The organism is Neobacillus soli NBRC 102451, from assembly GCF_001591665.1.
In the GTDB taxonomy this organism is placed as follows: domain Bacteria; phylum Bacillota; class Bacilli; order Bacillales; family Cytobacillaceae; genus Neobacillus; species Neobacillus soli.
The window spans coordinates 1-57,671 of record NZ_BCVI01000053.1; the positions used below are offsets into that span (position 1 = coordinate 1).

Below are 57,671 nucleotides of genomic sequence, written 5' to 3' on the forward strand. Positions count from 1 at the left end.
CTTATTGCATTTTCTTGTTATAAAAATCCACGGAATACATGGCGCCTTCGCTGACCATATTGTTATCTTCTAAATCATGTGGATGGGGGTGCCCTCCCTTTTCGATGGGAAGAATTTCGCTTTTCTCATAAATCGTCGGTTTAATTTTCCGTTTCCAATCGCGTAAGAGACTTTCTGCCTTTAATCTGTTCGGTTTCGAAGATAACCACACCGCAGCGGATGCACCAATTCCAACGACCATAAGTGATGTCACGCCTAAGCCTCGACTCATAATAAAAAACCTCCTGTTAATTTTTTGAAAGGCTATTTTCTATTTACTAGTTGAATACCCTGTTTGCTGTCACTGAAACATCATTTACGTTTCATTCAGCTCAAAAACGGGGATGTAGAGGAAAAACGGTTAAGGAGATTCTTATGGAGAAACATATCGGTGATAAGAAGTGGAAATGGCTTCAGTTAAACAAAAACGAGATTGATCGTGGGAACTCTTCAATCGATGGCTGCGGGAGCAACGACTGGCTCGAGCAAGTCCGTGAAAATAGAACAAATTGCCTGCGTGTGGGCGTATTGGAAGATGGAGAAAAGGTGTTGAAAGGCTCGCTCATTTATCAGCAGAATTTCCATGAGGAACGTGATTATAAAATCTTTCATTTCCATGTAACTACTGATCAATTAATGACCGTTGACCTCAACCTGTCCTCCCTTAAACATATCGATCCTGAATTTCTGCTGGGACAAATCGAGCAGACCGAAAACGCCGTCGACGGCTTTCTAATTTTTCTAGGAGAATTGATGAATGAAATGTTAGTGGAGATTGATCAATTTGAGGAAGCCCTCAAAACGCTGGTTTGGAGTATACGAAAAAGAAATGAAATGAGAATTTTTGAATTAGTCTATTTACGCAGGCATGAACTATTAATCTGGAAAAGTCTCTTGATACCCATCTTGGAGTTAAGGATGGCGATGGAGGAATTGAATTTTAAAGAAGAAAGCAGCGCGGAGATTTTTACCTGTACGTGCAAACGAATTGAACGGGCGATGGCGCTGCTCAACGAATATGAACATGAAATGGATTCTATTATTAAGTTGGAGGAAGTGATTTCCTCCCATCGTGGAAATGAGATTATGAAAACTTTAACGGTCATGACGACGATTTTCACGCCAATCATGGCCTTTGGGGCATTATGGGGTATGAATTTCAAGCATATGCCCGAACTCGAATGGAAGTATAGCTACCTCCTATCCATCCTCGTCATTGTCGTCTCTACGGTTCTGCTTTACGGCTATTTAAAAGTCAAAGGCTGGACAGGTGACCTTTTAAAAGGGAAAAAGAAGGGGTCGTTTTTTAAATAGAACGGAAAAAAGGGCGTTTTGGATTTGAAAAAAGGGGGTACATGGTATGATAATAGTAGAAAATACCAAGAAGGTTCTCAAATTTCTTAGGTCACCTGTACTGAGTTAGTGCGTTAACAGAGCGGGGGACTGACGCCAGGGGGATGCGAAACGGATGGCTATGAAAATTGTCATTGTCGATGATAATAAAACAAATCTAATGATTGTGGAAAAAATCTTGCAGATGGCCGGTTATAAGCGATTGGTGCTGCTGTCATCTGCCAAGGAGTTATATGAGTATTTGCAAATCGGTAAGTCTGAACCAGTGGAAGAAGAATCCATTGATTTAATTCTGATGGACATGATGATGCCGGAAATTGATGGGGTCGAGGCCTGCCGGACGATTCTAGCACATGAGCACTACAAGGACCTGCCGATTATTTTTGTCACGGCCATGGGAGATTCCAATAAAATGGCCGAGGCAATGGATGCGGGTGCGCTAGATTACGTCATGAAACCAATTAATAAAATCGAGCTCCTCGCCCGGATTCGTTCCGTCCTCCGGATCAAGTATGAGAAGGATTTACGGAAGGAACGCGATAGGCGGATCCAATATGAGTTGGATGTCGCCAAGGAAGTCCAATTAAGCATGTTAAGCCATCCGATTCAGGAAGGAAATGTAACGATTTCGGCAGTCTATCAACCTTCATTTGAACTTGCCGGCGACTTGTATGCTTGGTACAAGATTAGTCCGAATCGCTATGGCATTATTTTGCTAGATATGATGGGGCATGGGATTTCTTCCTCACTTGTCTGTATGTATATTTATTCCGCCTTAAAGGACACGATAACGAGCCTATGTGATCCGGAGGCCGTCATACAGGAGCTGAACCGAAGAATGAATCAATTACATATGCCTGATATTTTAATCAACTATTATTTTACAGCAATTTACTTTGTGCTCGATACAGAAAAGCAGACGATCGAGTACGTGAATGCAGGCCATCCGGCCGGTATTACGATTGTGGATGATGAAGTGAAATTGCTGACGGAAGGATGCTGCGCCCTTGGTTTTTTTGAAAATATTGAGGTAACCAAAGGGGTCATTCCATACAAGGATGAGGCGCGGATTCTCCTGTTTACGGACGGGCTGTCGGAATGGCTGGAAGAGGAATATGAGGATGCCCTATCGAGGATCATCGATGGCTTTCAAAAGAAGGACCTCGACAATCCTGCCTCATTAATGACCCATTTACAGCCATGTTCGGAACAGCTGAAGGAAGCGAAGGACGATATGTGCCTCGTGATGATTTCAACAAAGGCCTGACGCCCCTGTCAATTGTCCCATTTTAGTTCATATTTGCTGTTTGCCCTGTAAAGGTATGGTAGAATAAGGGATATTATTCTTGACTACGATACCTGGGGGCGGTCACAATCAAACGGATGAACTTTAACATTCATGCTAAAATTATTTCAGGCTATTTAATGATTCTGATTTCATTGGGTCTTTCACTGCTGGTCGTGAATGATAGAATGCCAGATATGCAGAAAGAGATGGATTATGTCTCCAATCACGAAATTGAATTACACGATTTAGCGAATCAGATTCAAAAGAATGTCCTCGATATGGAAACCGGGATGAGAGGCTTTGCCCTCACGGGAAATGAGGAGTATCTCGAGCCTTATAATAACGGCAGCAGGAGCTGGCTGGATAACTATAATAAACTCCATTCCATGTTAGCAGGCAACGTCGGCCAGCAGCACACGTTGGAGGAGATTAAACCACTGATTTCGAGCTGGATAAAAAATACGGGCGAGTATGTAATTGAGCAAAAAAAAGCAAATAACCAAGCCGCTTTGAATCAGCATTTTGCGGAAAATAAAGGAAAAAGAGTAACAGATCAAATTCGGACGCAGTTTAATACCTTTCTTACTGCCGAAAAGAAATTGACAGCTGAACGGATGGATAGAATCAATCGGAACAATGCCAATTTTAAAATAACCTTGTATACGATTATCTTCTTGATTTCTGCGATGACGTTAGCTGTCGCCGTTATCATGGCTAACTCGATTGTTCGAACCATTCGCCAGGTGGTCAATACGATTCGGAGTATAACCGATGAGAAGGTCGACCTTTCCACAAGGATTGAAGTGAAATCACAAGATGAGACGAAGGAACTGGCCAGTGCCGTGAACGGTCTGCTGAGCAGTCTCGATAAACAGAGCTGGGTTCAGAAAAGCTTGACGGAAATATCGACAATCTATCAGGGGATAACCGATGTTACCGTTCTGACGCAAACCTTTATTACAAAGCTTGCTCCCATGCTCGAGGCAGCATACGGGGTCGTCTACCTAAGGAGGAGTCATGAAGGAAGGATTGACTTTGTCCCAGCAGCCAGCTATGCAGTAGCAGATCAGGAACCTGCCAGCGCCAGCTTTCGCTTGGGCGAGGGATTGGTCGGTCAATGTGCGCTAGATCAAAGGGTATTTCTGATTGACAAGCTTCCGGAAGATCATATTAAAGTGACGACGGGCCTTGGCATGTCTTCACCCCGGAATTTATTAATAGCACCGATTGTCGTGGAGGGCCGAGTGGAAGCGGTGGTCGAGTTCGCTGCGCTTCAGCCGTTCCGCTCCCAGCACCTTACCTTATTGGATACGCTCCAAGAGAAATTTGGCTCGGCGATTACGAGTGTACAAGGCAGGATGGAAGTGGAAAGGCTCCTCACCGAATCGCAAGTTTTAACCGAAGAATTGCAGGCACAATCGGAAGAGCTCCAAGCACAATCCGAAGAATTGCAAATGCAGCAAGAACAACTGCGCATCAGCAATGATTATTTGGAAGAACAGAACCAATCTGCCGAGAAGCGGGCCATCGAGCTCAAAAAGGCGAAGGATGAACTGGAAGATTATTCGCTGAAACTACAGCTGAGTTCGCAATACAAAACCGACTTTCTAGCGAATATGTCACATGAGCTGCGCACACCACTGAACAGTATTCTGATTCTATCGCAAATGCTTGTCGAGAATAATGCCGACATGGAGATGTCCGAGGTAGAGGAGTACGCTAGCGTCGTCTATACTGCCGGCGGCGATCTGCTTCGCCTTATAGATGATATCCTTGATTTATCAAAGATTGAAGCGGGAAAAATTGAAATCTTGACAGATGAGGTCAACCTGACCGAAATTCCGCAGACGATGAAGAACCTGTTCGACCCGATTGCTGCGCAGAAGAATTTGACGTTTGAGGTGTTGACCGAACCAGATGTTCCTTCAGTTATTTCAACCGACGGACAAAGATTGCAGCAAATTTTGAAAAATTTATTATCCAATGCCTTCAAATTTACCGAACGAGGATCGGTCACGGTCCAAATTGGACTGGCCAAACCAGAACATATTCAGGAATTACCTGGTCTTGATGGAGTGGAACCTGTGATATCAATTTCTGTAATCGATACCGGAATCGGCATTCCGTTTGACAAGCAGGAAATTATCTTCGATGCCTTCCAACAGGTCGACGGGACGACGAACCGGCAGTATGGAGGGACAGGCCTGGGCTTATCAATCTGCCGTGAATTTACTCATTTGCTGGGCGGAGCGATTGTTGTCCACAGCGAGCCTAATAAGGGCAGCACGTTTACCATCTATATACCGAGCAGGCAAGAAGAGAGCGATCACCAGCCTGTCGATTATTCGGCATTTAAAGAAGTGGCAAGCAGTCTGATGGTGGAACAGGGAAGTGCAGCAGAGGAAGCAGCCGCCCCAGCGCCCGAACTTACTGAAACCGTAAGCTCGGATGACCAGCTTTTTAGAGGGAAGAAAGTACTTCTCGTTGACGATGATGCCCGCAATGTCTTTGCACTTGTCACCGCCCTCGAGAAAAAGGGTGTGACGGTTCAAATCGCTGAGAACGGTAAGCGGGCCATAGAAGTTTTGCAGAACCAAGACGATGTTGACATGGTTTTCATGGATATCATGATGCCGGTGATGGGGGGCTACGAGGCGATGGAGGCCATCCGTTACGATCTAAAGCTGGTAAATCTGCCAATCATCGCGTTAACGGCCAAGGCGATGAAAGGCGAACGTAACAAATGTATGGAAGCAGGGGCTTCGGATTATATCATGAAGCCATTAAATATTAATCAGCTCTACTCGCTGATGCGGGTCTGGCTGACAGAGCAGGTGAACCCAGATTGAATCACATAATGGACCGCCGCATTCGGGCGGCTGTAACAACAGAAGCAGAGACGTTTGTGCCAACCGAACTTCAAGAGATTGAAATCAATCTGCTTCTCGAAGGCTTGTATCAGATGTATGGCTATGACTTTCGCGGCTACGTCCGGGCCAGCTTGTCGCGAAGGATTCTGAACCGGATGAAGGCAGAAAGGCTGCCAAGCATCACGGCCCTTTTGGAAAAAGTACTTCACGACCGAGCGTTTTTGGAACGGCTCTTGAATGATTTGTCGATCCGGATGACAGAAATGTTTCGCGATCCAAGCTTCTTTGCCGCCTTCCGGAGCCAGGTCGTTCCCTTACTACGGGAGCTTCCTGAGATTCGGATTTGGCATGCGGGCTGTGCGACCGGTGAGGAGGCCTACTCGATGGCGATTGTTATGCTCGAGGAGGGACTGGCGGACAAGACAACCATTTATGCGACAGATATGAATGAAAAAGCGCTTTCCGCTGCGAAAAACGGGGCATTCCCGCTCAAGAAAATGCAGCAGTATACGAAGAATTACTTGAACGCAGGCGGGAGTAAGGCCTTTTCGGAGTATTATACAACAGACCATCAGTATGCCTATTTTCATCCGGTGATGGATGAGCGCCTCATCTTCGCCCAGCATAATTTGGTGACGGACAGTTCGTTTAATGAGTTTCATGTCATCCTGTGCCGAAATGTGCTGATTTACTTTGACAACGACTTGCAGAAGAAAGTGCACAGCTTGATTCACGACAGCCTGGCCGATGGCGGTTTGATCGGACTAGGAAGTAAAGAATCGATTCTGTTTATGCCCAAAGGCGTGCAATATGAGGAATTTAATCCACAAGAACGAATCTACCGTAGGGGTCAGTCATCCACCGCGTTACCGCGTTAGCGTGCCGGGGTCTGACCCCTTTTTTTCTTTTTTTCTTTTTAAAAAAAGGTTTAAGGTTTCAAGAAAGTGGGTATGTAACAACTAAAATAAGTGTTGAGGTGATTATGATATGAATCTTAAAATAGATAAACATCACAATAATGGAGAGACGTTCGTGCATGTTGCGGGGGAAATCGACGTCTATACGGCCCCAAAGCTAAGAGAGGAATTATCGCCGTTTGTGGAAGGGAAGAACAAAGCATTAATTGTCAGTCTTAAGGACGTGTCCTACTTGGATAGTACGGGGCTGGGCGTATTCATTGGGTTGTTCAAACAGCTCAAGAAAAATGGCGGGGAATTAAAGCTGATTGACTTGTCAGACCGGCTGATACGGTTGTTCGAAATTACCGGATTAAGTAACATCCTCAATATTTCTTCAGATTCGGAGGGCGGGCGATTATGAAACAAGCAATGGATTATATTGAAGTAAAGATACCTGCTAAGCCAGATTATGTCGGAGTGATTCGGTTGACGTTATCGGGAATTGCGAGCCGAATGAGCTATACATACGAGCAAATCGAGGATATCAAGATTGCCGTCAGTGAGGCGTGTACGAACGCGGTGCAGCATGCCTATAAAAAGGATGAAGGCGGCGAAGTGACGATCGGCTTTGGTATTTACGAGGACAAATTAGAAATCATGGTCGCTGATAGCGGGGTGAGTTTTAATTTTGAAAAAACGAGAAACGAACTGGGTCCGTACACGGAATCAAGTACCATCGATCAACTGGCAGAGGGAGGGTTGGGTCTATATTTAATAGAAACACTCATGGATGAAGTTCGTGTGTTGAATCATTCTGGGGTAACGGTCTTCATGGCGAAGTATTTAAGTGAGGAGCGTGAAAATCATGACACAACCATCGCGACCGATAAAACCAACTAAGGAAGAGATCGATGCCCTGATCTTAGATTTTCAATCGACTGAGTGTCAAGCCGCGCAAACGGCTTTAGTGGAGCATTATACAGCCCTGGTCGGAAGCTTGGCGAGAAAGTATTCAAAAGGAAGAAGTTTTCATGAGGATCTGACGCAAGTAGGCATGATCGGATTATTAGGGGCAATCAGAAGATATGACCCGAATATGGGGAAATCATTTGAATCGTTTTTAATTCCGACCGTTATTGGTGAAATCAAGCGTTTCCTTCGGGACAAGACATGGAGTGTCCATGTGCCGCGCCGCATCAAAGATCTCTGGCCGAAAGTGAAGACCGTCGTCGACGAGCTGACATATCAACAGCAGCGCTCACCGAAGATTGTGGAAATTGCCGAGTATTTGGAAGTGAGCGAGGAAGAAGTACTAGAGGCAATGGAAATGGGAAAAAGCTACCAATCCGCCTCTGTTGATCAATCGATTGAAACGGGATCAGAGGGCAGCACGGTTACGGTCCTCGACATGGTTGGTTCGCGCGAGAAAGGCTTTGAAGAGGTCGACCAGCGGCTGCTGCTAGAGAGCGTGCTTCATGTGCTATCAGACCGAGAAAAGGAAATCATCCATTGTACGTTTGTCGAGAATATGAGTCAAAAGGATACAGGGGAATATTTGGGGATTTCGCAAATGCACGTCTCCCGACTGCAAAAAAAGGCGCTTGAAAAACTGCGAAAGGCACTGGCTAAGGAGGCCTATCCAGGAGTAACATAAATAGGAAGATGATAAAACAGGGGTCAGACCCCCACTGCGTTACCGCGTTAACGTGCTGGGGGTCTGACCCCTGTTTTATCTTTTTTTCTTCCCATAAAAAAAAGACTGCGGCTGCAGTCTTTTCTTCCTATTAGTGTTAAGCTGTACGTTTTACACTTCTTAAAATAAGGCTTAGGATGAAGACTAAGGCAATGGCTCCAATCAGTGCGGGGATGAAATAAAATCCTCCGACCTCCGGGCCCCAGTCTCCTAATAGAAAGGAACCAAGCCAGGCTCCGATAAATCCTGCGATGATATTTCCGATTACGCCTCCCGGAACGTCCTTACCAATAATAAGTCCAGCTAACCAGCCGATAATGCCTCCAATAATTAATGCCCAAATGAATCCCATGAAAATCTCTCCTCTCAATATTTAAAATTAATTTATAGTAATGTAAGTACCCGCCTTTTAACGTTTAAAACCTATAATCTGTTGCTTGTTCTGTTAAACTTTATCGGAGCTTTCCTTCAACCTCTTCTTAAAGCGGTGGTTGGGATCGGCTTCCCGTGTTTTTAAAAACTTTTGGCAGACCTTTAATTCCAATGACAACTTTTTAAATCTTTCCTCATTGCGTTCGTCCAAACATTGGTCAATTTCCCGTTTTAACAAGCTGGCTTTCGCAATCACTGCGGCTTGTCGTTTTTGATCTGGAAAAAAGTGATCCTCCCAGTGTTGCGGACCTTCCCGGCGATAATCATTAAGTTTCGTTAATCGCAATCCGCACTTGCACACCGTTTCGTGTAAATTTACTACATAGAATTCCGCGTTCCCACAATATTTACATAAAAGCTTCTTCATAAAGGCACCTCCAATTTTTTAAGGCTTACCAGTAAATACGATAAGTACTTTCTATATACCCGCTGGTTCGCAATGTTAACCTAATAGAATAAAAGGTTTTAATTTTTCAAAAAGCGGTTATATACCTTATAGAAAGACAAGCAGAACAAATTAACAATAGGAGGTATGCAACATGGAAAATGTAAAAATTGTAGAAAATGGTGTGGAAGCACGCAGGGAAATTGAACAATTTATGACTCAGGGATACACCAAGGATGAGATTTATTTGCTGGCCCATGATAAAAAACGTTCTGAAGATTTGACGGATGCCTTGGATGTTGATGATATTGGTGTGGCGGAACAAGGTGTCTTCGATGCAATCTCCAATGTGTTTCGGTCGCGGGGCGATGAACTGCGCTCGAAAATGGAGTCCTTGGGGGTATCCCAAGGCGAAGCGGAGCAGTATGAAGAGGAGCTGGACCGGGGCCGAGTCGTGCTGATTGCAACAAAATCAGCTTAAGGTGAATGCAATAGAAATGAAAACCTGGATAGGAAATGAAGGAGCCCTTCTTTGTTTCCTATCCGTTTTTTATAAGAAGAGGCAGGGCGGGTTGAATTTTAAATTTTCCAAAAATAACTAAATTGGAAACTTTCCGGACTTTCATCCGTCAATATGGTAGAATAGGCATTGTGTGAAAAAAGGAGGCAGCAGGGTGATAAATGATTTTGGGCAAATAGCGTTGTTGAGCATCATGTCTCATTTGTTTTTTATTGCGATTTCATGGTGGGCGCTCCAGGCATTCCGTTTGGAAAAGTTGCTGAAGGCGAATCATGTGTTCCAGGCGCGATTACTCTACATATTATTAGCCATTGTCATCGGATCAACTGTTAGTAACTTTTTCCTTGATTATCTCCAATGGTCGAAACAACTGCCTCTGATCCTGCAAAACATCAAATTGGTAAATATTTAGGTCTTCGTACATGTTCCCATTTGTCTTAAAATTGAGTACAATCTTCTTTGTGTGGAAATGAACAATGGAATTTGTCTAAAAGTGACGACATTTCCCAAGTATGCTCCGCTTCTTACTGGTAACAATGGTAAGTAAGGGGGAGTAGAGATGAAGAGAAATACTCGAATTTTTTTAGGCGTGATACTGATTGTGAGTTTTATCCTGGTTGTTATTGGGAACCAAACTACTGAAGCTGGCGGCATTGGCTCTATTTTTCAAAAAGAAGTGTCTGGCGCTCAGGATTTAGCTAAAATTGGTTCGGTTTTACAAGCCGAAGATATTTTGCTCAATGAATGGTCTTTTTATGCAAGAGAACATTTAGCCGGCATGAAGAGTGTGCAGGAAGTACAGGAATATGCGGAAGAGCTTAAGCTAAAATTTCCTGATTGGGATTGGTCTGTTACAAATACCAGCCAGAAATGGGAAGTTGTCGCAGTCTCTCCTCCAACGAAAAACCACAAGGAAATGCTTCAAATTATGGCAACCCACACAAAACAACCTGTCCATGCGTATATAGTATATAGTGTTAGCGGGAAAGCGTGGAATGAGGCGGCAGAGGCCTTTTTCACTAGCGATCAATTTAAAAATAGGCAAAGCGACATATTTCGAGGAAAACCTACAGTTTTCTCTTGTATGAAGGGCATTGTCAGTGATAAGATTGAGACGGCTTTACCTGCGGCAGTAAGTCATTTACTGTCTGTATTTAATGCAAAAGAAGTCGAAGCGTTAAAAGAGGAATCATTCATGTCTGTTTCGGCGAAATCGCCGATGTTTGAAGGCACCCTTGAGGATCAAAGAGATAACATGAATTTACAAATTGGATTACGCTCCGAAGGATTGGGCGCAAAGACTACTGTTGTAGTTGGCACACCAATCATAACGATTGAATATTAATATAGAGAAAATGGACGCGGAGGGGAATACTCTTGGAAAAGATCATCGTCCGCGGCGGAAAAAGGCTTTATGGAACGGTCAAAGTTGAAGGCGCAAAGAATGCCGTTCTGCCTGTTATCGCTGCAACATTATTAGCAAGTGACGGAAAAAGTGTAATTCGTGATGTACCTACACTCTCCGATGTATACACAATCAATGAAGTTTTACGCAACTTAAATGCAGAAGTGGTGTTTGAAAACAATACAGTTGTAGTTGATGCATCCAGAGTGTTAAAAGAGGAAGCGCCGTTCGAATACGTTCGTAAAATGCGCGCGTCTGTGCTTGTAATGGGTTCATTATTGGCTCGTAATGGCCGGGCCCGTGTTGCCCTGCCTGGCGGCTGTGCGATTGGATCGCGCCCGATTGATCAGCATCTCAAGGGCTTTGAAGCTATGGGTGCTAGGGTGAAGGTAGGAAATGGCTTTATTGAGGCGGAGGTTGATGGCCGCTTAAAGGGAGCGAAGATTTACTTGGATTTCCCAAGTGTTGGCGCTACTGAAAACATTATGATGGCAGCGACCCTTGCGGTTGGCACGACGATTATCGAAAACGTCGCAAAAGAGCCGGAAATTGTGGATTTGGCGAATTTCTTGAATAAGATGGGTGCTCGCGTACGCGGTGCCGGAACTGGTACGCTTCGAATTGAGGGCGTCAATGTGTTGTTTGGTGCTGAACATGCGATTATTCCTGACCGGATTGAGGCAGGTACCTTTATGGTTGCTGCGGCGATTACGGGCGGAAATGTGTTGGTGAAAGGCGCAGTTCCTGAACATCTTTCTTCATTGATTGCAAAAATGGAGGAAATGGGCGTGGAGATTAGCGAGGAAGAGGATGGCGTTCGTGTCATTGGTCCTGAGCGCTTGCGCGCGGTGGACATTAAAACGATGCCGCATCCAGGCTTCCCAACGGATATGCAATCACAGATGATGGCGTTATTGCTTCGTGCTGACGGCACTTCAATGATCACTGAAACGGTGTTCGAGAACCGTTTTATGCACGTTGAGGAATTCCGCCGCATGAATGCCGATATCAAAATTGAAGGCCGTTCTGTGATTTTGAATGGTTCTTCGAATCTACAGGGTGCGGAAGTATCTGCAACAGACTTACGGGCAGCAGCTGCGTTAGTTTTGACTGGTTTGGTGTCTGAAGGCGTGACACGCGTGACTGAGTTGAAACACTTAGACCGCGGCTACGTCGATTTCCACGGTAAGCTAGCTCGACTAGGTGCCGATATCGAACGCGTGAATGAGGTTGAAGAAACCTTTACAGAAGTTGAAACCTTCATATCAGACATGAACGCATAAGTTAATTAAATAAAACCAAAACAACGGGACCTGGAGATGCATCAGGTCCTGTTTTTTTGTTGTGAGCTGGTATTTGGTGTTGTTGTGCGGTGTTTGGGTGGTTTGTGATGGTGTGGGTGTGGGTGTGGTGTTGTGTGGTGTCAGGCACCGTGGAAAGACATTTGTCCACGTGTGGAGTAGTGGTGTCATGTAGTGGTGTCAGGCACCACAGAAATACATTTGTACGCCTGTAGTGGACACTCGTGGATGAAGTGTTTTTGAGTGGTTTAATGGGTTTGGGTTTTTGAAAAAGCTGTAATAAATGCTTGTCCGCCTCCATATGTATGAATGGAAGACGCAAACCGGCGATTGGTGTCGGCTGTGAATTTTACAAACTGGAGGCACTTTCATGAAAAAAATCAAACCACTCATCGTACTAGGATCACTTCTCATTGCTCTGACGTTAATTATCCCGGCTGTGCTTGTCTTACCCTTCTCAGGTGAGCAGCATGCAAGCGGAAAGTTAGGGGAAGACCTGACAAAGGCCCCGGCGAAAGAAGCCGCAGCAACGCCTTCTGCGACGACGGATCCCGCGATAGAAGTAGCAGTATTCCGTTCCTCAAAGAAAAAAATTGAGAATGTTCACTTTGAGGATTACCTCGTTGGTGTTGTGGCTGCAGAAATGCCCGTTGAGTTTAAGGAGGAGGCTCTTAAGGCTCAGGCGCTGGCAGCAAGAACCTATATCGTAAATAAATTAATGAGCAAGGATAAAATGGGTTTACCAAAGGGCGCTCAGGTCTCCGATACCCAAATCCATCAGGTTTATATGAACGATGATGAGCAGCGGAAGGATTGGGGCCGGAATTATGCCATGAAAAAGAAGAAGATTGTTCAGGCAGTTAGAGCGACGGCGGGTCAAATCTTGACCTATAATGGCAAGCCTATCGATGCATTGTTCTTCTCCACTAGTAATGGGTACACGGAAAATTCAGAGGACGTCTGGCCGGGCAACATCCCTTATTTAAGAAGTGTCTCAAGCCCATGGGATAAAAAATCTCCGAAGCTTAATGGCCAGAAGGTGGTTTCGGTTAAGCAATTTGAAGCACAGCTCGGCGTTAAACTTGGTTCCGGGTCAACGATAGGAAAAATTGTCGATCGCACGAAGGGGAAACGGGTCGGCAAGGTTGATTTTAATGGGAAGGTTTTAAGCGGGGTAGATATCCGTGATAAATTGAATCTGAGGTCATCTGACTTTGTCTGGGAGCGGAAGGGTGACAATATTGTCATCACCACGAAGGGCTTCGGGCACGGCGTGGGCATGAGCCAGTACGGCGCGAACGGTATGGCGAGCGAAGGTTCAAATTATCAGGAGATTGTGAAGCACTACTATCAGGGTGTGAAGATTACCTCCGCGGAGAATATGCTGGAGACGATTACGGCGCAGAAATAGGATTGGAAGCCAGGCGTAGGATGCCTGGCTTTTGTGTGGGTTTTAGGGTGGATTTAGGATTCGGACAGTAAATGTTTGGAAGTGGACAGTAAATGGCTAAAACTGGACAGTAAAATGAAAAAAGTGAACAGTAAATCCCCGGAACCGGACAGTAAAATGTTCAAAGTGGAAAGTAAATGAAAAAGCTCATCCTAAAAGGGTAATTTAAATGGACCTTCGGTAGGAATCTATCATATTAGTGGGCCTGAAATTAGATGCTTGAGAGAAAATGACCTGTGCCAGGCTGCCCGCCTGGCTTTTTAGCTGTTTTGAGGGTGGATTTTTTGAAGCAGACAGTAAATGTTTGAAAGTGGACAGTAAATGGCTAAAACCGGACAGTAAAATGAAAAAAGTGGACAGTAAATCCCGGAACCGGACAGTAAAATGTTCAAAGTCGAAAGTAAAAAGAAAAGGCCATAAAAATGTCATAATTTCGTGTCAATTTTTGCAGGAGAAGGAGGGGGAACAAGAGAAAAAGTTTCCTAAAAGAAGGGAATGATGTCATTGATAGAAGAATGCAGCAACATATCATTAAGAATTCAAAAGTTAGAAGCTCTTATTAACGGGAGACTGGCCTACTTGCATCCAATTTGGCCCGAAGTTATGAACGAATATAAACGCAGGCTGGCAGGACAGCGTGGGGAAAAATCCATGTACTTTCACTTAAGCATGCTGTCCGAATCTAAATACCAAATTTACCATGGTATACGCCTTCTATATAGGGGTTTCTATTTTCAAATTGACTTTCTCGTTCTTTGCGGAGCCTTCGCATTAGTCCTCGAAGTGAAGAACAGAAGCGGAGAATTGGAATTTGAAAAGGAATTCAATCAAGTTACCTGTAAGAAAAATGGGCAGAAGGAAAGAATCAATAATCCTGTTTCACAGGCGAAACTTCAAGCAAGGAAACTTAGAGGCTGGTTAAGGGACCATAATATTGAGCTTCCAGTCCACTACTTGTTTGTAAATAGTAACGAAAAAACCATAATCCTCTCAGACCCCGGAAACGAACATATTACCCGCCATATATGCAATAGTGAAACTTTATTGGAGAAAATGGATCAATTGGAACATTTCCATAAAGAAGAGAAACTAGATGCGAAAGAGCTGCGAAAATTAAGACGGCTTCTGCTTTCGAGGCATACGCCCGAAAACCCAGATATCCTGAAACAATTCCACTTATCTCCCAAAGAAGATATCCTCCCTGGAGTCATCTGTCCCACCTGCCGTTTTTTACCCATGAATTATCATTATGGCAGCTGGTGCTGTCCAAAATGCAACCTGAAATCCAAAACCGCCCATATACCGGCAATCAATGACCATTTTCTTTTGATCAAACCATCAATAACCAGCGCTGAGCTTCGTGCATTTCTCCTTGTTTCTTCCCCTAGTGTAGGAGGGAAAATTTTAGCCTCGATGAATTTACCATTTAGCGGCACTTTCAGAAACCGAGTTTATTTTTCAAAAAAGAAAAAATAGAATCGGCAGCACTCAATTCAAAATTTTCATAATAACCTCCTGGAAAAAGTTTTTTCCACCTTCATGCATAAAAACATTCACACTGTCGAAAGCTAATTACAAAAAATTTTTTTAGACTAGTGTATATAATTCTACTTATCTGTTCAGAATGATTGCTGAGGTGATGAAAATGAGAGAGGAAGAAAACAAACGATCTTCTCAAAGTTCCAGCGTAAAACGCTTTTTCAAAAAGCGTTGGGTATTTCCAGCCATTTATATTGCAAGTGCAGCAATCATTTTGACCGCAGTACTTTGGTATCAATCGAGCAACAGTGCGACAGACAAATACGATTACAAATCCACTGATATTGCTGGTAAAAAAGACCAAGAGCAAGCGGTTGAGGTCAGCAAAGCATTGGAAAACTTCAAAATGCCAGTGGTTAAAGCAGATGAGGCTGTCGTGAAAACGAAATTCTATGATTTCGATGGAAAAACAGAAGACCAGGAAGCGGCTTTAGTTTTCTACAACAATAGGTACCAGCCAAACACTGGTGTCGATATTACTGTGAAAAACGGCGAAACATTTGATGTTGTGGCATCGCTCAGCGGCACCGTTACACGTGTCGATGAAGATGATGCGGTCCTAGGGAATGTCATTGAAATCGAAAACGACAAGGGCATTGTTACGAAATATCAATCAATTAAAGACATAAAGGTCGAGGTTGGCCAACAGGTTAAACAGGGACAAATTCTTGCCAAGGCTGGGCAAAGCTTGTTCAATGAAAAAGCTGGAACACATGTGCATTTTGAAATTCGCAAAGATGGCGTGGCGGTAAACCCAACGAACTACTTTAACAAATCGTTGAGTGTATTACAGGATGCCAAGATTTCGGGCGACAAATCAAAAGATTCATTAGTAAGTCCAAAGTCTAAGGAAGAGCAATTGTTTGAAGATCAAGATAACACTTCCGACGACCAGTCTTCTGATAAAGAAAAAGTGGACGAAGAATCTACAGACAAAACAAAAAACCAAGACTCATAATAACAGAGCATAACAAAGGGGAAGGGGAAAACTTTCCTCTTTTTTTTGCGTCCTTTTAACTAAGGGTGTCAGGCACCATTTTGAGTCTATGCACTATCTAAATAGGAGTAATGGTGCCTGACACCCGTCATGGACAAAACCACCAATGTGTCCACCACCAATGGACACTAGTGAATTTTATTGCCCACGTGTGGTGGACAAATGTCTTTTAATGGTGCCTGACACCAATTTGTTTTAGAATGGTAGGAAAGGGAGGGGTTTGTTTTGAGGAAGGTTGTTGGGTTGTTGTTTTCGCTTGTTTTGTTGGTTCTGCCGGCTTTGGCTGGTTGTAGTAAGGAGCCGACGCCGGAGGATCGTTTTGCTGAGTACATAGGGTTATGGAATCAGCAAAAGTTTGCTAAGATGTATGATTACCTTTCTAACGATGCGAAAGAGGGCATCACCAAAGATGAGTTTACAAGCCGCTATCAAAAAATCTATGAAGACCTCCAGATTTCAGACCTCAAGATTAACTTCAAAAAGCCAAAAGATGATAAACAGGCGAAAAAAGAGAAAGCAACGTATTCTTTTAGCGCCAAAATGAACAGCAGTGCGGGTGCTATTGCATTCACCCACAAAGCGAATTTGCAAAAGGAAGGCAAGGACGATAAGAAGAACTGGTATGTAGACTGGGATACTGAGTTCATTTTTCCAGAATTGCAAGAGGGTGACACGATTGGCGTGAGCACAATTGCGCCTCAAAGAGGGGAGATTGTCGACCGCAACGGTGATGGGCTGGCGGTGAATGGCCAGGCGTACGAGGTGGGTGTGGTGGCCGGGAAGATGACGGATCAGGTCATGGAGCCGTTGGCATCGCTGTTAAGAATGAATCGTGAGCAAATTACCAAGGCACTGAACGCGAGCTGGGTGAAGCCGGGGTTGTTTGTGCCACTGAAGAAGGTGTCGATGCAGGATCAGGAGCGGATTGCCCAGTTGGTTGCGCTTGAGCCGGTGCAAACGCGCAAAGTCGGGGCGCGGATTTATCCTTATGGGGAAGCGGCGGCGCAATTGGTGGGTTATGTGGGTGCGATTACTGCTGATGAGCTGGAAAAACGGAAGGACAAAGGATATACGAGTAGTGATGTGATAGGAAAAAGAGGGCTCGAGCAAGTGTATGACGAGCAGTTGAAGGGCACGAACGGTGTCAAAATTATTATTAAAAAGAAGGCTGGCGGTGAGGATGTGGTGCTGGCCGAAAAACCGGTGGCTGATGGGAAGGAGATTAAACTGACCATTGATGCGAATGTGCAGACGTCGATTTTTGATGAGCTGGATGGCGAGGCAGGCACGGCAGCAGCGATGAACCCTGTGAGCGGTGAAACGCTGGCGCTTGTCAGCAGCCCTTCGTTTGACCCGAACCAGGCCGCGCTGGGCTTCTCGGCGGGGGAATGGAAGGCGTTGCAGGCTGACAAGAAGCAGCCTCTCACAACGCGCTTTAAGCAGGCTTATGCGCCGGGGTCGGTGATGAAAGCTATTACGGCAGCGGTCGGTTTGTCCAGCGGGGCGATTACGGCGAATGAGTCGGTGCCAATCCTTGGGGCGAAATGGCAAAAGGATAAATCGTGGGGCGGTTATTTTGTGACGCGGGTACATGCGGGGACAGAACCGGTAAACCTGGAAAAGGCATTCGTTTATTCTGATAATATTTATTTTGCGCAGGCAGCGTTAAAAATGGGCAAGGCTACGTTTGCGGACGGGTTGAAGAAGTTTGGCTTTGAGGAGGAGCTTGATTTTCCATTCCCGTTGGAGAAATCAACGATCGGCGGGCTCGACGGGGCAATAGCGCTTGCTGACTCCGGTTATGGTCAGGGACAAATTCAGATGAGCGTCGTTCATTTGCTGGCTTCCTATACGCCGTTTATTAATAATGGCAATATGATTAAGCCGATTTTATTGGAAGCCGAGCAGAAGGGTCAGGTGCTGAAAGAGGCGGTGGTTTCTGGCGAGCATGCCGGGCTGATTGCGGCGGATTTACGGAAGGTTGTTGGTGACGCGAACGGGACCGCCCATAAGGCTGATATGGCGGACTATCCGCTTGCTGGGAAAACTGGGACCGCGGAGTTAAAGCAGAAGCAGGGTGAAACTGGGACCGAAAACGGCTGGTTCATTGCTTATAATACGAAGTCGCCGAGTTTGATGGTGGCGATGATGGTTGAGGATGTTCTGGGCCGGGGCGGTTCGGGGATCGCGGTGAAGAAAGTGAAAAATATTTTTATGCAGAGGAAATAAACTGAGTGGTGTCAGGCACTGTGCGAGAGGGTAGCGCATGAACCGCCGGTGTCAGGCACCAAACGAGGCACCAGGAGGTACACCGGTGTCAGGCACCAGGGTTCCACCGCGCGATCCACCATGCCAGGTACCGTGCGTGATATCCACGCACTTAAGTATAGCTAGGGAGGCCATCAAGGAAAATAAATGGCCTCCCTAGCTTATTTTTATGTGTTACTAGGAGGGATCCACTGATACCTCCCCAAATCAATTCCCCCATTTAGCCCTACTTGGACACCTTCTGCCTCAAGCGAAAGCCATTGCTCATTGTAAGACTCGTCGTCTTGGAGGGCGATTTGCCCCTTGGCGTTGATGACGCGGTGCCAGGGAAGCTGATGCTTCCTGCTCATGGAATGAAGGACGCGGACGACCTGGCGGGCAGCACGGGGGCTTCCAGCCAGCCTGGCGATCTGGCCGTAAGTCGCAACCTTGCCCTCGGGAATGCTGCGAATAATTTCAACTACATTTTCGGTAAAAGGTGTCATTATACGTACGATCCTTTCAAATTTTAATAATCATTTTTCTGCTGGTCGTTTGTTTTTCCCACACACATACTTTTTCTGCGTATAGCAAGATATGACCCATTATATAATTTTTAAAGAAGCCGTTAAAGGCATGTTTGATGGATTGGATAACTTTTGAAACGGGGAATTATGGAATGATTTCAGATTTGAATAATATTTTTCTGTCGACAAATTTCTCAGGAAATAATAGTATCATTCGGTTATTTCCATAAGGAAACCTATATTTGACGGGCTTTTGTGGGGATGTCGAAAATAGGTAAAATGTCCATTTTTCGAAAGACTCCCGCGCAGGCGTTGTCCTGATTGACTATTTCTTGCATAATCCCGTATCCAAGCTAATAAGATGTTACAAACCTTTACAAAGAGAGTGTTTGAGGTGAGGAGTCGTTTGAAATGAGCGGATATACAGCCGGGGACATGATTAGTCATTATATTGACAGAAGGTAAGATACTTTCTGCCGCAAGGTGCCTGACACCCGTGTCAGGATGGTGTCCTCCAGGTGAGGACAAATGTCTTTTGCTGGTGCCTGACACCAACGTTCTAGATGGTGTCCACCTACAGAGGACAAATGTTTTTTTATGGTGCCTGACACCATTGCAGTGACACCGCTGCAGTGATGCCATAACTGTGACACCATTACTGAGCCACCATTGCGGAAGCAGAATTAGTCGAAGTGATAAGCGGGTTCTTATTTCACACTACTCACATCCATTTTAGGGAGGGCGAGAGTGTGCACGATTACATCAAAGAGAGAACTATCAAGATTGGAAAGTATATCGTGGAGACGAGGAAAACGGTTCGCGTGATTGCGAAGGAGTTTGGCGTATCCAAAAGTACAGTCCATAAGGATTTGACAGAGAGGCTTCCTGAGATTAATCCAGAACTGGCAAATGAGGTTAAAGAAATTCTAGATTACCATAAATCGATCCGGCATCTCCGGGGTGGAGAGGCAACAAAAATGAAATACCAAAAAGAAGACAAGGAAAGCGAGGCTGTCAAATAAGCCGCATTTTCCAGGCATCCTTAGTGGAAGGAAAGCTTTTCAAAAAAGAATCTCTTGGAATCCTCCTATTCCGACAAATTTCTGCAAAATCCTACGTTTCTAATGGAAAACATTATGGAAATAGTAACGTATATGATACAATTAACAATTAGGAAAAGTATGTGGATTTTTGTTTCCAAGGAGGAAAGAAAAGAGAATGTTTGCAAGAGATATTGGGATTGACTTGGGAACGGCTAACGTGTTAATTCACGTCAAAGGCCGTGGAATCGTATTAAATGAGCCGTCTGTAGTGGCAATTGACAAAAATACAAATCGCGTTCTTGCTGTTGGTGAAGAAGCTCGCCGTATGGTCGGGCGTACACCAGGGAACATCGTCGCCATCCGCCCGTTGAAAGACGGCGTTATCGCTGACTTTGATGTTACTGAAGCAATGTTAAAGCATTTTATTAATAAGTTAAACGTGAAAGGCTTTTTATCAAAGCCGCGCATTTTGATCTGCTGCCCAACGAATATTACAAGCGTGGAGCAAAAGGCGATCAAGGAAGCTGCTGAAAAAAGCGGCGGGAAAAAGATTTATCTTGAAGAAGAGCCAAAGGTTGCGGCAATCGGCGCTGGCATGGACATCTTCCAGCCAAGCGGAAACATGGTGGTGGACATCGGGGGAGGAACGACAGATGTTGCTGTACTTTCAATGGGCGATATCGTGACTTCTTCCTCCATCAAAATGGCCGGCGACAAGTTCGACGCCGAAATCCTCAGCTACATCAAGCGTGAGTACAAGCTGTTGATTGGTGAACGCACATCTGAGAATATTAAAATCAACATTGGTACGGTATTCCCTGGGTCACGTTCGGAAGAAATGGAAATCCGCGGCCGTGATATGGTAAGCGGTTTGCCGCGCACGATTACCGTTCGTTCGGAAGAAATCGAGGGCGCCTTACGCGAATCGGTGGCCGTTATCGTTCAAGCAGCAAAAAGTGTGCTTGAGCGCACACCGCCGGAACTTTCGGCGGACATCATTGACCGCGGCGTTATTTTGACCGGAGGCGGAGCATTGCTGCACGGTATCGACATGCTGCTTGCTGACGAGCTGAAGGTTCCCGTCCTTGTGGCGGAAAACCCAATGGACTGCGTCGCGATTGGCACAGGCATCATGCTTGATAATATTGACCGGATTCCAAACCGAAAGTTAGGTTAATATTTTTTTGAAAAAAGAAACCAAGTTACTCTGAAGCAAACAAAAGTCTAATGAAGCAGGCGGGACAAGCCTCAATCATTGGGCTTTTTATTTTGCGCGGCCCCACAAAACTCCTCAAATCCATGCAAAAACCCCAAAATTCGATCAATTTTTACACAGATTGACTTTTTCCTGCAAAAAGTTAATGAGTATTTCCAAATAATTTTTTATAATAGAAGAATGAATGGATTTTTATAAAAATAAACCCAATAGGGGCCGAACATAAAAATTGGTTATAATATGAATTAACATACTGAGTCCGTAGTCACGATGCTTAATAAATAAATAGCGCAAATGAACGGAATTCAGTCAAAGGGGAATTAAGGAATGTCTGCAAATAATTCAAACCAAGAGCCAATCAGAACGAGAGAGGAATACAAACAAGCGAAAGCCGAGGAGCAGCAGCGGAAAAAAGATGCGGCGGATCGGGCGAAAAATGAGAAGCGCAAAAGGAAAAGCGATGCCAAAGAGGACAAAGTCATAAACGAAGAAAAGAAAGAGGCAGGGGCAGCGCCCACGAATAACAAACGGATTAGAATTCGCCTGATGCCGATTTGGCTTCGTCTTATTCTTATCGTTGTACTCATTTTCGTGTGCATGGCGTCTGGGGCGGTTGTTGGTTACGGGATGCTTGGGGGCGGCAAAATTGCCGACGTCTTTAAGGAATCGACGTGGACGCATATTCGTGATTTAGTGGATAAAGGAAAATAAATGGAGGAAGGGATTCCTATATCCCTTCCCTTTTGTCTATTATAAGTAGTAGAATAGGAATTAAATAGTTGTTACTAGTAGGAGGTACTAATACCATGCTCGATATCGATCAAATCAAAGAAATCATCCCACATCGCTACCCATTTTTGCTGGTAGATCGAATTTTGGAAGTCGAAGACGGAAAAAGGGCGGTCGGAATTAAAAACGTTTCTGCCAATGAAGAGTTTTTCAACGGCCATTTTCCAGATTACCCGGTGATGCCCGGGGTATTAATCGTCGAAGCACTTGCCCAGGTCGGTGCTGTGGCAATGTTGAAAAAAGAAGAAAACCGCGGTCGCTTAGCCTTTTTTGCAGGAATCGATGGCTGTCGCTTTAAAAAGCAAGTCAAGCCCGGCGACCAGCTTCGTCTTGAAGTCGAAATAGTGCGCCTGCGCGGACCAATCGGCAAGGGAAAAGCGGTTGCCACGGTTGATGGCGAGCTTGTCTGTGAAGCGGAAATTACCTTTGCTTTAGGGGAGAAAAAAGAATAAGCAAATGCGAAACGGCCGGAGGTGAATTTCCGGCCGTTTTTTTGAGCAATTAAGAATGTGCAATTGCCTATAAAATTTCTCCAACAAACGCTCTCCGCTAGCTATTCTTCACTTTCAGCTTCGGTTTGCTTTTTATTTTATCCCTAAATTCGCTAAGGAGTGCCGAACCTTCAAGACCCTTTTGGAGGAGATTCTCGAGTAGGAGCTCAGAGTAGTCGCTTTTGTTGCGGCGGATATGTCCTTCAAACAGGACGCTAATATTGTTTTCAAATTTAATCAACGAGCAAATTTTTGTTTGAAAATAGGCAGGGGCATTTTCTTTTTTCGTGATGACCGCTTCGACAATAATGTCACGGTCCTGCTCGGAAATTTTTTTAAAATAATCATAGAGAGACAAATCAGTATACGCCTCAAGCAGCCAAGTGGAGCGGTCGTCTTCCTTATTGAGAATTAAGCCGTCCTCTAACGGGACTTCAATCGAGCGGTCCTCGTCCACCACATCCAATGAGTATAACTTAAAAGATTTCATAGCAATCCTCCTATTTATTTTTTCTAAATTATAACATATGAGCGGCAGAAGCAAATGTCGAAAAATAATTGTCGAAATTTAGTTTTGCGTCTGTTGGGAGAAGAATTGAAGCAAAATTTGACAAAAAGCCCGCTGAAAACCCTCTATTCCCGAAAATGTGAGCTTGATAACGGCCATATCGCGGTTTTACAAGCTGACAGCCCTGGCGTTATGATAATACCATAAACAGGAAGGAGAGGGGAAAATGATCAATCAAGTCACACTTGTCGGCCGCCTGACCCGGGATCCAGAACTAAAGTCAACGGCGGAAGGAACGCATGTAACCCACATCACCTTGGCCGTGACTCGGCATTATCGAAACCAGCACGGCGAGATTGAGGCCGATTTCGTGCAGTGCACACTGTGGCGGAAGGCGGCGGAAAATACGACCCAGTATTGCCGCAAAGGTTCAGTCGTGGGCATCACGGGGAGATTGCAAACCCGAAATTACGATAACAAAGAGGGAAAAAGGGTGTACGTCACAGAGGTGATTGCCGAAAGTATCCGTTTTCTAAGCGCCAAGCCGCACAACGTGATCACCGAGCAGAAAAAGGAGGAAACGGCCATTGGGGTATAACCATGACGCGGAGAGCAACTTAGAGCAGCTGCTTGAAAGTTTAATAAAAATGGTTGGCAAGGCAAATAAAAATGTCGACGGCCTGCAGAAGCGCGTCAGCCAGCTGGAATGGCTCATAAAGGAACAACAGCAAGGAATAAAGGAAAGAGACAACCTCATCAGAATTTACTCCGAACAACCACACGAATCTTCATCAGCAAACATTCCATATCATGTTGGGTAAAATGCGTTGCTCTTCAACAAAAACGCCACTGTTTTTGCTGCCAGACTTACTTGCCGGCGAATAGTTTAAAAAATATCCCCGCCTAACGGACCTTAGTTGTTAAAGAAAATCAAACGTCACTTCAACTGCATCCTCTTATCTGGCCGCCATTTGCCGGAGTTTTTTTTTGTATGGAAAAGTGGCGGAGCGCCGCAATTTAGGTGGAATATAAACATTCCTCCCCTCGATTTTAGTTTGGCCTAACTCTGCTCACACCGCCTTTATTAGGAGACTAGGGCTAGGTCTCAGAATTTATTTCAAGGGTAGATGATGGCGCGGAACAATAAATTTTTTTTGGATGTTTAAAAATAATTCTGCGGGGTAAACTATTAGAAAAACCCCCCTGTTTTTTTATAGGAAGCCGCTGACCTTTGTGTCAGCGGCTTCTTCGATGTTTCGCGGCCTGATCTTATTTTTTAAAACTTGTCTTTGTGGCGCTTATTCACTTTAATCTGACTGATAAACGAATCCACGGGGATGTGTGCATTATGCACAGTTATTGGCGTTGGAGGAATAAGCGATTTTGGTAAATTCTTTTGCAGGAAAAGAGAAATTATCGTCGAATAATAATAATTGGTGTAGATATTTGTAATATTTGGAGGTATTGCGCTTGATTAAAAAGAAATCATTAATTTTTATCGGAGAAAGAGGATGTAACCAACAATTGATAATTACGAAAAAACCAAGCTTTTACGATGCAGTCACACTTTCAAATCAGTCACCCCAACCAACTAAGAACACTCCATATCGATCCATTCCGCTTGTCAGCAGCACAAACATTTCTTTCCGTAACAGCGATTACAATATCCAACTGACATCACAATCCATACAGATTTCAGAAAGCGGCCGCGAACTTTCTGAAGAAGAGGTGTTCGATATGTTGAACCACCTGATCATTAAAGAAGGAGACAAAGTGACTTTCTTTGGTTACTCCCCCTACTGTAAAAACCGGCCAAGAAAAAAGAAAGAGCTGCTCGTTCTGGCGGCAGGTAGGAAGCTGGAAGGCGAATAAAGCACCTCGGAAAAATTGGAAAAAAGGAATCCAATCGGGCATATTGGAGTCCGTTCCGAAGGGGAAATTGGAAAGAAGGTATCCAATCAGGCATATTGGAGCCCTTTCCGAAGGGGATATGGGAAAAAAGGTATCCAATCGGGCATATTGAACCCCGTTCCGCTAGAAAGGTCGGGAAAAGGGTATCCAATCAGGCATATTGGAACCTGTTCCGAAGGGGAAATTGGAAAAGGGGTATCCAATCGAGCTTATTGGAACCCTTTCCGCTAGAAAGGTCGGGAAAAAGGTATCCAATCGGGCATATTGGAGCCCGTTCCGCCAGAAAGGTTAGGAAAAAAGGTATCCAATCGGGCATATTGAACCCCGTTCCGTTAGAAAAATTAGAAAAAGGGTATCCAATCGGGTTTATATTGGAACCCCTTTTTTCATTTCATGGAGACACATTAACAAACTGTCCGCCCCACGCGGACAATCGAGGGTTTTGTCCACGGGCGGTGCCTGACACCACTTTTTTACACCATTTTTATGACCTGATCCCCTTCCAAATCTTAACACTGTTATGCCACAGAATTGACACTTTCCTTTCTATTAAGACAAAATGTGATACACTTTTAATCTTTTTGTAACATAGCTGGTACATTGTTCTGATATAACTATACAGATAAGGAGGGGAAGCGTATGCAGAAGACAACAAAGCGTATTATTCTCATGTTACTTACAATTCTGTTATGTGTATCGGGATCAATGGTTACATATGCACAAACAAACAGTAATGCCCTACATAATGCCAAGCAGCAGCTTGAGCAAAAACAAAGAATCGTAGAGCAAAAAGAACAAGAAAAGCAGACAGTTAATCAAGAAATAGATAAAATTCAACAAGATTTACAATCCTTTTACAACGAAATCACCAAGAACAAAGAGGAAATGGCAAAAACACAGCAGAAAATAAACGAAACACACCAGCTTATCGAAAAGAAAAAGGAAGAAATCGTCACCCTTGAGGATAAAATCCTTGCCCGTAAAGGGATCATGAAGAAGAGGGCTGTAGCTCTTCAACAAAATGATAGTGTCAATGTAATTATCAACCTATTCTTTGAATCTGATAGTATCGCAGATTTTATCCAACGGGCCAGCGCTGTGTCCGAACTAATGGATGCGGATAAGGATATCTTAGGCTCCCAGAAGGAAGACCTTCAACAGATTGAAATGGATAAAAAAGAGATTGATAGCCAAGAACAAATTTTAGAAAATGATCAAAACGAGCTTGCAAAACAGCAGGCAACCCTTGATCAAAACATGCAAAAGAGACAACAGGCTCTAACTGTCATGCAAGAAAAGTATAAGCAAATCGCCAAACAAATGGCGCTTGCAGAACAAGACAAAGCAGGCATTGAATCTCAGATGAAAGATATTCAAGCAAAGATTGATAGGGAAAAAGCCGAGGCAAAGACTCGTCAAACATCATCCTCAACCTCAACCACTGCGCCAAAAGAAAAATTGGGTGTAGCGGTAAAAGGCACAGAGATGTATGTCACCGCAACGGCATACAGTCCCGAAGAGTCCTATCATATAACAGCAGCCGGCTACAATATTAGAAAGAATCGGCATATGAAATTAATTGCCGTCGACCCATCTGTAATTCCATTAGGAAGCAAAGTTTGGGTAGAAGGATATGGCATAGCTGTCGCAGGTGATACCGGCGGCGCCATCAAGGGCCACAAAATTGACGTCCTATTGCCATCAACAGCAGCCGCATTATCATGGGGCAGAAAAACCGTGAAAATTGTCATTTTAGAATAATCATATATAGAGAAAAGAGGCTGATACTGAAAAGTAGTTGGCCTCTTTTTTTGCTGCAAAAGTTCATCTTATATGGATAATTCCCAAAATGGTAGATTCTAAACCAAGAATAGATAAGAAAAGCGCAAGCGCCCGTTTACACAACAGACACGATTGGTGCCTGACACCATTAACATCATAAACACCATCATTTCAGGTGATCGTTCAGAACACCTTCCTCTAAAACAGAGAATTTATCTCCGTAAACCTTGGTGATGTGTTTTTCTCCCCAATTACAGAGTGAACTAAGAATTCCCTCCAAGCTCCAACCGTATTCACTTAACTCGTATTCTACCTTGGGTGGGACCTGATTATAAATCATCCGAGTAATGACACCATCATCTTCCAGCTCCCGCAACTGTTGTGTGAGCATTTTTTGCGTAATATTTGGCATCAACCGCTTCAATTCACTCGTCCGCTTTTTCCCATGGGTGAGATGACAAAGAATGACACACTTCCACTTCCCGCCAATCACCTCCAGCGTTGCCTCGACTGAGATATTATATTTCTTTTTCTCCATCATATAAAAATCCTCCTTATTCAAAAGGTACTTAAAAGTACCTATAGCACCACGGGGTACCTATATCACTTAAAAGTGCGTACTTCTCATAATTTCTCATATACCCCATAATAACATTTGCCGGGAGAAATAAAAATTTTACTTATTTATATAAAACTACACAAAATTAGGAGGAAACACCATGCCTTTAAATAAAAAACAAAGCACACTCGCACTGCTGGCCTTAGCTGTCAGTGCGTTCGCAATAGGAACAACCGAATTTATCAGCGTCGGCCTGCTGCCGCTTATCGCCGATGATTTACACATTCCAGTGACAACCGCAGGACTGACGGTCTCCCTATATGCCCTCGGTGTCACATTCGGCGCACCCGTCCTGACATCGCTGACATCACGCATGTCACGCAAAACCTTATTACTATGGATCATGATCATTTTCATCATCGGCAACAGCATCGCCGCCAGCGCCACAACCATCACTGTCCTGCTCGCGGCCCGCGTCATCTCAGCCCTGTCCCATGGCGTCTTTATGTCAATCGGCTCCACCATCGCCGCCGACCTCGTCCCGGCCAACCGCCGTGCGAGCGCCATTTCGATCATGTTCTCCGGCCTCACCGTCGCCACCGTCACCGGCGTGCCGTTCGGAACATTCATCGGCCAGCAATACGGCTGGCGCCTGGCCTTCGTCATCATTGTTGCCGTCGGCATCATCGGCTTCATCGCCAACCTGATTCTCGTTCCTTCTTTCTTGAAAAAAGGAACTCAAACCAGTCCTCGCGATCAGGTCAAGCTCGTAACCAATGGCCGTCTCTTACTATTATTCGCAATTACTGCCCTGGGGTATGGCGGGACATTTGTTGTCTTCACCTATTTATCACCATTACTGCAGGATATAACCGGATTTAAGGAAGGATCCGTAGCGGTTATTTTACTCGCATACGGTTTAGCGATTGCGATTGGTAACGTGATCGGAGGCAAGCTCTCAAACCGCAATCCAATCGGGTCCTTATTCTATATGTTTATCATCCAAGCCGTGGTCCTCTTCGCCTTAATGTTCACGGCCCCGTTCAAAATAACTGGGCTGATTACAATTATTTTTATGGGATTGCTCGCTTTTATGAACGTACCCGGCTTACAAGTCTACGTCGTCATGCTAGCGGAGCGTTTCGTCCCAAGCGCAGTCGACGTGGCATCTGCCGTCAATATTGCCGCCTTCAACGCAGGAATAGCCATCGGCTCCTATTTGGGCGGCATCATCACCGATACAATAGGACTCATCCACACCACATGGATAGGCGCCCTAATGGTACTCGCAGCAGCAATCTTAACAAACTGGAGTCGAACACTCGAGCAGAAAGACCAACAGGCAATGGTTTCAGCAATGGTGTCAGGCACCGTCGAAACACAATTGTCCGCCAGCGGCGGACAATTGAATGTTAAAAATTAACATCTCATACTCTAGCATGAGCAGGGAATCATCTTCTAATGATCTAAAGCGAGGTTAATAAAAAAAGCCAGTCAACAGACTGGCTTAAGCTAACCTTTATAGAGTCCCATAGTGGTTTGTGTCCACTGTAGACGTACAAATGTCCACGCGTGGTGCCTGACACCACCACTGACACCACCACCACAATCACCCCAAATACACCAAGTCCTTCAACTCATCGGTCGATAGTTCGGTGATCCAGTTTTCGCTTTGGATGATTTGGTCGTTTAGGTCTTGTTTTTTCTCGAGCATGGCATCAATTTTCTCTTCAAGCGTGCCGGTACAAATCAATTTATGGACGTGAACAAACCTGGATTGACCAATTCGGTGGGCACGGTCGGTGGCCTGGTTCTCGACCGCCGGATTCCACCAACGGTCATAGTGAATCACGTGATTTGCCGCCGTTAGATTCAACCCAGTTCCACCTGCCTTCAATGACAGTAGGAACACTGGGAACTCCTGGTTTTGGAACCGTTCAATCATCTCATCCCGCTTCGTCTTCGCCACACTGCCATTCAAGAACGGCACCTCAATGCCAAATTTCTTCTTCAGCGTCGCCCGAATCATTTCGCCCATCTCGATGTATTGGGTAAAAATCAGACAACTTTCGCCCTGCTCCAAAACCGCCTCAATCAGTTCGACAAGCTTCTCCAATTTATTGGAGCGGTCGAGAAGCTCGCGCCCCGCCGCTTTTTCCTTTAAATAGAGGGCAGGGTGGTTGCACAACTGTTTCAACCTACTGAGCATTTGTAAAATTAATCCCTTGCGCTCAAAGCCCGACAATTTCTCAATTTCAGCAAACGTATCGTGGATGAGCTGCTCGTACAACGAGGCCTGCTCTGCGGTCAACGGACAGTACTCCTTTTGCTCAAGCTTATCAGGAAGATTCAGAGCAACCTCTTCATCCTTTTTCGTGCGCCTTAGCAAGAACGGGCGGATCAATGCCTGTAGCTGCTGCACCTTTTCCTTCTTCTCATCTTTTTCAATCGGAATCACGAACTTTTTCTGGAACTGCCCTAAACTGCCAAGATAGCCGTGATTGGTAAAATCAAAAATCGACCACAGTTCAGATAAGCGGTTCTCCATCGGCGTCCCCGTCAAGGCAATATGGTGTCGGCCGCGCAGCCTGCGCACCGCTTTCGATTGCTTCGTCTGCGCGTTCTTAATATTTTGCGCCTCATCAATCGCAATCGAACTCCAAATCATCGATTCAAACTCTTCGGAATCAAGATGGCTCAACCCATACGAAGTCAAGACAACATCGACATCCAGAGCCTTTTTTGAAAAATCGTCCTCCTTCAGGCGGTGCGAGCCGTAATGCAGATACACCTTCATCTCCGGAGCAAAGCGATCGAGCTCCTTCTGCCAGTTCCCAAGCACCGAAGTCGGGCAGATAATCAGCGCCGCCTTCGTCGGAACCTTCGCCTTAACCGGAGCAGCATCTTCATCCTTCTTGCGCCGACCTTTCGTATCACGGGTGTCAGGCACCACCGCTTTCGCACCGCGGCCCTTGGTGTCAGGCACCACAGCCAATTCATCGCGAACCTGTTCCTTCACCATTAATAAATAGGCAATCAGCTGGACGGTTTTGCCAAGACCCATATCATCGGCGAGGCAGGCGCCAAACCCATACCGCCGCAGGAACCAGAGCCAGCTCATGCCAAGCTGCTGGTAGGGGCGGAGCTCGCCTTGCAAACCAGAAGGTACAGTTTCAAGCGGAATTTCGTGTACTTCCGACAGCTGCTTCACCATTTGCTTCCATTGTCGGTTCAGCTCGATCTGAATTTTTGCAAACGCGGCTGGATTCTCAAGCTCATCCTCGGCAGCAGTCGGTTCAGCGAGCTCCTGCTCGAGCAAATCGCGGACGTGCAAGCCTTCTTTTTCGGCACGTTTCATCAAATCTTGAATCTGGCGAATGAATTGCGGATCAAGCTTGACCCAGCGGCCGCGAATATAGACAAGCCTACGTTTTTCCTCAACAAGCTGGCCAAACTCCTCCTCGGACAAATCGACACCGTTCATCGAAAAACGCCAGTTAAAATCGAGCATCGCCTGCAGCCCAACAAAAGATGGACGGTGACTCGACGATCCCTTAAGCGACGCTTTGACCTTCAAATTGGCGTTTTTCATTGCCTGCCACCAGGAAGGAAGGAGGATTTCAACATCGAGCGCCACCAGCGTCTCACTTGCTTCAGTTAAAAACATCCATGCTTCTTCCTCGCTCAGGTGCGTTTTGAAGGCGCCATCCTCACCGAGCCACGGAATCAAACGTGCCCAGCGATCCTGTTCAAGGGCAGCTTTTTCTAAAAATGGCTTCCATTTCGTCGGAATATTCGCGGCACCATCAACGTCATAAATCTCATCGACATTTTTCTTGCCACGCAAAAAGACATCAAGGCTCCACGGCCCTTCACCATCCACAGGTTCATCCAAGCGGAGCCCAATCGTAAACGGCGTGTCGCTTTCCTTAATCCCAACCCATTCCAGCCAGCTGTCCTCATCAAAATAGCGGGCCAGCTCGCCGCCGGATATATTTTGCTTACGGAGCAAGTCAAGCTTCGGCCCGAACAGCTCTTTCATCGCAGAATTTCTCGTTAAATAAGCATCGAGGGCACTGTTATATAGATCGGAGATATAATGTTTGGTCGTTCCGAGACCGTCTTCGTTGGGTAGGCTGGTTCCGTCCTCCGCCACCTCAGAACCATCCTCAATCCGCTGCTCCCAAAAAGTCGGACCAAATTCATCCTTCACTCGTTCCGGAAGCTTCCAGCGAAATGCGCCTTCAGGGCCCCAGACCGAAAAGTCAGGCAGCCAGTCTTTTTCCAAAATGCCTTCATGGAGGGCATGGGCGGCCGCCAAACAAATCTCCGATTGCTCATTCCAGTCCCATTCGATAAAGTGATTAAATGACTCTTTTGCAAAAAGTGAGACCAGCTGCCAGCCGCTAACCGCCACACCTTCTATCCCGTCTACGGTTTCCGTTTCTAGGAGTGTTCCAAAGAAGCTTTCCTCATGACTACTAAATACGAGATTCTTCCATCTAATGGGGTTCATCACATGACCCCGTTCATCCTCGGCAGTAAGAAGAAAACGACCTTCCCCTAATCTAGTTGTCAACAATTTCATAAACCTTGTTTTAAGCATCCGTGCAAAAACTCCTTTAACTGTGGCAATGGCTTTAAAAAGGGCTGCGGAGGCCCTATGAATTACCAGATAATGTCTAAATAAACAATACCCTTCAAAAAATAGACAAAACCCTCAAAAAGATAAACAAAACACCGCAAAAAATACACAAAACCACGCAAAAAATAAACAAAACTTAAAACCACGGTTTAATTCCACTAATTTGTCCACTGGAGACGGACAAATGTCCACGGATGGTGCCTGACACCACAATGAAACCGCAATGAAACCACAATGAAACCGCAATGAAACCACAATGACACCACAATGAAACTAAAGCAATACCACGTGGTGGCACCATAAAAATCCATATTCCTTTATTATACCCAATATTTTATCTTTAGAGAAAGGGGAAGTGTGATGTTCCTGAGTTTGTGTGACTAGAGGATAGTCGGAAATCGCCCGCACTAGCGCGAAACCCGTGCCATTTTAAATGATGGAACGGACATCATTAGTAATGGAAAATCCAAGGGATATGATGCTATAATTTGGATGAATAGGGGGTGCATGCATATGAAAAATTATTTAAAAGTTTGTCTCATGGTTGTTATTCTCTTTAGTTTGCTAATGGGCACGTTACAATCGCCCACAAATGCCGCGAGCAGTAAGAAAGTTCTTGGAAATGAATTCAAAAATGGTCTAGTTTTATTTAAGCAAAATGGGAAATATGGCATGTTGGATAAAAAGGGTAAGGTGGCCATTAAACCGCTATACGAACAGATTGATCAAACGAAGCGAACGAATTTATTACGCGTTAAAAAGAATAATAAATACGGCTTCATTAATCAAAAGGGAAAAGTCATTGTCAAACCGCAATATGCTGATGCCAAGGACGGTTTTTCCAATCCAATCATAGTTAAAAAGAATAGTAAATATGGACTAATCAATACAGCTGGTAAAACCATCGTTAAACCGAAGTACGATCTCATTGGTGATTTTCACAATGGGGTAGCCTTTTACAAATGTAAAAGTAAGTATGGAATTCTCAACACAAAAGGCAAGGTTGTCCTACCGCCAACCTATGATAAAATCACCGAAAACACGAATGGCGTATTTACTGTCAAACAAGCTAAAAAGTACGGTTTAATCGATAAGCAAGGGAAAGACATCGTCACCCCCGCATATGAATCGATCGTTTCTTATAAAAATGGGTTATTTCGAATAAAAAATGATGGGAAATACGGGATGATTACAATACAGGGGCAGATCCTCGCTGCACCCAAATATGATCGGATCTCACTGTTTTATAATGGGTTTGCCCAAACGACACTGAACGAAAAATACGGTTTTATTAGCGCGAAGGGAGAAATTATCGCTGAACCGACCTATGATTCCGTTGCTGTTTTTAGAGGAGGTGTGGCTCCCGTCGTAGCCGGTGATAGGCTGGGTTATATTGATACCACTGGAAAAATCATTGTTGAACCGCAGTATGAAGCCGCCTACGATGGTGATGGAAGCTCCCTCTATGAATTTTGGCAAAATGCCGCAGTCGTCATAAAGAACGGGAAGTACGGCGCGATTAATAAAAAGGGCGAAGTGATTCTCGACTTCAGCTATGATTCGATTAGTTTGTTTAACAAAAAAGGGCTGGCGATCACTAGACAAAAGAATAAATATGGTGTGATTAATGATAAAGGGACGGTTATTGTCAAGCCATCCTATGACTCATTGAGACTCGCAACGTATGGCGATGGCGAGTTTACCGATGACTTTGTTATTTTTGAAAAAAATAACAAAGAAGGCGCAATGAACAGCAAGGGAAAAGTCATCATACAACCAATTTATGACCGAATCGACCCGTTGGAACATAAAGGTTTGATTCGGGTGATGCAAGGATCGAAATATGGACTACTAACTTCAACAGGAAAAGTCCTGGTCAAACCAAAATATAGCGAAATTAATCCTTTTTACAAGGGCAACAACGATTTAGCTAGTGTTACCTATAAAGGTAAAAATGGATTCATCAATGAAAAGGGGAAACTAGTCATTATTCCGCAGTATGATCAAGTAGGGAATTTCAACGAGGGCCTTGTTTACGTCAAGAAGAACGGCAAAGCAGGATTTATTGATAAAAAAGGCAAGGTTGTCATTAAATTAACCTATTATTAACGTTATTAATAGGCTTGGATGATCCAAGCCTGTTTTGTTTGTGGGGAAACTGGTGTCAGGCACCATCACGAAAAAAATCCACCCTGTGACTAATTTCCTAGAGAAATAGATTGTTAACTATCTTTCTATTAATTATAATAAAAGGGAAATTATAGATAAGGTGGGGAAATTGTGTCAACTATCAGAAGTTATTTTAGAATAATCATGCTTGTTTCTTTCGCGGCTATGTTCACGTTTATTATTGCCCCGAAAGAATCTCACGCGGCAACGGTTACCTATTTAGATGAAATGGAACCTCTTCAATACGAAGGTTCAATTTATAAAAACAAGTGGTATTGGGAATCGTTTGAGGACCTAAACGGCAAGATCATTGACCGCGGCATCGGATTTTCACGCGATTATTATTACAAAACGTATGCTACCTACAACATTGATAACATGGGTTTTACGACGTTTGATACGCGAATTACCTTGGATAAAAAGAATTCAGTTGGGGATTATGGCAAAACTGCTGTTGGTATCTTTGCTGATGACCACCTGTTATATGAAAGTCAACTATCCGTTGGAAATGGAAGCCTCAATGTTCATTTAGATCTCCCAGCAAACACAAAAAACCTGAAGATTATCGCTAGACAATTGTCCGGTGCCAAGGGAGAGCACCTTGTTATCCTTGATAATGCACGGCTTTCAACAGGCGGTGTGGTTAAATCCTTAGGGGAAGAAGCGAGTTTAAATACGATTGGTGGAAATGTCATTTCAGGAGATTACTATTCCGGTCAATGGTATCAAGTACCCTTTCAAGATATGACGGGAAAAATCGCAACCGAGGGTGTGGGCCTCTATCGGGGGGATGGCACAGCAAAAGTCCAATACAATATCGATCAAATGGGCTACAACATTTTTGAAACCAAGCTCTCACTTGATTCAAAATGGGCAGTAGGCGACTTTGGAAAAACGGCTGTCGCGATTTATGCCGATGACTACAAACTCTATGAAAAACAAATGTCACCGAGCACACCCGTTCAATCGATTCGATTAAAAATACCGAAGGGTACAAAAAATCTTTTCTTAATAACCAAGCAAATCCGGGGTGCCCGCGGCGAGCAAAAAGTTATTTTTATCAATCCCGTCGTTAAGAAAACAACGGAAGCACAGCCAGTCGTGGTTAGAAACGCAGATACTAGTTCAGTCGGGGCAGTCGAGTCGCGAAACTACGCTGTTGGAGAGTGGTGGAGTTCACCGTTCCAATATGTAGATGGGAGCTTAGCGACAGCGGGCTTCGGATTGGATTATGATGAAGGATATGCCACTTTTGATATTACCGGTATGAATTTCAATACGTTCACAGCAAGATTATCATTAGATTCCAAATGGGTTGTCGGCGACTATGGAAAAACTAACATTTATTTCTACGCCAATAACCGCTTGATTCACTCGCAAAGCGTGACGAAAGCGACGGGAATCCAGCCGTTATCACTAAAGCTTCCAAATGGGACAACAAATCTGAAAGTATTGATCAAGCAAAGTAGAGGCGCCTTAGGGTATCACGGCGTGGTTCTAGGTGACGCCCAATTCAAGTCTTATTCTTATACACCAAATTTAAGTGCATCTCAGCTAAAAGCAACCAACAACACGGGTAAAAGTGACGTTATCACCGTTACACGGGTTCTAAAAGGTGATACCATCAAAATTTACAACAGCGCTGGAAAACTATTAGCCGCTCCAAAAGCAGCGGGCTCAACCGTAACCGTCTACCTTCCACAAATCGGTCCAAAAAGCGGCACGCTTTATATTACGGCCCAAAGAGGGGCCTGGTTGGAAAGTGGCAAAACTGCTGTAAGCTTTGGCGGTGAAAAAACTTCAACATCCAAGTTGAAAAAGGTCACAATCAAAAACAACAAGAAAAAGTCGGACACGATCACCGTCAGCAATCTACAAAAATACGACACCGTGTACGTCTATAATACAAAAGGCAAAATCATTGCCAGCAAACAAGCCAGCACATCAACAGCAACAATCTACATCAAGCAGCTCGGCAAGAAAAAAAGCTACGTCTACCTAGCAGTAAAAGGCTCAGGCATGACCACCAGCTCCAAAGTGAAATTTAGCTTTAAAAGTGAATAATAGCCAGACCCCTTCTGAGGCAGAGGGGGTTTTTGCTTTTCTAAAAACAAGGTTGAGCTTGGTCTATCTTAAAATAGGCAACTGAAAAAGGGGGGGCGGCATCGTAGTCAAAAAATTGAAAGTGGACGGTAAACTGCCCAAAGTGGACAGTAAACCGTAAAAAGCAGACAGTAAATTCCCTGAAGTGGACAGTAAACCGTAAAGAGTGGACAGTAAATTCCCCAAAGCGGACAGTAAATGGCCAGGCATTCAAAAAAGGTAACTAAAAAGCGCCCCCCCGGCAATGAATCCGGTCCAATAGAGTGCCGGTTCTTCATAATAGGAAAGATAATGACCTGAGCCAGGAAAAACACCTGGCTTTTTAGTGGGGGTTGACCGAAGTTTGCAGGGAAAAAGCATAGAAAAAGGTACCAGCCCCCAACATACCATACACCTGGGGAACCCGTACCTCTTACCGTATCCAAAACACGACAATCAACCATCATCAGGCAATCACCCACCAACGGGCAATCACCCACAAACCCATCAACCCTCAATCAACTTACTCCGCCGGCACTCCTCATGAAACGCCCGCAGCCTCTTCGTCCGCTCCATCAGCGTTTCCATAAAGTACTCCCAATCGTCGACACGTTTCAGCTTCTTATACAAAGTCCTCAGCTTCTTCAAGTGCCTTACCGCCAAACGGTAGCTCGCCCGGTTTTTCTGGTCAATCTCGCGCTGGGCGGTCTGGTGGAGCATCGCTAGCAGCACCGCGGGCCGCTCCTTCTCAATCAGCTTCATGCGGTCCTTCGGCAAATCGTAAAAGTCCATGCCCACCCACGCCTGGAGCTCGCCCCAACGCTCGTAGTGCCCGCGCTCAAACAACAAATATTCATAGTCCGCAAAACTATAGGGCAGCATCACGAGCAAGGCCCGCTCATACAAATCGACCCGATCCTTTTCCGCACAATACGGCGCCACGGCCCGCAGCGCATTCCGGACAAACGTCGCACAGCTATGATAGCTGCCCAACTGCTCCAAATACACCTTCACCTTATGCAAAAATAACTCAATCACCGCGCCAACCCGCTGCCAAGCCTTCAAGCCCGTCAAATAATCAATCCAATAGACCATATAGGGCGCAATCTCTTCAGCGCCAAACTGACCAACCAGCTTCAACGCCTCATCATCATTCCCGAGCAGAAAATTCAGATGAATTCCAGCTAACAGCAGCGGCGCAGGGCTCTCCCAATCCTGGAGTTCCTTCAAGCGCACCTGAACCCGCGACACCTCATCCTCACGCCACGCCTTCTTTTTGAAAAAATGGACCCATAACAGCCGGTACAAGAAAACCCGTTCATAAACCAATCCCTTTGCACACGTCAGCACCTCAAACGTATCCACCCGCAGCTGGTCGATAAACTCATCAAAGTCAAACGGCAGCGATTGGACGCCAATTTTTCCAGCAAGCTCTTCGGCATCATCCATCATATTATGGAACAAATGGAGATAAGTGCGCTTCACCATGTCCGCCTCGTGACCGAGCTCCTCGCTTAGAGCGGCCAGCTTTCGAAAAGAAACAACAATCGCAATCAACTCATACAGCAGGCGCCACTCCTGCTCAACCGGCGCACTCGCGTGGATGCGGCGCTCATAAATCCCAAACAACTCCTGAATCACATACGGGCTCGTCGACTTTTTCGAAGCAAGCAGCGTATCAAAACTCACCTCAAACGAATGGACCCAGCGGCTGTAATCCGGCTTCAACACTCCATTCGCCTTAATCAAATCCTTCGCCGTCTGCATCCCCCAGCCCGCCACCGCCTTCGACTCCCGAATCGGCTCACGCCACTCAGCAACCCAGTCCGCAACACTGCCCATCCGTGAAAAAGCACTGAAAAACACAGCCATCTGGTGCCGGCACCAGCCCTCCTGCGGGCACGAGCACGCGCTCATCCCCAGAAAATGTAGATCAAGCCTCACCTTCACCGGCGTCACATCCTGCACCACCGCCGTAACCTCATCGTCCCTCATATATAACTGCGTCACCAGCCCCTGCCGGTACAGCATCATCCCTTTTTGGACAAGGTTCGCATCCTCAGCATCCACTGGGTTCAGCAGCTCCCGCACCCCATCCGAAAAGGCAGCTAGTAATTGATTTGCAGGTGTCGACTCCAAGGCCCACGCCCCCCTTTAAAAAAATCCATATTCCATTATTATACCCAAAAAAGCACGCAAAGAGGAGAAAGAAGGAAGATTCCACTCCAATGGAGAATAGTATTTTAAAATAAACATGCAAAAGGGGCCGGGTCAGAAGTGGATTTCAAAAGATTACTGTTGTTTTTCATCCCGTGGTTACTATACTTTTTCCTCTCTGAATACATTCTTAGGAAAAAATTACACATCAAAAAGCAGAATCGCTGGATCTATCGTAGTGTCAACAACACACACAAAATGGCTGAAATCGGCCTAATCATTGTTTTTATCCTTACCAACAGCATTCTGGGATGGTTCTTTCCCAGCACCTTCAAATATGGGCTGTTCATCTTTCTCTGCGCCTTATACGCCATCCGCTCGTTTATGGAATGGAAGTACGACCGGCCGACCAGGGAATACATCATCACCTTCTGGAGCTTTTGCGGAATGTGCGTCTTTACAGTAAGTACATTTATTTTTTTGTGAGGGCAGCTGAATTCAGCTTGGAAACATCAAATTTGGGGCGGCCCTTTTTCGATTTGCCGATTAACTATCAAAATTTGATAAACTCGGTAAATTCGCCGATAAACCCTCAGAATTCGCCGATAAAATAAATCCCAAGCTGAAATCATCGAAAAAAGAGGCGCGAACCCCGTTTCCAGCGGTAAAATGCACGGTCCCAAATTCGATTCGCAAATAAACGGCCTCAATTCGCAAATAAACACCGCCGATTCGCAAATAAACGGCCCCGATTCGCAAATAACCGCCCAAAATTCGCAAATAAAACGCCAGATTCACCCAGCCCCCACTCAACTAAAAAAACATCGGCCGAAAAAATCCGATGTTTACTTCTCCTTCTAATAAAAACAATACGCTGGGGGCAAGGAACCTTCTTTCTAGAGGACAGGCACTTTGGAAATTATTTAAATCATAGCAAAATTTGCTCATAATTTCTCTTTTTAATATAATATTATTAGATACACAACCTTGGTTAATCCACTTAATCAATTAAGAAAGGTGTGTTAAAATGTCCTCAGCTATCTTAGTCCGTGAAGACCCCAGAAAGTATATCCATCACGATCAATTATTCAAGCAGTTACTCCACACATTTTTTGCGGAATTTTTAGAAGTGTTCTTTCCAGAAGTTCATCACCACATTGATTTTTCATCCATCAAACCGTTATCGGAAGAAATGTTTACTGATCTTATTGAAGGAGAGAGTAGAAGAGCCGACATAGTAATTGAAGCAAAATTGAAAGGAAACGATTCGCTTATTATCATCCATGTTGAGCCGCAAAGCTCCGGGCAATCAGGTTTCAACGAAAGAATGTATCATTATTTTAGTCTGCTTTAAATAAATATCGAAAGCCAATCATACCCATCGCGATTTTTAGCTATGGTGAAAATCGGTACGAACGCAATGATTTTACAATTAATTTCCCATTCTTTCATGTGTTATCCTTTCATTTTCTGATGCTTGAATTACGAAAGATGAATTGGCGGCACTATATCCATTCGAATAATCCTATAGCTGCTGCGTTTTTAAGTAAGATGGGCTATACCGAAAGAGAACGAGTTCAGGTGAAAAAGGAATTTTTGCGGATGCTGGTTAAAATGAAAATCAACCCGGCCAAAATGGAGCTTATAAATGGTTTCTTTGAGACATATTTATCCTTAAATGAAAGTGAGGAGAAAGAACTAATGGAAGAAATTAAGCAATTAGACCGCGACGAATCGGAACAAATCCTTAAATTGCCTAATTCATGGAGAGAGAAAGGGATTTTGGAAGGAATACAAAAGGGAATCCAGGAAGGAAGGAAAGAAGGGATACAAAAGGGAATCCAGGAGGGAAGGAAAGAAGGGATACAAAAGGGAATCCAAGAAGGATTGAAAGAAGGAATACAAAAGGGAATTCAAGAAGGATTGAAAAAAGGACAACAAAAAGGTGAACTTGAAGCTCAAAGAAAAATTGCACTCAATCTGTTAAAAGAAGGATTACCTCTTGAATTAATCGCAAGAGCAACAAATTTAGATTATGCTGAAATTGAAAAAGTAAGGAAGCTGTTATAATAAAAAAAATCGGCGCCTGACCCCCGCTGCGTTAAAGCTTTAATACGCTGGGGGTAGGCATCTTCGTTTCCGGTCCCAAAGTCAATTCGCAAATAAACACCGCCGATTCGCAAATAAACGGCCACAATTCGCAAATAACCGCCCAAAATTCGCAAATAAAACGCCCGGATTCACCCACCCGCCACCCAACAAAAAAACACCGGCCAAAAAACCCGATGTCTACTTCTCCTTCTTATAAAAACGGTCCCCTGTATCCGGATTATAATACACCCGAGTCTTCTCGCCCGTCACCGGATCAAGACTCACCTCATCCGTCGACACAAACCCCTTAGGAACCACCGTACCATGATTGCGATTCAACCGCTTGTCATAAATAAAGTACCCAAGCAAAATACAAACAATCACAACAATCGCTTCCACAACATATAAACCAATTACCCAAACCACTACAACTTCTCCACCACAACAGCCGTTCCATAAGCCACAATCTCACTCATATTCTTACCAATCTCACCCGAATCATAGCGCATCATCACAATCGCATTCGCACCCATCTGATTCGCATTCTTAATCATCCGATCCAGCGCCTCTTTCCGCGAATCCTCAAGCATCGCCGTATACTGCTTAATCTCACCGCCCACTAAACCCTTCAAACTCGCCATAATATCCCCGCCGAGCCCCCGGCTCCTCACAATCAGCCCAAACACAGCACCCTTAACCTCAACCACCTTGTAACCCTCAATATTCTCCGTCGTCACCGTCAACACATCAAACACCTCCATATGTATATACCTCCATTATAAACAAAAACAATCCCAATCACGAAAAACTTCCAACAAAAAACCATCTTTCTAAAAATGAACTCATTTCACGTTTTTACTACCTATGATCCAATTAAGAATAGTGCCAATCTCTAGAATGAATCCCAGAACCACCGTCCAAAATTCCGGCTTCATAGGAAAGCAGGGATTCCTCCCTTATAAGCTAATTCCATTTACCAACTTAATTAGCAGTGATATATTAATATAGTTAATAATTGTATTCATAGGGGGGCCTTTTTAAATGGCATGGTATTTAAAAGTGTTTAAGAATTACGCGGTATTTGAGGGAAGAGCAAGACGGAAGGAATATTGGATGTTTTATCTATTCAATGCCATCGCTCCGATTATCCTGCTACTTTTGGCAACAGCCTCAGACTCATTGGCCATATTGTTGATCATCTACCTTTTAGGAACGCTAATACCGTCATTAGCAGTACTCGTTCGCAGAATGCACGATATTGGAAAAAGCGGCTGGTGGATCCTAATAAACTTCGTTCCATTTGTCGGCGGCATCATTCTACTAATTATCACATGCACAGACAGCCAAGAAGGAGCCAATCAATACGGACCAAATCCGAAAACATTAGCCTAAAAAAGAACAATCCGCAGGGGCAGTATTCCATAATTGCTGCCCCACAAAAAAAGCCAGCCCGCGTTAAGCGGTCGGCTTGGTGTTCCTATGATCTGTTTCCGATAGAGTTGAAAAATACTCAAACAATTCGGTAAGATACCCGTTCAGCTCAAAACCTTCCTGATTAGCAAACTCAGACAATAACAAGTTATTCTTTTTCATTCAACCCATCTCCTTCTATTATGTAGTTACTACTATTATTCCCAAACTATGACTCTTTTATTCCTCCCAAATCATTAAATTTGAAATTGTTTGATAATTGGGGGCCGAATCTCAATAAGAGCACAAGGGATTTGCCCTTCACAACCTGTTGGTGCCTGACACCAAGTTATCGAAAAAGACCAAAATAAAAGACCAAATAAATTGGCCTCTATTGGATGAAGGATGTTTCATTCTTTTGCAGCCATAGATCAACCGCAGCCTTAGAAAAATAAACGACATTCCCAATCTGTATATAAGGAATAGGGCTTTCGAACATGGAACCGTCCGTAGTTACTGGACTCAATATTCTTACTTCCTCCACGCTTATTCCTAAATAAGCAGCCAACTCATCCTGGTTTAATAACAGCGGCTTCTCTACCTTTTCGTTTGCGGCAGTTAAACGCGAAAGCTCTTTAACATTTGCCGCATTTTCACTAATTCCCCTTGCAATCAACCAACTGCCAATCACAAAACACAAGCCCAAGCAAACAATCGATAAGGCAATAAAATGGTTTTTCATCTGACTCTCCCCCCCTGATGTTAATTATATCCTTGTGGGGGAATTTCCGGCAATCGGCTTTAAGGCAATTATTCAAATAGTCTGTATTTCCGTTGCGACATCGAGCTCTTTTTCTAAAAAAGCTCATTATCTTTCCCATTTATGAAGAAGCGGACATTATTGGACATGATTAACCGCCTAGAGCCCACCTTTTAATTACCCTTTAGGAAACCCCAATCATTTATCGACCACTTTGAACAGTATATCGACCGATTCCTAGGATATATCAACAGATTTGAACATTTTATCAACCGTTTTCCAGGATATATCGACTGTTTTTTATATCTTATCAACCACTACCCTATTTCACCCTCAATCCCTAGTTAACCACCTCACTAAAAAGCTAAAAAGCCAGGGGGTTAGCCCTGGCTTAGGTAATTGTTATTTTTAGGATACAAACTGTCGAGTTCACTGTATAAAAATTCAATGGTTTCTTGCTTTGCATTTGAATCGGTGCTGTTGCCAGTGAGTACTAACCACTTTCTATAAACCAAACGTTTGTTGTCATCGTTAAGACGAATCCATCTGAGAAGATCCTCAATGATCAAAGGCAGTCATCAATCAAATTCGTAACAGGCTCTTTTTTTAAAAAAGAACTCTATTTTCGTATTTCGTACCAGGGCAGGTTGCTACGAAATTCATCGCTCGAGAATCCATGTGAGAGTGGTTAACCTAATTTCACGTCGATTTCGATGATTGATCTTAAGGAAGGAAACCTCCCAATTTCCAATCAAAAAAAGCCAGTTCCTAAAAAGGAACTGGATTTTGCTGTTAATAAAAACGCTTAAAACTCGAAAAGTGGGACTTGTAATACGGGCTGTCTAAATTGGAAATCATCACGCCGGAATCATTGGCGTGGATGAATTGATTGTTGCCAAGGTAGATGCCAAGATGTGAGATGCCTTGTTTATAGGTATTTTCAAAAAAGACGATGTCGCCGGCCTTCGGTTGGTCCACGTAGAACGTGCGGTCGTAGTAGCCTTCGGCAGAATAACGTCCGATTTCCATTCCTGACTGATTGGCGACGTGATAAATGAAGCCGCTGCAGTCAAACCCAGAAGGAGTGCTGCCGCCCCATACATAGGGAACGCCGATGAAGCTTTTGGCAACCGTGACCATCTTGGTGGTAATGTCAGGCTTTGGTGATGTGACGGCCGCCTTGCCTGTAACCTTAAGCTTCTGGCCGACAAATATATTATCAGACGTCAGCTTGTTGAGCGACTTCAATGCCGTGATCGTAATACTGTACTGGGCAGCAATTTTTCCAAGAGTATCACCGCTTTTGACGGTATAATCTGATACTGTCGTTGAAGGCTTCGGCGCTGGCGGTGTGGTTGGCTTCGGCGGCGTTGGCTTGGCTGCCGGTGGTTTAACCGCTGAAGTCTTCGCCGGTACCTTTAGTGTTTGGCCGACATAAATCATATCGGATTTTAGTTTGTTGAGTGTTTTCAATTGGGTGACAGTTGTCCCATATTGGCTGGCGATTTTGCCTAGGTAGTCGCCGCTCTTCACCTTATATTCATTCGTAGAAGCTTGAGTTACCTGCGTTGTTGGTTTCGGTGCAGGTGCTGCTGGTTTTGTCGCCGGCTTTGGAGCTGGTGCCGGTTTCGGCGCTGGCGCTGTTTGTTTTGCTGCAGACACCTTTAACGTTTGGCCGACATAAATGATCGTATTATCAAGCTTGTTCCAGAGCTTTAATTCGCCGACGCTGACATTGTAGCGGTTGGCAATGGTAATTAAGGCGTCGCCTTTTACAACGGTGTAAGAAGTCGCCTGTGATTTTTGAACGGTTGGCGTGGCTGCCTTCGCTGAAGAAATCTTCAGCTGTTGATTTATGTAGATTAAATCAGAGTGTAAACCATTCGTAGTTTTGATTTCTTTTACACTAGTATGATATTTTAAGGCGATTTTCGATAAGGTATCTCCTTTTTCCACCTTGTAGGTATCGGCAAAGGCGGATCCAGCAAAAACCGTCGATAATAGCGCGGCTGTCGATAAGGCACGAACAATGGTTTTATTCATCTAGTAAATCACCTCGTATGCTTCCATTTTTCTTTTAATTTTATCATAGATTGTTAGCGTACCGAACAAAAAGTTACAAATCTTGACTATTTTGAGAGTAAAGAACGGCGGGAAGGGTATATAAGTTAAATCGGTGGGACTATTTGCTGACTAGGAATTTACGAACATTCGTCATTTTTCAGTAAGAATAGCCACTTTTAAAAAGTTTCCCACCATTTCGACAATTTACGACTGGTAAAATATTTACAACTGACTGCTAGTCTAGTAGAATAAGGAATTAGAGTAAATCAAAGGAGGATAAGAAAGGTGGACCGGAAGGAAGAAAAGAAAAGCTCGAATCCTGCTGACTTTTCAGAGATTGTGAAAAAGGCATACGATATGGGCGTTAATGAGCATGAAATGACCCTGGAAAAACTAATAGAAGATTTAAAAGCAGATCTACGGCAATTAGTACTCTGCTAATTATTATAAATAGATAGATAAGGCTGGTGGAGTGAACTTCGGCAGCTTTTTTTGTGTTTTATCGGACAGAGACCGTGATTTAGGGGATTTCTGGGAAAATAAATTTTTCAGTCGAAGTAAAACGGTCAATAAAGGGGAGGCAACTCGATTCGCTGATAACTGAGAGAACGGTCACAATAAGTGATTAATTGTGCCCGAGAGAGTGGGAAAAAAGGGAGAGCGGTCACAATAAGTAGTTCACAGTGCCCGAACGCGCGAAAAATCAAGGTGCATGGGCACTCTGAGCGGTTCACAGTGCCCGAACGCAAGAAAAATCGGGGTGCATGGGCACTCTGAGCGGCTGACAGTGCCCAAACGCGCGAAAAATCGAAGTGCACGGGCACTCTGAGTGGTTGACAGTGCCCAAACGTGCGAAAAATCGAAGTGCACGGGCACTCTGAGTGGTTGACAGTGCCCAGACGTGTGAAAAATCGAGTTGCATGGGCACTCTGAGAGGCTATCACTGGTATAGCAGGAGTAGTAACTTCTTTACCTACCTCAGTGGACGCAGCATCAATTACATTACTGGTTACAAAATGTAATAACTCAATAAAGCTGTCATTGATAGGCAACTGGCTTAGGTAATTGTTATTTTGCTTTTCCTTCCTGGTGCCTGACACCAACCCGCCCGCTTCGATCCGCTGCACATGTCAATTAGCTTTTATTTTCTCCAAGAGATAATTCCTTACCTCGGCAACATTCGCCAACTCCCGTTTTGGCAGGATATAGGCACTGACGGCACTGTTATATAGATAGAAGGTGTCGCTGCTTTCCTTGAACTCGTAGATACCGGACCAGTTTACTTTTGTTTCACCGGTAGAATTGGAATCGACGATGCCTTCTGCGGACAGCCGCATCGTGTGATCGCCCAACAATCCCTCATTTTTCCCTTCCTTAATCATCTTCCTCGTCCCCCGGGCAACATGATTGTAGAAATACTTCGGGTAAAAAATAAACCAGAGAATACTAACAATAATAAAAGGCACTAACATCCACAAAAATGGGACATCATCGATAGTGGAAAATAGATAGGCCGCCGCAATAAAGATAATCGGCGTTAAGAATCGCTGAATATTCAGTGTCCGCATCGCGGCTTTAGAATTTTTAACGTGATATAGATTGAAGTTTAAATAATCATCTTCGGTCAAATGGTAGTTAATCTCCATGGAAACACCCCTCTCAGTTCTTTTAAAAAAGATACCATTTTTGGCTGTGGATTTACATATGTTTCTGGAAAATTTGCTTAGCTTTTCCTCTAGTAAACTTAGTTTGTGGCAAAAATAGCAGCATCTTGCTTCAAAATGAAGATTTTGGGTCTACCACTTTGATTCGCTAATAAAACTTGAAATTCGCTAATAAACGATTAGAATTCGCTAATAAAAGTGCCAGATTCGCTAATAACCTCAAAAAATTCGCTAATAAAACCTAGAGAGGGGGTAATTACCGATTGATTTCTTGCACATAGCGAGTAGAATCGTCTACTTTTCGAGAATATCGACCGTGTTTTAGAAGTTACCGGCCACTTTGCCAAAATACCGGTCACTTTCAGCAAGTTACCGGCGACTTTCACCAAAATACGGATCACTTTCTACAAAAAAGCCGCGGCATTCTACAAAAAACCAGTTACCTTCTACAAATAAGCTGCGACTTCCTACAAAATACCGGCGACTTTCAACAAAATCCCACGCCCTTCCCCAAAAACAAAAAATACAACTGCTACCAAGCAGTTGTATCGTTAAAATAATGCTCTTAACGAGGCGAACCCCCGTTACCGATCCCATCCCCCAACTCGTCCGCTTCCGCCACTTCGGCTCCCCGATCACCACCAGTATAAAACCGATAAACATCCCGCCCAGCGGCTTTCGCCTTGTATAGGGCGTGGTCAGCATGTGCCATTAATGTCTTTTGATCCCGCCCATCCTGCGGATAGAGGCTGATTCCAATCGAACAGGTGGTTGCAAACGAATGGTCTTGAATCGACCAGTTCACACGCAGCTCGGCCAATAGCCGATCCGCTAAACGCGCAATCTCCTCATCAGAAGACGACTCTGCATAGATGATCGCGAATTCATCACCGCCCAGGCGAAACAAAGAAGCGGTTGCGGGCAGCAGGTCTTGAATCCGCCTAACAAATTGCTGGAGTAGCTCATCGCCAACATCGTGACCCATCGTATCGTTGACCGATTTAAAGCGATCACAGTCGAGAAAGAGCAAGCCGAAGCGAAGGTTATCGTCCTTTGCCGTCTTCATTGTTGCCGCTAAGCGCAAATAGAAAGAGCGGCGGTTGTCGGCACCTGTTAATGGATCATAGAAGGCGAGTTCCATTAACTTTTGCTCATATTGCTTTTTTTTGGAGATGTCACGTGTAATCGCCGCGAATCCGGTAACCGTACCGTAGGCATCCCTTAATGGCGAAACCGAGACCTCGACATCAAGGGAAGAGCCGTCTTTTCGTAAAAAGGAAGCTTCCCAGTGGTTAATCGAGTTTCCCGCAAGCAAGATATCCCTTACCTGCTGTTCCTCTTCGTGCAGCTCGGCGGGAATAATCGGCAGCGGTTTCCCGAGTAACTCCATTTTCGTCCAGCCGTACAATTGTTCAAAGGCCGGATTGATATAGACAAGCACTCCGTCCACCGTTGTAATGTTAATTGCATCAGATGTATGGGTAAAGAAGGAGGACAGCCTCTCATTGGTTGCTTGTAGAGATGTTTTCAGCCTGTCCGTTTTCTTTTGAAAAAATCTCCCTAGTAAAAAGGTAATCACCAAAAGGATAACGATGATAAACAGATAATAATAATGAAATACGTACATGATTAGCGAGTTTCCTCCAGTGTAACGTCAGGTAATAGAATTCATTGTAGGCACCATTTTACAATTCTTCAAGATGATGGGCTTGAAAAGGGGGTAATTGGGGCTGAAGGGGATGGATTGCGATGTCTTATGTCCTGCCTGCAGCTAATTTCCAACACTTTAATAGTAGTAATTATTCCTTTACAATATAGACATAATCCTATTTTTGCCTAAAGGAAGGGAATGCATGTATGAGTCCAATAAAGGTGATAGTAGCTGACGATCATCAAGAATCCATAGACATCATGAAACGCTTACTTACAGGTTTACCTGAGTTTCAATTAATCGGACAATGTGTGAACGGGGAGCAGCTCTTCATGGAGGTCTTTGTCAAGAAGCCTGACCTCGTGCTTACCGCGATAAAACTAGCAAAGAAAAATGGCCTGGAGGCGATGAAGGAGTGTCTTGCTTTTTTACCGTCGCTTAAAGTGATTTTTATTACAAGTTATGATGAATATGCCATTGAGGCTTTTTCCATGGCTGCCGTTGATTATCTCGTCAAGCCGGTGGAGGAGGAGCGTTTAGGGCAGGCGTTGGAGAAAGCGAAAAACATCATCGAGTTTGAACGGGAGAAAATCGGAAACGGTCCGAAGCAGCAGCAAAAAATTCTGCAGCTTAGGGACCAAACTGCAACCCTGTTTATTCCCCTTGATGAAATCCTCTTTATCGAAAAGGCGGGGAAGAAGTGCCTTGTTTATACGGAAAAGGAGATCTATGATACGTCCGAAACCATGGCGCGAATACTACCTCGTCTCGATGATTCTTTTTTCCATGCGCACCGTTCTTATATCATTAATTTAGAAAAGATTTCGCAAATCATCCCGCAAAAGGAAAGCTTTATCGTTCATTTTAAGGACTGTGACCAATTGGCGAAAATCTCGAAGTTGAAAATTAATGAAATAAAAAAACTAATCTAGCGTTCCGCACCACCGTATACAATCAACAATCATTCAAAGAACCATCTCTGTCAATAAATGCGGGGAATGTATATTACCAGCAAACCTGTCTAGAGTAATTCGGCGTTCCGTCCCTTTTCTGGACAAACGTTTTCGCTGACACCTTCACGAGTATAGTTGTTGATTTTGTTCAAGGGCCATTAATAAGTTTAATAATTCGTCTAACTTTTGACTGCATTCAATTGTTCTTGCTGAAGTTGGTCCATATTGCTCGGCCAATGAAAACAGTTCATTTCGATAGCTTTCAATCATCATTAATAAATAGGTCATCTGGGCCGCTCCTCGGTGGAAATATAGGTATATAATACCATTTTTGTGAACCGAATGATATAACTAAATTCCTTAGATGGGAGATTTTTGGTATGAATAATCGAATTACTAGCATGAATGGTCCATTTGTGTGGATGGAAACTACCCTAGTAAAGGCAGGGGATTTCGCTGAATTATTCTGTTTCATATGATATCGGACTTGTTATCTTATCGGTGATTGTCGCGATCATTGCTATCTTTGTTTCTTTTAAGATGGTCGACCGTATCGCTGTGGCTCATGGGAAAGAGAAAACGTACTGGATTGGAACGGGATCTGTCATCTTGACGATCGGTATTTGGGCGATGCATTTTATAGGCATGCTCAGCTATGAAACACAAATCCCTGTTACTTATCATTTAGGGTTAACGGCCTTATCATTATTTATCCCTTTAATCACTGCTTTGATCGTCATCATTATGAGGACGAAATTCAAAAGCGATTTTCTTTTCAGATCATTAGGGATCATGCTGATGGGCTTGGCGTTTATGACAATGCACATATTGGGTATGAAATCGATGGAAATGGCTGCTACTGTTCACTATCATCGAACTCTGTCAGGCTTTTCTATCTTTCTTGCCTTTTTGATATCATGGGCGCTGTTTTCCTCCTTTTCCCATGTTCAAAAAACCAATAAAAATAAACTAAAAACAGAAATAATCAGCTCAAGTTTCATTGGATTAGGCTTAGCCATTGTCCACTATACAGCAATGATGGGTATACGTTTAAGCGAATTTTCACCAACCACCGAGAATCATCGAATTACGCTGCTACACAATTCGTCTATGCAAATTTCAACGAATTTATTGGCCTATGTAATGGGGCTCGCCACGATTATCATCTTTATTACGATCATTGCCTTTGACAGTAAGGCGTTAAGCGACTATAAAGAACGGGTAAAAAAAGCAGAGTCAGCTTTGATGAACACGATCCGCCGCCAGCAAGGAATGACGTTAAAGTATGTAAAGCGGGGAGACCATTACATTCATACGTTGATGGAAGGTCAATTACTTGAAAAAATGGGCCTTACCCCAGCGATGGAAGCGGGGAAAAATCTCCATCAGTTTTATTCCAAACAGGATGCAGATAGGATTGAGCAAGCCTACTCAAAGGCCTGGAATGGCGAAATCAGCGATTACGAAGCCCAGCTAAACGGGGTGGATTATTTTGTCACGTTAAGTCCAGTGAAGCAAAAGGGCAAAGTTGTCGAGGTTATCGGTTCGGGTGTGGACATTACCGAGCGCAAACGGACTGAGCAAATTCACAAGGAGTCGCTGGCGTTAAAAAGCGCGCTAATTAATAGTTTGGAGATTGGTATGGTTGTGATCGATGATGACAGGAAAATCATCGCGATCAATCACAGGTGGTGCCAATTGTTGCAAATAGACGTGCCGATTGCGGAGATGGTTGGCAAGGATATTTTTGTCCTGCTGCATGTCTATTTTCAAAATCATCAGCAGGACAAGCAGATTGTTAACAAGATCCTGGCGAATAGAAAGCCGGTCGTTGATGAAGTGAACCATTTTGAAAAACAAATCTTTAAAAGGAGCTATTTTCCCTTTTATATCGCTGATGAGCTAAAGGGGCATATATGGGCAGTTGAAGATATTACCGAACGGCGGGCGATGGAAAGGGGCATCATCGAAACAAAGGAAGAAGCGGTCAAGGCCAATCAGGCGAAATCGGAGTTTTTGTCGCGGATGAGTCATGAGCTCCGGACGCCGTTAAATGCGATCCTTGGCTTTTCGCAACTGTTGGAGTTAGAGGAGACGCTAACCGCGAAGCAGCGGGAGTTTGTCGATCAAATTGGAAAAGGCGGCACCCATCTATTGACGTTAATTAATGACGTCCTAGATTCAGCGGCGATCGAAGCAGGCAAGTTGAAAATGGAAACGGAGGCCATTAGCATCGGTACCGTTATTGATGAATGTGTTCGCTTTATCTCCCTGCTAGCAGCTAATAAAGGGGTCCGCATCCTAATCGAGCAAACCGCTCCGGATGATTGTTACGTAGTCGCAGATCGGTTTAGGCTGCAACAAGTATTCTTGAACCTGCTGGATAATGCGATTAAATATAACCGGGAAAATGGAACGGTGGGGATTCACTGGGATGTGAAGGGTGATTTCCTTTTCGTCCATATTGTCGATAGCGGCGGAGGAATTCCCTCATCCGAGCATGGACAGATCTTTGAACCGTTTTACCGAAGCGGTCATCAGCAAATCGAAGGAACAGGGATTGGCCTTTCGCTTGTCCGCCAATTGATTCAATTAATGGGGGGGACCGTCGCTGTTGAAAGCCGGATGGGGGTGGGAAGTGACTTTTGCATCAGCCTGCCGCTGGTGAAAGCTCCGGGAGCAAGCGTCCTGCCTCAGCTTGAAAAAAAGGCGCCTATCCAGCTCGAAGACAACGAGTTTACGATTTTGTATATTGAGGACAATTTGTCGAACTTGCAATTAATCAAAGAGATTCTCGGCACGATTCCAGGGATTGGCTTCCTTTCTGCTGTGACCGGCGCTGAGGGAATCGAGCTGGCCCTGGTGCAGCGGCCGGATTTAATCCTATTAGATCTCAACCTTCCAGATCTCAATGGCTATGAAGTGTTTGAGCGGATCAAAGCGAATCCTGCCTGCGAACGAACCCCAATCATTGCCTTAAGCGCCAATGCCATCCAAGCTGACATCAATCGGGCACTGGCGAAAGGATTTACCGACTATATCTGTAAGCCCATTGATATTCCAGTCTTTTTAAGTGTAGTGGCGAACCATTTACGATAATCACTGCTAGGAAATCTGGCGGCGACTGATTATCGTTTTGGCTCTGTAAAACAATACTTTTGATATAATGGCCGGTTTAGGTTTTTGGTGACAGAAATAAAAGTATTAAAGACATTTTGAGCGCATTGACAGTCAGTTATGTCTTTAAGAAGGGCAGTTAAAGACATTTTGAGCGCATAGAAGGGCAGTTATGTCTTTAAGAGAGGCTATTAAAGACATTTTGAGCACATTGATGGGTAGTTTTGTCTTTAAGAAGGGCTATTAAAGACATTTTGACCACATTGATGGTCAATTTTGTCTTTAAGAGAGGCTATTAAAGACATTTTGACCACTTAGGCGGTCAGATAAAACCGCTTCATAAAGCCAATAAACAACTAGCAGAAAAAGCACCCACAATCGATAAGACCACCCTTCCATAACAATAGACCTAATGATATGATATTTTTGTAAATGTTGCGAAATGTCTCCTTTTGTGTCGTATTCTGCCAGTTTTTTAAGTTATTAGGTCTATTTACCTGTCTGTTAGGCACGAAGGCGGTTAGACACTTTTGTTGTTAATGGTTATATTTAGGATATAAAACGTTTTGGGATGATTTTGGAGAAAGAATCAAGAAGGCAAAGTGAACGTCCCAAGCGATGAAAACAAATCCTTTATCATAAAAATCTACTATATTTTTCTGAATAATAAATTCCTCTTACAAAAAGAAATGACGGATGGGTTAGGAGTGTGATTCATATCAGCAATGTTCTCCTTCAAAGAATGGAACATGTTTATCAGCCAATGTGGAATGTAGACGCCATGAGTATTTTTGGTTATGAAGCGTTGCTGCGGTTTCCGGGCGGATATGGCGGTGGCAATATTGAGCAGATCTTTGCTGCGGCCCGAACGGAAGGGACGTTATACGAGCTTGATACGCGATCATTCGCGCAGGCGATCAGTCGGTTTCCGTTAAAAAAGCCTGCGGAGGGGCTGCTGTTTCTCAATCTTTATCCGTCGACATTGCTCCATCCTCACTTTCCTTTTTTCATGAATAATTTAGTAAAAAAGTTTCCTTTCGTTCGCGGGCGGGTCGTCATTGAATTAAATGAAACGATAGAAGAAGAATCCTGCTGGGCTCTTCCTGAATTTAAGAAAAGAATCTCGTTAATTAAAGACCTCGGCATGAAGATCGCCCTTGATGATGTGGGCAAAGGAGCAACGGGGTTAGAAAAAATGATTGAGTTTTCCCCGGATTACATTAAGCTCGACCGCTACTTTTCCATCGGACTATCGATGTCGCCGAAAAAACAGCAAATCATTTCGCTGTTACTTCAATATGCACAGTACAAAATGGGCGTGATCTTAGAAGGAATTGAAGAGGATGACGATTTAGCTGCGGCCATCGACATCCATGTGCCGATTATTCAGGGATACCTGTTAGGAAAACCGGTAAAACTAACAGCCCAGACGGTCTTTGGGAAGTATCAGGCCCCACTCAAAACACAATGTATGGCTCCTTCATTTTATCCCGAAACTGGTGTAAAATAATGGGGATGCAGCGGCATCAAAACTAGTGTGTAAAAGTGAGTGGTGGCATGAAGAATCTGAACGTGATGATAGCGGATGACGACCTTTCATCGAAAATACTGCTAGGCCATTATATTCATTTATTCCCTGGATATAGGCTGTTAGCGGAGGCGTCTAGCGGTGAAGAGCTTCTAAAGCTTGTTAGGAAGAAGCAGCCGGATATTGTGTTAGTGGATATTCATATGCCGGGAATCAATGGCATCGAGGCAGCCCAGCTGTGTAAGGAAGTGGTTCCTTCGCTTCAGGTGATTTTTACAACGGGGTCTGATGAGTTTGCGGTGGAGGCGTTTAACCTCTCAGTGGTGGACTATATTGTGAAACCAATCGAGAAGGTGCGACTGTTAATTGCCTTAGAGAAGGCCAAGATTGGTTTGCAATTACACAAGCGATTGGAAGCGAAGCAGGGAGCACCCGCTCTTAATAAGCTGGCGATTAAGTCGAATCAAGCGTTTCTTTATCTTGCGATGGAAGATATCGTCTTTGTCGAAAAAGAAAGAAGAAAGTCGATGATCCATTTGGAAGCGGAGCAGGTGGAGTCCTCCGATTCCCTTCAGGATATTGCCAAACGCTTGCCGAACTACTTTTATCGAGCCCACCGCTCGTACGTCGTGAATCTGAGGAAAATCGTCAAGATTGAAGCGTTCGGTGAAACCTATCTCGCCCATTTTGCCCATTCGGAAAAGACTGCCCATATTTCCAAATTACAAATTCAAGCAGTGCATCGTTTAATAGGGAAATGAGTTTGTTTTCATGAGGTGAGAAACCTCTTTTTTTTATGGAAAAAGGGCGGAGCGCCGCATAATAAACCTGAAAAAAAAGTTCATTTTATCATTTCGATAAGTGAGGTACGGCACTGCTCACACCGCCTTTGCAATCGGAACCATTCCCTTCGGTCATCTCAGTCTGCTTAGTTGTAGTTTATTCCAATTCCCTGTTTCCTCTTCAAAAATCTTACAAATGGGTGTTTAATAGATAAAGTGATATTAAATCTGACAAAACAAGTAAAAATACGACAAATTGTGATATAATAGACAACGCTTTGTATATACATTTTTAGGAGGACGAAATGGAAGAGACAATTAGTTTAAAAGAGCTGCTCGAGACCCTGAAAAAACGATTGTTGTTAATCGTGTCGATAACGTTAATTGCTGCGATAGCCAGTGGAGTGGTAAGTTACTTTTTCTTGACCCCGATTTACCAAGCTTCAACACAAATTCTTGTGAACCAAGCGAAAAGCGAACAATCAGTGTACAGCCCAAGTGAAGTTCAAACAAACCTTCAATTAATTAATACCTATAATGTCATTATTAAAAGTCCAGCGATCTTAGATATTGTCGTCGATGAGCTTGACTTGAATATGACTGCCTCACAATTAAATGGAAAAATTACCGTTGGCAGTGAAAAGGATTCCCAGGTTGTTAACGTAGCCGTTCAGGATCCTGATGCGAAAGTAGCGGCGCAAATTGCGAACAAGACAGCTGAAGTGTTCAAAAAAGAGATTGCCAATATCATGAACGTTAATAACGTCAGTATTTTGGCAAAAGCGGATGTTTCCGAAAATCCAGCGCCAATTAAACCTAGACCCGCGTTAAATGTCGCGATTGCGATTGTTGTGGGCTTAATGGCTGGTGTCGGACTTGCGTTCTTATTGGAGTACTTTAATAACACGATTAAAAACGAACAAGATGTTGAAAAAATCTTAGGTCTTCCAATCTTAGGTGTGATTGCCACGATTGATGATCAAAAGATGGAAGAATCGATTGCGCGTCGTGCAGCAAGAAAATCAACAGTAAGAGGTGAGACACTTGGCTCTTAAAAAGAAGAAACTGATGAGTAAAGATGCCAGCCGGAAGCTAATATCAGCGGTTGATCCGAAATCTCCGATTTCTGAGCAATACCGAACGATTCGAACGAATATCCAGTATTCTTCCATTGATAAAGAAATAAGGGCGATCATGGTGACTTCTTCGGGACCTGCGGAAGGTAAGTCGACGACCGTAGCGAACTTGGCCGTGACCTTTGCCCAGCTCGGTAAAAAAGTATTGCTTGTCGATGCCGATCTTCGGAAGCCAACCGTCCATCATACGTTTGGTGTGGATAACCTTTGGGGCTTTACGACGATATTAACCAAGCAAAAGACGCTGGCGGAGACGGTAGTGGAAACGGGTGAGCAGGATTTATATGTGTTAACGAGCGGACCGATACCGCCCAATCCAGCTGAACTATTGAGTTCGAAATCAATGGAACAATTTATTGAAGAAGCAAAAGAACAATTTGATTATGTGTTATTTGATACACCGCCATTATTAGCCGTAGCCGATCCGCAAATTCTCGCTAACCAGTGTGATGGTACCATTTTGGTTGTCTTCAGCGAAAGGACAGAAATAGAACAGGCCAAAAAGAGTAAAGAATTGCTCGAGCATGCCCAAAGCAAGCTCTTAGGTGTGGTCTTAAACCATAAAGAAGTTAAAAATAGTGATTATTACTATTATTATGGGGCAAAGTGACAAATTTCGACAAATCCCACCCTTTACCAATGTTTTTGGCAGTGTTACTATTGAAAATGTCATAAAGATTTAACATTTATCGGAAAAGGGTGGGGCTTATGATTGATTTACATTGTCACATATTGCCTGCTATTGATGACGGGGCAAGGGATTTGTCAGAAAGCATCAAAATGGCACAGAAGGCTGTCGAACAAGGAATTGATACGATTGTTGCTACCCCGCACCATTTAAACAGTCGATACGAAAATCCGAAGCAAACGATTATTGAGAGAGTCAGAGAATTAAATAAGGTATTGCTAGAAGAAAAGATAGATTTGAATGTGCTGCCTGGCCAGGAAACACGGATCCACGGTGAAATGATCGAAGGCTTTGATGTGGGAGAGATCCTGCCAATCGATGATACCCAGTATCTATTGGTAGAATTCTCTTCGAGCCATGTGCCGCGATACACAGAGAAGTTGTTTTATGACTTGCAGATGAAGGGACTTATCCCCGTGATTGTTCATCCGGAACGAAACCAGGAAATCATCGAACGACCGGAGATTCTGTATCAGCTTGTGAAAAAAGGCGCATTGACGCAAATCACGGCGGCGAGCATTTGCGGAGATTTTGGAAAGAAGATTAAGAGTTTTTCTTTACAATTAATCGAGGCGAACCTAACTCACTTTATTGCTTCGGATGCTCATAACACTGGCAATCGGACGTTTAAGATGCGTGAGGCCTTCGGCGTTGTTCAAGAGAAGTATGGGAATGACATGGCTTTTCTGTTTAAGGAAAATGCCGCGCTTGTGATTGAGGGCAGTCATGTTTATAAGGAAGTGCCGGAGCGGATTAAGAAGAAGAAGTTCTTTAAGATTTTTTAGATGATGATCACCCCATTTACTGGCTGCCATGAAGGGCTGGCTAGTGGGTGGTGGTTGTTTAGCCGACTATGCCGATTGGAATGAACGGGTTACCTGATACATCTATTCAGGAATATATTCTTGACCGGCTATGCCTCCTTGTCCGTTATCCATGGGGGCACTCGATTGTGCTGTGGGAGGAAAGACCTATAACTCCTCCTTAGACGCGTGTCGTCAAAAGTGTGATGTGAGGCCGGGTTTGATGCCCGATTATTAAAAAAACATAAATATCTAATGAAAGAATAAGTGTGAAAGCACTTGCAATTCCATTAGATATTTATTTTTTAGCTGAGATATTTAGATAAACGAAGAAAATATAAATCGAGGAGGAAGTAAAGTTGAAAAGAGTAAGAAAGGCAATTATTCCAGCAGCTGGTTTGGGGACAAGGTTCTTGCCAGCAACCAAAGCAATGCCGAAGGAAATGCTACCGATTGTTGATAAGCCAACGATTCAATACATAATAGAAGAGGCTGTTGCTTCAGGTATTGAGGATATCATTATTGTCACTGGTAAAGGGAAACGGGCAATTGAAGACCATTTCGACAACGCGATGGAGCTTGAACAGAATTTAATCGAAAAGGAAAAATACGATTTATTGGATCGTGTTAAATATGCTACTAATCTAGCAGATATTCATTACATCCGCCAGAAAGAACCAAAGGGTCTTGGACATGCGGTCTGGTGTGCTCGAAACTTTATTGGTGA

Annotated in this window: 56 protein-coding genes (1 of these 56 running past the window's edge); 39 read left to right on the forward strand and 17 right to left on the reverse strand. The window is 44.1% G+C overall.

What is annotated here, in order from left to right; genetic code table 11:
- Nucleotide 1: 1 nt before the first annotated feature.
- Nucleotides 2-271: a YbyB family protein gene (locus tag BSO02S_RS17970; RefSeq protein WP_066070517.1), complete on the reverse strand. Its 270-nt coding sequence runs from the start codon at nt 269-271 to the stop codon at nt 2-4.
- Nucleotides 272-414: 143 nt separating this feature from the next.
- Between BSO02S_RS17970 and BSO02S_RS17975 the strand changes: the two genes are divergently transcribed.
- The 7 genes from BSO02S_RS17975 to sigB all read left to right on the forward strand — a co-directional run bounded on the left by BSO02S_RS17975 (nt 415) and on the right by sigB (nt 8,103).
- Complete coding sequence (locus tag BSO02S_RS17975; protein ID WP_066070520.1) at nt 415-1,353, forward strand: magnesium transporter CorA family protein; 939 nt, start codon at nt 415-417, stop codon at nt 1,351-1,353.
- A gap of 160 nt (nt 1,354-1,513) precedes the next feature.
- A complete protein-coding gene (locus BSO02S_RS17980; protein WP_066070749.1) occupies nt 1,514-2,659 on the forward strand; it encodes a SpoIIE family protein phosphatase in 1,146 nt (381 codons plus the stop codon).
- 116 nt (nt 2,660-2,775) lie between these two features.
- The gene (locus tag BSO02S_RS17985) at nt 2,776-5,529 is read left to right on the forward strand and encodes a CHASE3 domain-containing protein (protein WP_066070523.1); all 2,754 of its coding nucleotides are present in this window, start codon (nt 2,776-2,778) and stop codon (nt 5,527-5,529) included.
- A gap of 8 nt (nt 5,530-5,537) precedes the next feature.
- Nucleotides 5,538-6,428, forward strand: coding sequence for a CheR family methyltransferase (locus BSO02S_RS17990; protein WP_066070752.1), 891 nt, complete (start codon nt 5,538-5,540; stop codon nt 6,426-6,428).
- Between the two features lie 109 nt (nt 6,429-6,537).
- Entirely contained in the window at nt 6,538-6,870 is a 333-nt protein-coding gene (locus BSO02S_RS17995; protein WP_066070526.1) for an anti-sigma factor antagonist, read from the forward strand.
- Nucleotides 6,867-7,349, forward strand: a complete 483-nt coding sequence (rsbW, locus tag BSO02S_RS18000; protein WP_066070529.1) for an anti-sigma B factor RsbW — start codon at nt 6,867-6,869, stop codon at nt 7,347-7,349. The genes BSO02S_RS17995 and rsbW overlap by 4 nt, the downstream gene beginning before the upstream one ends.
- Nucleotides 7,315-8,103, forward strand: a complete 789-nt coding sequence (gene sigB, locus BSO02S_RS18005) for an RNA polymerase sigma factor SigB (protein ID WP_066070532.1) — start codon at nt 7,315-7,317, stop codon at nt 8,101-8,103. Before rsbW ends, sigB begins: the two co-directional genes overlap by 35 nt.
- Before the next feature lie 136 nt (nt 8,104-8,239).
- Here sigB and BSO02S_RS18010 read toward each other — a convergent pair whose 3' ends face one another.
- Nucleotides 8,240-8,494, reverse strand: coding sequence for a GlsB/YeaQ/YmgE family stress response membrane protein (locus BSO02S_RS18010; protein WP_066070535.1), 255 nt, complete (start codon nt 8,492-8,494; stop codon nt 8,240-8,242).
- A gap of 93 nt (nt 8,495-8,587) precedes the next feature.
- The gene (locus tag BSO02S_RS18015; protein ID WP_066070538.1) at nt 8,588-8,941 is read right to left on the reverse strand and encodes an IDEAL domain-containing protein; all 354 of its coding nucleotides are present in this window, start codon (nt 8,939-8,941) and stop codon (nt 8,588-8,590) included.
- Nucleotides 8,942-9,113: 172 nt separating this feature from the next.
- Here BSO02S_RS18015 and BSO02S_RS18020 point away from each other — a divergent pair, with 172 nt between their 5' ends.
- The 8 genes from BSO02S_RS18020 to BSO02S_RS18060 all read left to right on the forward strand — a co-directional run bounded on the left by BSO02S_RS18020 (nt 9,114) and on the right by BSO02S_RS18060 (nt 18,400).
- Entirely contained in the window at nt 9,114-9,440 is a 327-nt protein-coding gene (locus BSO02S_RS18020; protein WP_066070541.1) for a YflT domain-containing protein, read from the forward strand.
- Nucleotides 9,441-9,633: 193 nt separating this feature from the next.
- Nucleotides 9,634-9,891, forward strand: a complete 258-nt coding sequence (locus BSO02S_RS18025; protein ID WP_066070544.1) for a DUF1146 family protein — start codon at nt 9,634-9,636, stop codon at nt 9,889-9,891.
- A 147-nt stretch (nt 9,892-10,038) separates the two neighbouring features.
- Nucleotides 10,039-10,824 (forward strand): YwmB family TATA-box binding protein, encoded by a 786-nt coding sequence (locus tag BSO02S_RS18030; protein ID WP_066070550.1) that lies wholly within the window; start codon nt 10,039-10,041, stop codon nt 10,822-10,824.
- A 32-nt stretch (nt 10,825-10,856) separates the two neighbouring features.
- A complete protein-coding gene (gene murA, locus BSO02S_RS18035; RefSeq protein ID WP_066070554.1) occupies nt 10,857-12,167 on the forward strand; it encodes a UDP-N-acetylglucosamine 1-carboxyvinyltransferase in 1,311 nt (436 codons plus the stop codon).
- A gap of 388 nt (nt 12,168-12,555) precedes the next feature.
- Complete coding sequence (spoIID, locus tag BSO02S_RS18040; protein WP_066070556.1) at nt 12,556-13,596, forward strand: stage II sporulation protein D; 1,041 nt, start codon at nt 12,556-12,558, stop codon at nt 13,594-13,596.
- Nucleotides 13,597-14,133: 537 nt separating this feature from the next.
- Entirely contained in the window at nt 14,134-15,111 is a 978-nt protein-coding gene (locus tag BSO02S_RS18050) for a nuclease-related domain-containing protein (protein ID WP_169802769.1), read from the forward strand.
- A 169-nt stretch (nt 15,112-15,280) separates the two neighbouring features.
- Nucleotides 15,281-16,132 carry a stage II sporulation protein SpoIIQ gene (spoIIQ, locus tag BSO02S_RS18055; RefSeq protein WP_066070565.1) on the forward strand — a complete coding sequence of 284 codons (852 nt, stop codon included), beginning with the start codon at nt 15,281-15,283 and terminating at the stop codon, nt 16,130-16,132.
- A 264-nt stretch (nt 16,133-16,396) separates the two neighbouring features.
- Nucleotides 16,397-18,400 carry a penicillin-binding transpeptidase domain-containing protein gene (locus BSO02S_RS18060; RefSeq protein ID WP_066070567.1) on the forward strand — a complete coding sequence of 668 codons (2,004 nt, stop codon included), beginning with the start codon at nt 16,397-16,399 and terminating at the stop codon, nt 18,398-18,400.
- A gap of 206 nt (nt 18,401-18,606) precedes the next feature.
- Here BSO02S_RS18060 and BSO02S_RS18065 read toward each other — a convergent pair whose 3' ends face one another.
- A complete protein-coding gene (locus BSO02S_RS18065) occupies nt 18,607-18,924 on the reverse strand; it encodes an MGMT family protein (protein ID WP_066070570.1) in 318 nt (105 codons plus the stop codon).
- A 770-nt stretch (nt 18,925-19,694) separates the two neighbouring features.
- Here BSO02S_RS18065 and spoIIID point away from each other — a divergent pair.
- The 4 genes from spoIIID to fabZ all read left to right on the forward strand — a co-directional run bounded on the left by spoIIID (nt 19,695) and on the right by fabZ (nt 22,445).
- Nucleotides 19,695-19,967: a sporulation transcriptional regulator SpoIIID gene (gene spoIIID / locus BSO02S_RS18070; RefSeq protein WP_066070572.1), complete on the forward strand. Its 273-nt coding sequence runs from the start codon at nt 19,695-19,697 to the stop codon at nt 19,965-19,967.
- A 196-nt stretch (nt 19,968-20,163) separates the two neighbouring features.
- Nucleotides 20,164-21,165 carry a rod shape-determining protein gene (locus BSO02S_RS18075; protein ID WP_066070576.1) on the forward strand — a complete coding sequence of 334 codons (1,002 nt, stop codon included), beginning with the start codon at nt 20,164-20,166 and terminating at the stop codon, nt 21,163-21,165.
- A gap of 366 nt (nt 21,166-21,531) precedes the next feature.
- A complete protein-coding gene (locus tag BSO02S_RS18080) occupies nt 21,532-21,915 on the forward strand; it encodes a DNA-directed RNA polymerase subunit beta (protein WP_066070579.1) in 384 nt (127 codons plus the stop codon).
- Nucleotides 21,916-22,010: 95 nt separating this feature from the next.
- The gene (gene fabZ / locus BSO02S_RS18085; RefSeq protein ID WP_066070583.1) at nt 22,011-22,445 is read left to right on the forward strand and encodes a 3-hydroxyacyl-ACP dehydratase FabZ; all 435 of its coding nucleotides are present in this window, start codon (nt 22,011-22,013) and stop codon (nt 22,443-22,445) included.
- A 97-nt stretch (nt 22,446-22,542) separates the two neighbouring features.
- Here fabZ and BSO02S_RS18090 read toward each other — a convergent pair whose 3' ends face one another.
- The gene (locus tag BSO02S_RS18090; protein WP_066070586.1) at nt 22,543-22,974 is read right to left on the reverse strand and encodes a YwpF family protein; all 432 of its coding nucleotides are present in this window, start codon (nt 22,972-22,974) and stop codon (nt 22,543-22,545) included.
- A gap of 244 nt (nt 22,975-23,218) precedes the next feature.
- Between BSO02S_RS18090 and ssb the strand changes: the two genes are divergently transcribed.
- From ssb to BSO02S_RS18115, 4 genes are all read left to right on the forward strand, one after another.
- A complete protein-coding gene (ssb, locus tag BSO02S_RS18095; RefSeq protein ID WP_066070590.1) occupies nt 23,219-23,590 on the forward strand; it encodes a single-stranded DNA-binding protein in 372 nt (123 codons plus the stop codon).
- A complete protein-coding gene (locus tag BSO02S_RS18100; protein WP_066070593.1) occupies nt 23,580-23,813 on the forward strand; it encodes a hypothetical protein in 234 nt (77 codons plus the stop codon). The genes ssb and BSO02S_RS18100 overlap by 11 nt, the downstream gene beginning before the upstream one ends.
- Before the next feature lie 649 nt (nt 23,814-24,462).
- Nucleotides 24,463-24,864 (forward strand): hypothetical protein, encoded by a 402-nt coding sequence (locus tag BSO02S_RS18105; protein ID WP_066070598.1) that lies wholly within the window; start codon nt 24,463-24,465, stop codon nt 24,862-24,864.
- 678 nt (nt 24,865-25,542) lie between these two features.
- On the forward strand, nt 25,543-26,664 hold the full coding sequence (locus BSO02S_RS18115; protein WP_066070605.1) for a 3D domain-containing protein: 1,122 nt from the start codon (nt 25,543-25,545) through the stop codon (nt 26,662-26,664).
- A 187-nt stretch (nt 26,665-26,851) separates the two neighbouring features.
- Here the strand turns inward: BSO02S_RS18115 and BSO02S_RS18120 are convergent, their stop codons facing one another.
- Nucleotides 26,852-27,223, reverse strand: a complete 372-nt coding sequence (locus tag BSO02S_RS18120) for a winged helix-turn-helix transcriptional regulator (RefSeq protein WP_066070755.1) — start codon at nt 27,221-27,223, stop codon at nt 26,852-26,854.
- A 181-nt stretch (nt 27,224-27,404) separates the two neighbouring features.
- Here BSO02S_RS18120 and BSO02S_RS18125 point away from each other — a divergent pair, with 181 nt between their 5' ends.
- Nucleotides 27,405-28,667, forward strand: coding sequence for an MFS transporter (locus BSO02S_RS18125; protein WP_066070608.1), 1,263 nt, complete (start codon nt 27,405-27,407; stop codon nt 28,665-28,667).
- A 186-nt stretch (nt 28,668-28,853) separates the two neighbouring features.
- Here BSO02S_RS18125 and BSO02S_RS18130 read toward each other — a convergent pair whose 3' ends face one another.
- Nucleotides 28,854-31,850: a DEAD/DEAH box helicase gene (locus BSO02S_RS18130; protein WP_066070610.1), complete on the reverse strand. Its 2,997-nt coding sequence runs from the start codon at nt 31,848-31,850 to the stop codon at nt 28,854-28,856.
- Between the two features lie 552 nt (nt 31,851-32,402).
- Here BSO02S_RS18130 and BSO02S_RS18135 point away from each other — a divergent pair.
- Together BSO02S_RS18135 and BSO02S_RS18140 are read left to right on the forward strand one after the other, a co-directional pair.
- Nucleotides 32,403-33,998, forward strand: coding sequence for a WG repeat-containing protein (locus BSO02S_RS18135; RefSeq protein ID WP_066070613.1), 1,596 nt, complete (start codon nt 32,403-32,405; stop codon nt 33,996-33,998).
- Between the two features lie 171 nt (nt 33,999-34,169).
- Complete coding sequence (locus tag BSO02S_RS18140; RefSeq protein ID WP_066070616.1) at nt 34,170-36,122, forward strand: hypothetical protein; 1,953 nt, start codon at nt 34,170-34,172, stop codon at nt 36,120-36,122.
- A gap of 525 nt (nt 36,123-36,647) precedes the next feature.
- Here BSO02S_RS18140 and BSO02S_RS18150 read toward each other — a convergent pair.
- A complete protein-coding gene (locus tag BSO02S_RS18150) occupies nt 36,648-38,279 on the reverse strand; it encodes a hypothetical protein (protein WP_066070623.1) in 1,632 nt (543 codons plus the stop codon).
- A gap of 138 nt (nt 38,280-38,417) precedes the next feature.
- Here BSO02S_RS18150 and BSO02S_RS28530 point away from each other — a divergent pair, with 138 nt between their 5' ends.
- Nucleotides 38,418-38,783, forward strand: coding sequence for a DUF4181 domain-containing protein (locus BSO02S_RS28530; protein WP_084375088.1), 366 nt, complete (start codon nt 38,418-38,420; stop codon nt 38,781-38,783).
- Nucleotides 38,784-38,843: 60 nt separating this feature from the next.
- Here BSO02S_RS28530 and BSO02S_RS18155 read toward each other — a convergent pair whose 3' ends face one another.
- Nucleotides 38,844-39,095: a hypothetical protein gene (locus BSO02S_RS18155; RefSeq protein ID WP_066070626.1), complete on the reverse strand. Its 252-nt coding sequence runs from the start codon at nt 39,093-39,095 to the stop codon at nt 38,844-38,846.
- Between the two features lie 229 nt (nt 39,096-39,324).
- Here BSO02S_RS18155 and BSO02S_RS28535 point away from each other — a divergent pair, with 229 nt between their 5' ends.
- Together BSO02S_RS28535 and BSO02S_RS28540 are read left to right on the forward strand one after the other, a co-directional pair.
- Nucleotides 39,325-39,651 carry an RpnC/YadD family protein gene (locus BSO02S_RS28535; RefSeq protein WP_342351975.1) on the forward strand — a complete coding sequence of 109 codons (327 nt, stop codon included), beginning with the start codon at nt 39,325-39,327 and terminating at the stop codon, nt 39,649-39,651.
- Nucleotides 39,652-39,788: 137 nt separating this feature from the next.
- Nucleotides 39,789-40,367 carry an RpnC/YadD family protein gene (locus tag BSO02S_RS28540; protein ID WP_342351976.1) on the forward strand — a complete coding sequence of 193 codons (579 nt, stop codon included), beginning with the start codon at nt 39,789-39,791 and terminating at the stop codon, nt 40,365-40,367.
- A 219-nt stretch (nt 40,368-40,586) separates the two neighbouring features.
- Here BSO02S_RS28540 and BSO02S_RS18165 read toward each other — a convergent pair whose 3' ends face one another.
- Both BSO02S_RS18165 and BSO02S_RS18170 read right to left on the reverse strand, forming a co-directional pair.
- Entirely contained in the window at nt 40,587-40,814 is a 228-nt protein-coding gene (locus BSO02S_RS18165) for a hypothetical protein (protein WP_066070628.1), read from the reverse strand.
- Complete coding sequence (locus tag BSO02S_RS18170; protein WP_066070758.1) at nt 40,814-41,134, reverse strand: YbjQ family protein; 321 nt, start codon at nt 41,132-41,134, stop codon at nt 40,814-40,816. Before BSO02S_RS18170 ends, BSO02S_RS18165 begins: the two co-directional genes overlap by 1 nt.
- Before the next feature lie 295 nt (nt 41,135-41,429).
- Here BSO02S_RS18170 and BSO02S_RS18175 point away from each other — a divergent pair, with 295 nt between their 5' ends.
- A complete protein-coding gene (locus BSO02S_RS18175) occupies nt 41,430-41,780 on the forward strand; it encodes a DUF805 domain-containing protein (protein WP_066070632.1) in 351 nt (116 codons plus the stop codon).
- A 63-nt stretch (nt 41,781-41,843) separates the two neighbouring features.
- Here the strand turns inward: BSO02S_RS18175 and BSO02S_RS27565 are convergent, their stop codons facing one another.
- The 3 genes from BSO02S_RS27565 to BSO02S_RS18185 form a co-directional block, all read right to left on the reverse strand.
- The gene (locus tag BSO02S_RS27565) at nt 41,844-41,981 is read right to left on the reverse strand and encodes a hypothetical protein (protein WP_169802770.1); all 138 of its coding nucleotides are present in this window, start codon (nt 41,979-41,981) and stop codon (nt 41,844-41,846) included.
- A 208-nt stretch (nt 41,982-42,189) separates the two neighbouring features.
- Nucleotides 42,190-42,540: a helix-turn-helix domain-containing protein gene (locus BSO02S_RS18180; protein ID WP_066070635.1), complete on the reverse strand. Its 351-nt coding sequence runs from the start codon at nt 42,538-42,540 to the stop codon at nt 42,190-42,192.
- Between the two features lie 810 nt (nt 42,541-43,350).
- Entirely contained in the window at nt 43,351-44,601 is a 1,251-nt protein-coding gene (locus BSO02S_RS18185) for a C40 family peptidase (RefSeq protein WP_066070636.1), read from the reverse strand.
- Between the two features lie 306 nt (nt 44,602-44,907).
- Between BSO02S_RS18185 and BSO02S_RS27220 the strand changes: the two genes are divergently transcribed.
- The gene (locus BSO02S_RS27220) at nt 44,908-45,063 is read left to right on the forward strand and encodes a YwzD family small protein (protein ID WP_157081480.1); all 156 of its coding nucleotides are present in this window, start codon (nt 44,908-44,910) and stop codon (nt 45,061-45,063) included.
- 689 nt (nt 45,064-45,752) lie between these two features.
- Here BSO02S_RS27220 and BSO02S_RS18190 read toward each other — a convergent pair.
- Entirely contained in the window at nt 45,753-46,268 is a 516-nt protein-coding gene (locus BSO02S_RS18190; protein ID WP_066070639.1) for a YcxB family protein, read from the reverse strand.
- 583 nt (nt 46,269-46,851) lie between these two features.
- Nucleotides 46,852-47,913 carry a sensor domain-containing diguanylate cyclase gene (locus BSO02S_RS18195; RefSeq protein WP_066070641.1) on the reverse strand — a complete coding sequence of 354 codons (1,062 nt, stop codon included), beginning with the start codon at nt 47,911-47,913 and terminating at the stop codon, nt 46,852-46,854.
- Nucleotides 47,914-48,143: 230 nt separating this feature from the next.
- Between BSO02S_RS18195 and BSO02S_RS18200 the strand changes: the two genes are divergently transcribed.
- Complete coding sequence (locus BSO02S_RS18200) at nt 48,144-48,869, forward strand: LytR/AlgR family response regulator transcription factor (RefSeq protein WP_066070644.1); 726 nt, start codon at nt 48,144-48,146, stop codon at nt 48,867-48,869.
- Between the two features lie 144 nt (nt 48,870-49,013).
- Here BSO02S_RS18200 and BSO02S_RS26510 read toward each other — a convergent pair whose 3' ends face one another.
- Nucleotides 49,014-49,178, reverse strand: coding sequence for an aspartyl-phosphate phosphatase Spo0E family protein (locus BSO02S_RS26510; protein ID WP_084375089.1), 165 nt, complete (start codon nt 49,176-49,178; stop codon nt 49,014-49,016).
- A gap of 213 nt (nt 49,179-49,391) precedes the next feature.
- Between BSO02S_RS26510 and BSO02S_RS18205 the strand changes: the two genes are divergently transcribed.
- From BSO02S_RS18205 to galU, 7 genes are all read left to right on the forward strand, one after another.
- The gene (locus BSO02S_RS18205; protein WP_066070647.1) at nt 49,392-51,989 is read left to right on the forward strand and encodes an ATP-binding protein; all 2,598 of its coding nucleotides are present in this window, start codon (nt 49,392-49,394) and stop codon (nt 51,987-51,989) included.
- A 727-nt stretch (nt 51,990-52,716) separates the two neighbouring features.
- Complete coding sequence (locus tag BSO02S_RS18210; protein WP_235846959.1) at nt 52,717-53,517, forward strand: EAL domain-containing protein; 801 nt, start codon at nt 52,717-52,719, stop codon at nt 53,515-53,517.
- 47 nt (nt 53,518-53,564) lie between these two features.
- On the forward strand, nt 53,565-54,296 hold the full coding sequence (locus tag BSO02S_RS18215; RefSeq protein WP_066070650.1) for a LytR/AlgR family response regulator transcription factor: 732 nt from the start codon (nt 53,565-53,567) through the stop codon (nt 54,294-54,296).
- Nucleotides 54,297-54,622: 326 nt separating this feature from the next.
- Nucleotides 54,623-55,372 (forward strand): YveK family protein, encoded by a 750-nt coding sequence (locus BSO02S_RS18220; RefSeq protein ID WP_066070653.1) that lies wholly within the window; start codon nt 54,623-54,625, stop codon nt 55,370-55,372.
- The gene (locus BSO02S_RS18225) at nt 55,362-56,063 is read left to right on the forward strand and encodes a CpsD/CapB family tyrosine-protein kinase (RefSeq protein WP_066070656.1); all 702 of its coding nucleotides are present in this window, start codon (nt 55,362-55,364) and stop codon (nt 56,061-56,063) included. The genes BSO02S_RS18220 and BSO02S_RS18225 overlap by 11 nt, the downstream gene beginning before the upstream one ends.
- Nucleotides 56,064-56,161: 98 nt before the next feature.
- Nucleotides 56,162-56,926 carry a tyrosine-protein phosphatase gene (locus tag BSO02S_RS18230; RefSeq protein WP_066070660.1) on the forward strand — a complete coding sequence of 255 codons (765 nt, stop codon included), beginning with the start codon at nt 56,162-56,164 and terminating at the stop codon, nt 56,924-56,926.
- Between the two features lie 377 nt (nt 56,927-57,303).
- Nucleotides 57,304-57,671: the 5' end (the start) of a UTP--glucose-1-phosphate uridylyltransferase GalU gene (gene galU, locus BSO02S_RS18235; protein WP_066070664.1), read on the forward strand. It continues 526 nt past the right edge of the window; the window shows 368 of its 894 coding nt (coding positions 1-368); it begins with the start codon at nt 57,304-57,306; its stop codon lies off the right edge, out of view.

Excerpts from the sequence above, each read along its gene's own strand:
- BSO02S_RS18230 (WP_066070660.1), top strand. The coding sequence starts at position 56,162 with ATGATTGATTTACATTGTCACATATTGCCTGCTATTGATGACGGGGCA.
- BSO02S_RS18185 (WP_066070636.1), bottom strand. The coding sequence starts at position 44,601 with ATGAATAAAACCATTGTTCGTGCCTTATCGACAGCCGCGCTATTATCG.
- BSO02S_RS18220 (WP_066070653.1), top strand. The coding sequence starts at position 54,623 with ATGGAAGAGACAATTAGTTTAAAAGAGCTGCTCGAGACCCTGAAAAAA.
- BSO02S_RS18080 (WP_066070579.1), top strand. The coding sequence starts at position 21,532 with ATGTCTGCAAATAATTCAAACCAAGAGCCAATCAGAACGAGAGAGGAA.
- BSO02S_RS18180 (WP_066070635.1), bottom strand. The coding sequence starts at position 42,540 with ATGAAAAACCATTTTATTGCCTTATCGATTGTTTGCTTGGGCTTGTGT.
- BSO02S_RS17990 (WP_066070752.1), top strand. The coding sequence starts at position 5,538 with ATGGACCGCCGCATTCGGGCGGCTGTAACAACAGAAGCAGAGACGTTT.
- BSO02S_RS18190 (WP_066070639.1), bottom strand. The coding sequence starts at position 46,268 with ATGGAGATTAACTACCATTTGACCGAAGATGATTATTTAAACTTCAAT.
- fabZ (WP_066070583.1), top strand. The coding sequence starts at position 22,011 with ATGCTCGATATCGATCAAATCAAAGAAATCATCCCACATCGCTACCCA.
- BSO02S_RS18195 (WP_066070641.1), bottom strand. The coding sequence starts at position 47,913 with ATGTACGTATTTCATTATTATTATCTGTTTATCATCGTTATCCTTTTG.
- BSO02S_RS18015 (WP_066070538.1), bottom strand. The coding sequence starts at position 8,941 with ATGAAGAAGCTTTTATGTAAATATTGTGGGAACGCGGAATTCTATGTA.
- BSO02S_RS18050 (WP_169802769.1), top strand. The coding sequence starts at position 14,134 with ATGTCATTGATAGAAGAATGCAGCAACATATCATTAAGAATTCAAAAG.
- BSO02S_RS28535 (WP_342351975.1), top strand. The coding sequence starts at position 39,325 with ATGTCCTCAGCTATCTTAGTCCGTGAAGACCCCAGAAAGTATATCCAT.
- BSO02S_RS18020 (WP_066070541.1), top strand. The coding sequence starts at position 9,114 with ATGGAAAATGTAAAAATTGTAGAAAATGGTGTGGAAGCACGCAGGGAA.
- BSO02S_RS17995 (WP_066070526.1), top strand. The coding sequence starts at position 6,538 with ATGAATCTTAAAATAGATAAACATCACAATAATGGAGAGACGTTCGTG.
- BSO02S_RS17980 (WP_066070749.1), top strand. The coding sequence starts at position 1,514 with ATGAAAATTGTCATTGTCGATGATAATAAAACAAATCTAATGATTGTG.
- BSO02S_RS18090 (WP_066070586.1), bottom strand. The coding sequence starts at position 22,974 with ATGAAATCTTTTAAGTTATACTCATTGGATGTGGTGGACGAGGACCGC.
- BSO02S_RS18130 (WP_066070610.1), bottom strand. The coding sequence starts at position 31,850 with ATGCTTAAAACAAGGTTTATGAAATTGTTGACAACTAGATTAGGGGAA.
- spoIID (WP_066070556.1), top strand. The coding sequence starts at position 12,556 with ATGAAAAAAATCAAACCACTCATCGTACTAGGATCACTTCTCATTGCT.
- BSO02S_RS18065 (WP_066070570.1), bottom strand. The coding sequence starts at position 18,924 with ATGACACCTTTTACCGAAAATGTAGTTGAAATTATTCGCAGCATTCCC.
- BSO02S_RS18135 (WP_066070613.1), top strand. The coding sequence starts at position 32,403 with ATGAAAAATTATTTAAAAGTTTGTCTCATGGTTGTTATTCTCTTTAGT.
- ssb (WP_066070590.1), top strand. The coding sequence starts at position 23,219 with ATGATCAATCAAGTCACACTTGTCGGCCGCCTGACCCGGGATCCAGAA.
- BSO02S_RS18010 (WP_066070535.1), bottom strand. The coding sequence starts at position 8,494 with ATGGGATTCATTTGGGCATTAATTATTGGAGGCATTATCGGCTGGTTA.
- spoIIQ (WP_066070565.1), top strand. The coding sequence starts at position 15,281 with ATGAGAGAGGAAGAAAACAAACGATCTTCTCAAAGTTCCAGCGTAAAA.
- BSO02S_RS17970 (WP_066070517.1), bottom strand. The coding sequence starts at position 271 with ATGAGTCGAGGCTTAGGCGTGACATCACTTATGGTCGTTGGAATTGGT.
- BSO02S_RS18215 (WP_066070650.1), top strand. The coding sequence starts at position 53,565 with ATGAAGAATCTGAACGTGATGATAGCGGATGACGACCTTTCATCGAAA.
- BSO02S_RS17975 (WP_066070520.1), top strand. The coding sequence starts at position 415 with ATGGAGAAACATATCGGTGATAAGAAGTGGAAATGGCTTCAGTTAAAC.
- BSO02S_RS18200 (WP_066070644.1), top strand. The coding sequence starts at position 48,144 with ATGAGTCCAATAAAGGTGATAGTAGCTGACGATCATCAAGAATCCATA.
- BSO02S_RS18115 (WP_066070605.1), top strand. The coding sequence starts at position 25,543 with ATGCAGAAGACAACAAAGCGTATTATTCTCATGTTACTTACAATTCTG.
- BSO02S_RS18075 (WP_066070576.1), top strand. The coding sequence starts at position 20,164 with ATGTTTGCAAGAGATATTGGGATTGACTTGGGAACGGCTAACGTGTTA.
- BSO02S_RS28540 (WP_342351976.1), top strand. The coding sequence starts at position 39,789 with ATGAATTGGCGGCACTATATCCATTCGAATAATCCTATAGCTGCTGCG.
- BSO02S_RS18030 (WP_066070550.1), top strand. The coding sequence starts at position 10,039 with ATGAAGAGAAATACTCGAATTTTTTTAGGCGTGATACTGATTGTGAGT.
- BSO02S_RS27565 (WP_169802770.1), bottom strand. The coding sequence starts at position 41,981 with ATGAAAAAGAATAACTTGTTATTGTCTGAGTTTGCTAATCAGGAAGGT.
- BSO02S_RS18120 (WP_066070755.1), bottom strand. The coding sequence starts at position 27,223 with ATGGAGAAAAAGAAATATAATATCTCAGTCGAGGCAACGCTGGAGGTG.
- BSO02S_RS18175 (WP_066070632.1), top strand. The coding sequence starts at position 41,430 with ATGGCATGGTATTTAAAAGTGTTTAAGAATTACGCGGTATTTGAGGGA.
- sigB (WP_066070532.1), top strand. The coding sequence starts at position 7,315 with ATGACACAACCATCGCGACCGATAAAACCAACTAAGGAAGAGATCGAT.
- BSO02S_RS18125 (WP_066070608.1), top strand. The coding sequence starts at position 27,405 with ATGCCTTTAAATAAAAAACAAAGCACACTCGCACTGCTGGCCTTAGCT.
- BSO02S_RS17985 (WP_066070523.1), top strand. The coding sequence starts at position 2,776 with ATGAACTTTAACATTCATGCTAAAATTATTTCAGGCTATTTAATGATT.
- BSO02S_RS26510 (WP_084375089.1), bottom strand. The coding sequence starts at position 49,178 with ATGACCTATTTATTAATGATGATTGAAAGCTATCGAAATGAACTGTTT.
- rsbW (WP_066070529.1), top strand. The coding sequence starts at position 6,867 with ATGAAACAAGCAATGGATTATATTGAAGTAAAGATACCTGCTAAGCCA.